Annotated in this window: 49 protein-coding genes and 3 pseudogenes (1 of these 52 running past the window's edge); 36 read left to right on the forward strand and 16 right to left on the reverse strand. The window is 33.9% G+C overall.

Translation table 11 applies throughout. From position 1 onward, the window contains the following. The 3 genes from QO200_RS01570 to QO200_RS01580 form a co-directional block, all read right to left on the reverse strand. The coding region (locus tag QO200_RS01570; RefSeq protein WP_371535520.1) for a transposase at positions 1-542 on the reverse strand (542 nt) is incomplete at its 3' end. A 196-nt stretch (positions 543-738) separates the two neighbouring features. Next, entirely contained in the window at positions 739-1,101 is a 363-nt protein-coding gene (locus QO200_RS01575) for a transposase (protein WP_371535523.1), read from the reverse strand. A gap of 105 nt (positions 1,102-1,206) precedes the next feature. Next, positions 1,207-2,031: a universal stress protein gene (locus tag QO200_RS01580; RefSeq protein ID WP_371535525.1), complete on the reverse strand. Its 825-nt coding sequence runs from the start codon at positions 2,029-2,031 to the stop codon at positions 1,207-1,209. A 175-nt stretch (positions 2,032-2,206) separates the two neighbouring features. Here QO200_RS01580 and rimP point away from each other — a divergent pair, with 175 nt between their 5' ends. From rimP to QO200_RS01600, 4 genes are all read left to right on the forward strand, one after another. Further along, positions 2,207-2,671: a ribosome assembly cofactor RimP gene (gene rimP, locus QO200_RS01585; RefSeq protein ID WP_371535528.1), complete on the forward strand. Its 465-nt coding sequence runs from the start codon at positions 2,207-2,209 to the stop codon at positions 2,669-2,671. A 13-nt stretch (positions 2,672-2,684) separates the two neighbouring features. Beyond that, on the forward strand, positions 2,685-3,938 hold the full coding sequence (gene nusA, locus QO200_RS01590; protein ID WP_371535531.1) for a transcription termination factor NusA: 1,254 nt from the start codon (positions 2,685-2,687) through the stop codon (positions 3,936-3,938). A 109-nt stretch (positions 3,939-4,047) separates the two neighbouring features. After that, on the forward strand, positions 4,048-6,948 hold the full coding sequence (infB, locus tag QO200_RS01595) for a translation initiation factor IF-2 (RefSeq protein WP_371535534.1): 2,901 nt from the start codon (positions 4,048-4,050) through the stop codon (positions 6,946-6,948). Between the two features lie 656 nt (positions 6,949-7,604). Continuing rightward, the gene (locus tag QO200_RS01600; protein WP_371535536.1) at positions 7,605-7,862 is read left to right on the forward strand and encodes a hypothetical protein; all 258 of its coding nucleotides are present in this window, start codon (positions 7,605-7,607) and stop codon (positions 7,860-7,862) included. 942 nt (positions 7,863-8,804) lie between these two features. Here QO200_RS01600 and QO200_RS01605 read toward each other — a convergent pair. From QO200_RS01605 to QO200_RS01625, 5 genes and pseudogenes are all read right to left on the reverse strand, one after another. Further along, positions 8,805-9,026 (reverse strand): annotated as a pseudogene (locus QO200_RS01605) (transposase); the annotation flags it as partial. A 62-nt stretch (positions 9,027-9,088) separates the two neighbouring features. Further along, positions 9,089-9,283, reverse strand: a pseudogene (locus tag QO200_RS01610) (transposase); the annotation flags it as partial. A 30-nt stretch (positions 9,284-9,313) separates the two neighbouring features. Beyond that, the gene (locus QO200_RS01615; RefSeq protein ID WP_371535539.1) at positions 9,314-9,637 is read right to left on the reverse strand and encodes a transposase; all 324 of its coding nucleotides are present in this window, start codon (positions 9,635-9,637) and stop codon (positions 9,314-9,316) included. Further along, positions 9,634-10,428: a transposase gene (locus tag QO200_RS01620; protein WP_371535541.1), complete on the reverse strand. Its 795-nt coding sequence runs from the start codon at positions 10,426-10,428 to the stop codon at positions 9,634-9,636. Before QO200_RS01620 ends, QO200_RS01615 begins: the two co-directional genes overlap by 4 nt. Positions 10,429-10,568: 140 nt before the next feature. Then, positions 10,569-10,958: an SPOR domain-containing protein gene (locus QO200_RS01625; RefSeq protein WP_371535543.1), complete on the reverse strand. Its 390-nt coding sequence runs from the start codon at positions 10,956-10,958 to the stop codon at positions 10,569-10,571. Positions 10,959-11,175: 217 nt separating this feature from the next. On the opposite strand from QO200_RS01625, the gene QO200_RS01630 reads away from it, so the two are divergent. The 26 genes from QO200_RS01630 to QO200_RS01755 all read left to right on the forward strand — a co-directional run bounded on the left by QO200_RS01630 (position 11,176) and on the right by QO200_RS01755 (position 44,981). Further along, complete coding sequence (locus tag QO200_RS01630) at positions 11,176-12,516, forward strand: cytochrome c3 family protein (RefSeq protein WP_371535546.1); 1,341 nt, start codon at positions 11,176-11,178, stop codon at positions 12,514-12,516. A gap of 32 nt (positions 12,517-12,548) precedes the next feature. Further along, positions 12,549-15,599 (forward strand): TAT-variant-translocated molybdopterin oxidoreductase, encoded by a 3,051-nt coding sequence (locus tag QO200_RS01635; protein ID WP_371535549.1) that lies wholly within the window; start codon positions 12,549-12,551, stop codon positions 15,597-15,599. A 38-nt stretch (positions 15,600-15,637) separates the two neighbouring features. After that, positions 15,638-17,044 carry an NrfD/PsrC family molybdoenzyme membrane anchor subunit gene (gene nrfD / locus QO200_RS01640; protein ID WP_371535552.1) on the forward strand — a complete coding sequence of 469 codons (1,407 nt, stop codon included), beginning with the start codon at positions 15,638-15,640 and terminating at the stop codon, positions 17,042-17,044. Next, positions 17,034-17,558 (forward strand): DUF3341 domain-containing protein, encoded by a 525-nt coding sequence (locus QO200_RS01645; protein WP_371535554.1) that lies wholly within the window; start codon positions 17,034-17,036, stop codon positions 17,556-17,558. The genes nrfD and QO200_RS01645 overlap by 11 nt, the downstream gene beginning before the upstream one ends. 7 nt (positions 17,559-17,565) lie before the next feature. Next, positions 17,566-18,111 carry a cytochrome c gene (locus QO200_RS01650; RefSeq protein WP_371535557.1) on the forward strand — a complete coding sequence of 182 codons (546 nt, stop codon included), beginning with the start codon at positions 17,566-17,568 and terminating at the stop codon, positions 18,109-18,111. Between the two features lie 27 nt (positions 18,112-18,138). Next, positions 18,139-19,596 carry a quinol:cytochrome C oxidoreductase gene (locus QO200_RS01655; RefSeq protein ID WP_371535558.1) on the forward strand — a complete coding sequence of 486 codons (1,458 nt, stop codon included), beginning with the start codon at positions 18,139-18,141 and terminating at the stop codon, positions 19,594-19,596. A gap of 19 nt (positions 19,597-19,615) precedes the next feature. Continuing rightward, positions 19,616-20,770: a cytochrome c oxidase subunit II gene (locus QO200_RS01660; RefSeq protein ID WP_371535560.1), complete on the forward strand. Its 1,155-nt coding sequence runs from the start codon at positions 19,616-19,618 to the stop codon at positions 20,768-20,770. Between the two features lie 28 nt (positions 20,771-20,798). Next, positions 20,799-22,583 (forward strand): cbb3-type cytochrome c oxidase subunit I, encoded by a 1,785-nt coding sequence (locus QO200_RS01665; RefSeq protein ID WP_371535563.1) that lies wholly within the window; start codon positions 20,799-20,801, stop codon positions 22,581-22,583. A gap of 145 nt (positions 22,584-22,728) precedes the next feature. Further along, positions 22,729-23,751, forward strand: coding sequence for a Holliday junction branch migration DNA helicase RuvB (gene ruvB, locus QO200_RS01670; RefSeq protein ID WP_371535565.1), 1,023 nt, complete (start codon positions 22,729-22,731; stop codon positions 23,749-23,751). A gap of 46 nt (positions 23,752-23,797) precedes the next feature. Continuing rightward, positions 23,798-24,706, forward strand: coding sequence for a tRNA epoxyqueuosine(34) reductase QueG (queG, locus tag QO200_RS01675; RefSeq protein ID WP_371535567.1), 909 nt, complete (start codon positions 23,798-23,800; stop codon positions 24,704-24,706). A 215-nt stretch (positions 24,707-24,921) separates the two neighbouring features. Further along, a complete protein-coding gene (locus QO200_RS01680; RefSeq protein WP_371535569.1) occupies positions 24,922-25,356 on the forward strand; it encodes a CBS domain-containing protein in 435 nt (144 codons plus the stop codon). A gap of 155 nt (positions 25,357-25,511) precedes the next feature. Continuing rightward, the gene (locus tag QO200_RS01685) at positions 25,512-27,794 is read left to right on the forward strand and encodes an NADP-dependent malic enzyme (RefSeq protein WP_371535572.1); all 2,283 of its coding nucleotides are present in this window, start codon (positions 25,512-25,514) and stop codon (positions 27,792-27,794) included. A 96-nt stretch (positions 27,795-27,890) separates the two neighbouring features. After that, a complete protein-coding gene (gene ruvA / locus QO200_RS01690) occupies positions 27,891-28,472 on the forward strand; it encodes a Holliday junction branch migration protein RuvA (RefSeq protein ID WP_371535575.1) in 582 nt (193 codons plus the stop codon). A 25-nt stretch (positions 28,473-28,497) separates the two neighbouring features. Continuing rightward, positions 28,498-35,655, forward strand: a complete 7,158-nt coding sequence (sprA, locus tag QO200_RS01695) for a cell surface protein SprA (RefSeq protein ID WP_371535578.1) — start codon at positions 28,498-28,500, stop codon at positions 35,653-35,655. A gap of 89 nt (positions 35,656-35,744) precedes the next feature. Further along, positions 35,745-36,125, forward strand: a complete 381-nt coding sequence (gene gcvH / locus QO200_RS01700; protein ID WP_371535581.1) for a glycine cleavage system protein GcvH — start codon at positions 35,745-35,747, stop codon at positions 36,123-36,125. Next, the gene (locus QO200_RS01705; RefSeq protein ID WP_371535584.1) at positions 36,118-36,501 is read left to right on the forward strand and encodes a VanZ family protein; all 384 of its coding nucleotides are present in this window, start codon (positions 36,118-36,120) and stop codon (positions 36,499-36,501) included. The genes gcvH and QO200_RS01705 overlap by 8 nt, the downstream gene beginning before the upstream one ends. A 249-nt stretch (positions 36,502-36,750) precedes the next feature. Then, the gene (gene deoC, locus QO200_RS01710; protein WP_371535587.1) at positions 36,751-37,494 is read left to right on the forward strand and encodes a deoxyribose-phosphate aldolase; all 744 of its coding nucleotides are present in this window, start codon (positions 36,751-36,753) and stop codon (positions 37,492-37,494) included. A gap of 19 nt (positions 37,495-37,513) precedes the next feature. Then, positions 37,514-39,631 (forward strand): gliding motility protein RemB, encoded by a 2,118-nt coding sequence (locus QO200_RS01715; RefSeq protein ID WP_371535588.1) that lies wholly within the window; start codon positions 37,514-37,516, stop codon positions 39,629-39,631. Positions 39,632-39,804: 173 nt separating this feature from the next. Then, positions 39,805-40,707, forward strand: a complete 903-nt coding sequence (gene cyoE, locus QO200_RS01720) for a heme o synthase (RefSeq protein WP_371535978.1) — start codon at positions 39,805-39,807, stop codon at positions 40,705-40,707. A gap of 2 nt (positions 40,708-40,709) precedes the next feature. Next, the gene (locus QO200_RS01725; protein ID WP_371535591.1) at positions 40,710-41,297 is read left to right on the forward strand and encodes a heme-copper oxidase subunit III; all 588 of its coding nucleotides are present in this window, start codon (positions 40,710-40,712) and stop codon (positions 41,295-41,297) included. A 42-nt stretch (positions 41,298-41,339) separates the two neighbouring features. Beyond that, positions 41,340-42,368, forward strand: a complete 1,029-nt coding sequence (locus tag QO200_RS01730) for a cytochrome c oxidase subunit 3 (protein WP_371535593.1) — start codon at positions 41,340-41,342, stop codon at positions 42,366-42,368. A gap of 18 nt (positions 42,369-42,386) precedes the next feature. Then, entirely contained in the window at positions 42,387-42,743 is a 357-nt protein-coding gene (locus QO200_RS01735) for a cytochrome C oxidase subunit IV family protein (RefSeq protein ID WP_371535595.1), read from the forward strand. 89 nt (positions 42,744-42,832) lie between these two features. After that, a complete protein-coding gene (locus QO200_RS01740; RefSeq protein ID WP_371535598.1) occupies positions 42,833-43,474 on the forward strand; it encodes a hypothetical protein in 642 nt (213 codons plus the stop codon). A 10-nt stretch (positions 43,475-43,484) separates the two neighbouring features. Continuing rightward, positions 43,485-44,171 carry an SCO family protein gene (locus QO200_RS01745; protein WP_371535601.1) on the forward strand — a complete coding sequence of 229 codons (687 nt, stop codon included), beginning with the start codon at positions 43,485-43,487 and terminating at the stop codon, positions 44,169-44,171. A gap of 5 nt (positions 44,172-44,176) precedes the next feature. Next, positions 44,177-44,719 (forward strand): DUF420 domain-containing protein, encoded by a 543-nt coding sequence (locus tag QO200_RS01750; RefSeq protein WP_371535602.1) that lies wholly within the window; start codon positions 44,177-44,179, stop codon positions 44,717-44,719. Positions 44,720-44,753: 34 nt separating this feature from the next. Next, complete coding sequence (locus QO200_RS01755) at positions 44,754-44,981, forward strand: hypothetical protein (protein WP_371535604.1); 228 nt, start codon at positions 44,754-44,756, stop codon at positions 44,979-44,981. Between the two features lie 12 nt (positions 44,982-44,993). Here QO200_RS01755 and QO200_RS01760 read toward each other — a convergent pair whose 3' ends face one another. Beyond that, entirely contained in the window at positions 44,994-46,403 is a 1,410-nt protein-coding gene (locus tag QO200_RS01760; protein WP_371535606.1) for a DUF4403 family protein, read from the reverse strand. 233 nt (positions 46,404-46,636) lie between these two features. Here QO200_RS01760 and QO200_RS01765 point away from each other — a divergent pair. The 4 genes and pseudogenes from QO200_RS01765 to tsaB form a co-directional block, all read left to right on the forward strand. Further along, positions 46,637-46,735: pseudogene (locus QO200_RS01765) on the forward strand (ATP-binding cassette domain-containing protein); the annotation flags it as partial. Positions 46,736-46,953: 218 nt separating this feature from the next. Beyond that, positions 46,954-48,324, forward strand: a complete 1,371-nt coding sequence (locus QO200_RS01770) for a TolC family protein (protein ID WP_371535608.1) — start codon at positions 46,954-46,956, stop codon at positions 48,322-48,324. 6 nt (positions 48,325-48,330) lie between these two features. Next, entirely contained in the window at positions 48,331-49,629 is a 1,299-nt protein-coding gene (locus tag QO200_RS01775; RefSeq protein ID WP_371535610.1) for an efflux RND transporter periplasmic adaptor subunit, read from the forward strand. A gap of 58 nt (positions 49,630-49,687) precedes the next feature. Further along, positions 49,688-50,362, forward strand: coding sequence for a tRNA (adenosine(37)-N6)-threonylcarbamoyltransferase complex dimerization subunit type 1 TsaB (gene tsaB, locus QO200_RS01780; RefSeq protein ID WP_371535612.1), 675 nt, complete (start codon positions 49,688-49,690; stop codon positions 50,360-50,362). Positions 50,363-50,365: 3 nt separating this feature from the next. Here the strand turns inward: tsaB and QO200_RS01785 are convergent, their stop codons facing one another. From QO200_RS01785 to QO200_RS01795, 3 genes are all read right to left on the reverse strand, one after another. Next, entirely contained in the window at positions 50,366-51,193 is an 828-nt protein-coding gene (locus tag QO200_RS01785) for a mechanosensitive ion channel family protein (RefSeq protein WP_371535614.1), read from the reverse strand. A gap of 444 nt (positions 51,194-51,637) precedes the next feature. Then, positions 51,638-51,838: a dodecin family protein gene (locus QO200_RS01790; RefSeq protein ID WP_371535616.1), complete on the reverse strand. Its 201-nt coding sequence runs from the start codon at positions 51,836-51,838 to the stop codon at positions 51,638-51,640. Positions 51,839-51,966: 128 nt separating this feature from the next. Then, positions 51,967-52,866 (reverse strand): NifU family protein, encoded by a 900-nt coding sequence (locus QO200_RS01795; protein WP_371535618.1) that lies wholly within the window; start codon positions 52,864-52,866, stop codon positions 51,967-51,969. Positions 52,867-53,025: 159 nt separating this feature from the next. Between QO200_RS01795 and QO200_RS01800 the strand changes: the two genes are divergently transcribed. After that, positions 53,026-54,024, forward strand: a complete 999-nt coding sequence (locus QO200_RS01800; protein ID WP_371535620.1) for a type IX secretion system membrane protein PorP/SprF — start codon at positions 53,026-53,028, stop codon at positions 54,022-54,024. Positions 54,025-54,036: 12 nt separating this feature from the next. Then, complete coding sequence (locus QO200_RS01805; protein ID WP_371535623.1) at positions 54,037-54,552, forward strand: gamma carbonic anhydrase family protein; 516 nt, start codon at positions 54,037-54,039, stop codon at positions 54,550-54,552. Positions 54,553-54,563: 11 nt separating this feature from the next. Here the strand turns inward: QO200_RS01805 and QO200_RS01810 are convergent, their stop codons facing one another. The 4 genes in view from QO200_RS01810 to QO200_RS01825 are tightly spaced (at most 46 nt apart) and all read right to left on the reverse strand, a layout consistent with a single transcriptional unit that may run on beyond the window. Further along, positions 54,564-55,277 (reverse strand): LytR/AlgR family response regulator transcription factor, encoded by a 714-nt coding sequence (locus tag QO200_RS01810; RefSeq protein WP_371535625.1) that lies wholly within the window; start codon positions 55,275-55,277, stop codon positions 54,564-54,566. A 46-nt stretch (positions 55,278-55,323) separates the two neighbouring features. Next, on the reverse strand, positions 55,324-56,397 hold the full coding sequence (locus QO200_RS01815) for a sensor histidine kinase (RefSeq protein WP_371535627.1): 1,074 nt from the start codon (positions 56,395-56,397) through the stop codon (positions 55,324-55,326). Then, the gene (locus tag QO200_RS01820; protein ID WP_371535980.1) at positions 56,398-56,757 is read right to left on the reverse strand and encodes a DUF4907 domain-containing protein; all 360 of its coding nucleotides are present in this window, start codon (positions 56,755-56,757) and stop codon (positions 56,398-56,400) included. Beyond that, positions 56,744-57,671, reverse strand: partial view of a Kelch repeat-containing protein gene (locus QO200_RS01825; protein ID WP_371535630.1) — the 3' portion only. It continues 77 nt past the right edge of the window; only the last 928 of its 1,005 coding nucleotides appear in the window; the start codon falls outside the window, past its right edge; it ends in the stop codon at positions 56,744-56,746. Before QO200_RS01825 ends, QO200_RS01820 begins: the two co-directional genes overlap by 14 nt.

A 57,671-nucleotide genomic window follows, 5' to 3' on the forward strand; every position in this document is an offset into this window, starting at 1 on the left:
GAAGTTCTATATAATTTTCCAAGTCTTATTTTTTTCTGTAAATCTCGGGAATATTTAATTCCTCCCCAACTTTTGAGCTTGATCCGATACAATTCAAATAATACTATGGCTCGTTCTGTTTGGTTTTTGGACCATTTTGATTTGTTTTTGTATAGGAAATAGCGACTTCTGGCTAGTAATTGCTTAAGGGTATCTCCATTAGTCAAAACATAAGGTTCAAACTTTTTTTTGTTTTTCTTGGCTTTTTCTATAGCTTCATTTTCCTGATCAATGGCTTGCCAGCGGTATTTAATCCTGATTTCTTGTAAAGCCTCTAATGCTAGTTTTTGCACATGGAATCTATCTATGACGCGAGTTGCGTTAGGGAAACATTTTTTGGCAATCAATCCCATGTTTGCTGCCATATCAAGAGTTATCTCAGAAACTGTATTTCGTAGTTTAAGCGGTATTTTTTCGATAATAGCGATGACAGTCTGAGCTTTAGTTCCAGCAATCATAGCTACTATGGTTCCTTTCTTTCCTTTTGCTGCTTTGTTGGTCAAAATAGTGTAGAGTTCTCCATTGGAAAGAGCCGTTTCGTCTATCGATAAACGTTTGCCTAAGTTCTCTGGAAAGATAAGCCAATCTTTTGCGTGTGGTTTTTGATTCCATATTTTGAAGTCACTTAAAAAATCTTTATATTGATTTTGTAGTTTTTTACCAGTAACCCCATAGAAAGAAGCAATAGCATTACAGTCATTAGGGTGCGAATCTATTGATCTCTTTTAAAAAAGACGCGAACTCCTGTGTTACTCGAGTTCCGTCTGCTACTAAATTCCAATTTCTAAAAACTACTTGTCCTGTATCTTCATTAAGCCATCTTCTGCGTGTAATGTGAAGGTATACCTGATGTCCTCGAATTGGGAAGTCCTGAACTGTTATCTCGTCAAAGAATCCCTTGGAACTTAATTTAGATTGTCGATATTCTTTAGGAATCGAATTAACCTCTTTTAAGTAAAGGTGGAGTATTTCTTCTCCCTTTTTATAGGAAGTAAGCTCGAAATAATCAACTATGATTTCAGGTAATAATAACTTGATAAGTTCGCTATAGGAATCTTGCATTGAGACATATTTTATAATTGCAAAAGTCGTTATTTATATATTTCCCCACAACATTTAGACTTGATCCTAGCTTATTTTAAAACAGTGAGATTACGGAGTAGTGATTTATATCTTAAATGTTATTACTGGTTTGACGGCGTGGTTTACTAAATCTTCGCCTGTGCTTCCTGTGAAAAAATGAGCTAACCCGGTTCTTCCATGGGTGCATAATCCTATCAAATCAGCATCTATGGTTTTTGAGAAATTAATTATTCCTTTTTCGATATTGATGTCGTTGTAAATATGGGTTGAGTAGTTGGTGATATTGAAATCAGCGACGAAATCATTCATTATCTTCTCTGAAAGTTGAGTTGGTTTGAAGCTATTAGGCGTGCAAATCATCACTAAATTTAATTTAGCGTCAAATATTTTACTAAACTCAATCATTTTTTTGAAAGGTTTTTTTATTTCTTTCGAAAAATCAGATGCGAAAACAAAATTCATTGCTTTTAATTTGGTGGTGCCTTTTTTAATTACTAAAACTGGGACTTCTGATAATCGAACTATTTTTTCAGTATTAGAGCCAATTAGTATTTCTTCAATTCCGGATACACCGTGTGATCCCATGACTATTAAATCAGTTTGGCTTTCCTTGCTAAAAGATAGGATCCCGTTAAAAGCTCTCTCAAATTTCACGTTTTCAGTCACTTGTATTCCTTTTAAGTACTCTTTTTCTTTTAATTTATGAAGAGTTTCGTTTGCTTTCTTGATATATAACATCACGTCAGGAATACTTGTGGCTGTAGTTATGGCGTCATTCATTTGGCTTGGAATTTCCAACATATGTAGCAGAAGTATTTCGGAATTGCTCTTTTTTGCAATTTGTGCCGCGACTTTTAATGCATTTTCTGCATGCGCCGAAAAATCGGTTGGGACTAAAATTCGTTTCATAATTAGAGGGTTTAAATTATGGGAAAATTCGTTATTTTAATACATATATAAAGATAAGAAATATTTTTACGGCACGCAATCAATTTGATTTATAAAAAAAACACTATATTTGCACCGTTATTTATTAAAATCTAGATAATGAGGGGACTAAGTGTCCCCTCTTTTTATAAAAAATATGACATTTAAAGAAAAGATAAATTTATTGTTGACTGAAGCTCTTTTAGAAAAGCCATCGCTTTTCTTGATAGACCTTACCATCACTGATGCCTTTAAAGTTATTATAACTTTAGACGATGACAATGGTGTGGTGTTGCAGGACTGTATCGATATCAGTCGCGCAATAGACGCAAGTTTAGACAGAGAAGAGCAGGATTATTCAATGGAGGTTGCCTCAGCAGGGGTTTCTTCGCCGTTGAAGAAGATCAGGCAATACAAGAAAAATATAGGTAGAACGTTGATTGTGAAAACTAATACAGAAAATATTGAAGCGGAATTAGTGGAAGCTAATGATGATTTTGTAATTTTGTCGTGGAAAGCAAGAGAGCCTAAAAAGATAGGTAAGGGTAAAGAGACGGTTGAAAAGACACTACAGGTCCCTTACGCAGATATAAAAGAAGCAATTGTTACAGTAACATTTTAATTAAAGAATTCGCATGGAAAATTTAGCATTAATCGATTCATTCTCAGAGTTTAAAGATGATAAACTTATTGATCGTGTAACGCTTATGGCAATTTTGGAAGATGTATTTAGAAATGCATTGAAGAAAAAATATGGTTCAGACGATAATTTCGATATCATTATAAATCCTGATAAAGGAGATATGGAAATTTGGAGACGAAGAGTTATTGTTGCGGACGAAGATTTAGATTTTGAAAACGAAGAAATTACTTTAACAGAGGCTAGAAGAATTGAAGCTGACTTTGAAATTGGTGAAGAGGTTTCTGAAGAGGTGAAATTAATAGATTTAGGAAGAAGAGCTATTTTGGCTTTACGCCAAAATCTTATTTCTAAAATACATGAGCACGACAATACGAATCTTTATAAACAATTTAAAGATTTAATTGGAGAAATTTATACCGCTGAAGTACACCATGTAAGACCTAGAGTTGTTATCTTAGTAGATGATGAGGGGAATGAAATTGTTTTGCCAAAAGAAAAACAAATTCCATCTGATTTTTTCCGCAAAGGAGATAATGTTCGTGGAATTATTGAAAGCGTTGAATTAAAAGGGAACAAACCTCAAATTATTATGTCTAGAACTTCTGAGAAGTTTTTAGAAAAATTGTTTGAACAAGAAATTCCTGAAGTTTTTGATGGTTTGATTATGGTTAAAAATGTGGTGAGAATTCCAGGTGAAAAAGCAAAAGTAGCTGTGGAAACTTACGACGATAGAATTGATCCTGTAGGTGCCTGTGTAGGTATGAAAGGATCTCGTATTCATGGTATTGTTCGTGAATTAGGAAATGAAAATATAGATGTTATTAATTATACAAGTAACATTCAATTGTATATAACAAGAGCGCTAAGTCCTGCAAAAGTATCTTCAATTAAGATAAATGAAGAAACTAAAAGAGCAGAGGTTTTCTTGAAATTAGAAGAAGTTTCAAAAGCGATTGGTAGAGGTGGGCACAACATTAGATTAGCGGGTCTTTTGACTGGTTATGAGTTAGATGTTATACGAGAAGGAGATGTTGCTGGCGCAACTGCTGATGAAGATGATGTTGAATTAACAGAATTTTCAGATGAAATCGAAAGCTGGGTTATTGAAGAATTTGCAAAAATTGGTTTAGATACGGCAAAAAGTATCTTGAAACAGGATGTGGAGGATTTAGTAAGAAGAACTGATCTAGAAGAGGAAACAATTCTAGATGTAATGAAAATATTGAAAGAAGAATTTGATAGTTAGTCAATGTGTCTTCAACGATAAACATGCCACTTTATAATTTTCTTGGTCGATAAGATGGAGTTAGAAGTAAAGTGAGGAATAACAAAAAAGGTAATAATAAAAAGGTTTTATGTCTGAAGAGAGAATTATTAGAATAAACAAAGTTTTAAGGGAGTTGAATATTTCTTTGGAAAGAGCTGTGGATTATCTAAAAGATAAAGGGATTGCTATTGAAGCGAATCCAAACACAAAAATTTCTGATGATGTATACAATGTCTTGTGCGGTCAATTTGCGGGTGACAGAGGTAAAAAAGAAGCTTCAAAAGAAGTAGGAGAAGAGAAAAGGAAAGAAAAAGAGGCTTTACGTGTTGAGAGAGAGAAAGAAATCGAAGATAAGCGTAAGCATGATGAAGAGATTCTTAAACAACAACAAGAAGTTATAAAAGCGAGAGCTGTTATAGCGGGACCTGTTCAAGTAGGGAAAATTGATCTTAATCCTAAAAAAGCGGCTGCTGCTGTTCCAGCTCCAGTTACGCCAACTCCTCCGGCGCCTCCTGTTGTTGCAGAAAAAATTGAAGCGCCCAAAGCTAAAACTTCGACAGAAAAGCCAGTTGAAAAGCCAGTTGAAAAAGAAGCGGTTCAGGAAAAAGTAGCTGTAGACAAAAAAGAGGTAAAACCTGTTGTCGAAACTAAGGAACCAGTTAAGGAACCAGTAAAAGAAGAGAAAAAAGTTGTTGTTTTGGAAGAAAAAGCGACTCCGAAAACGGACGAAGCTCCAGTTGAGGAAGCTATTACAACTCAATATCAGAAATTGTCGGGGACTAAATTAACAGGGCAAACAATTGATTTGTCTCAGTTTAATAAACCGAAGAAGAAAAAAGAAGAGCCTAAAATCACTCCAAATAAGCCAGGCGCTGCCGGTGCTGCTGGAGCGGCTAATAAAAATAAACGTAAAAGAATTGCTCCTAAACCGGGCACGCCTAGACCTCCTGGAGTTCCTGGTGCACCAAATCCTAATAAGATTACGCCAAATGTTGGTGGTGGTGGTTTTAATGCGAATAGAAGTTCAAGACCTGGATTCGTAAGAGGAAACAGACCTGCTATTGTAGCAAAAGTTGAGCCTACAGAAGAGGAAGTGAAAAACCAAATCCGTGAGACTTTAGAGAAACTTCAAGGTAAAAAAGGTGGTAAATCTAAAGCGGCTAAATACAGAAGAGACAAAAGAGATACGCACCGTCAGAAATCTGATGAAGAGCAAAGAGCAATAGACGAAGGAAGTAAAACTATCAAGGTTACTGAATTTGTTACTGTTGGTGAGATTGCAATAATGATGGATGTGCCAATTACTAAGGTTATTGGAACATGTATGTCTCTTGGGATCATGGTTACCATGAATCAACGTCTTGATGCAGAAACATTGACAATCGTAGCTGATGAATTTGGTTATGAAGTTGAATTTATTACTGTTGATATTGAAGAGAATGTAGCAGTTATAGAAGATAGGGAAGAAGATTTAGTTTTCAGAGCACCTATAGTAACTGTAATGGGTCACGTCGATCACGGTAAAACATCTTTATTGGATTATGTTCGTAAAGAAAATGTTATTGCAGGTGAATCTGGAGGAATTACACAACATATTGGTGCCTACGGAGTAACTTTGGATAACGGTCAAAAAATAGCTTTCCTTGATACACCAGGTCACGAGGCGTTTACCGCGATGCGTGCACGTGGAGCTCAAGTTACGGATATCGCTATTATTGTGATTGCTGCGGATGATGATATTATGCCACAAACAAAAGAAGCAATAAGCCATGCTCAAGCAGCAGGTGTTCCAATTATATTTGCAATTAATAAAGTGGATAAGCCAAATGCTAATCCTGAGAAAATTAAAGAGAAATTAGCAGGTATGAATTTACTTGTTGAAGACTGGGGTGGAAAATACCAATCTCAAGATATCTCTGCAAAAGTAGGAACTGGCGTAAAAGAATTATTAGAAAAAGTTTTATTAGAAGCTGAAGTTTTAGATTTAAAAGCTAATCCAAACAAAGCGGCGCAAGGAACTGTAGTTGAAGCCTTTCTAGATAAAGGGAAAGGATATGTTTCTACAATATTAGTACAACACGGTACACTTAAAGTTGGGGATTATATGTTGGCTGGAAAACATCATGGTAAGATCAAAGCGATGCATGATGAAAGAGGAAATGTTGTTATGATAGCAGGACCTTCTACTCCAGTATCTGTGTTAGGTCTTGACGGAGCAGCTACTGCAGGTGATAAGTTCAATATTTTCGAAGACGAAAAAGAAGCAAAACAAATTGCATCAAAACGTTCTCAATTAATGCGTGAACAATCTGTTCGTACTCAACGTCATATTACATTAGATGAAATTGGACGTAGAATTGCATTAGGTCAGTTTAAAGAGTTGAACGTGATCCTTAAGGGAGATGTTGATGGTTCCGTTGAAGCATTATCTGATTCGTTCTCTAAATTATCTACTGAAGAGATTCAAATTAATATCATTCATAAAGGTGTTGGAGCGATTACTGAAACTGACGTTATGTTGGCTTCTGCTTCAGATGCAATCATTATCGGATTTAATGTTCGTCCTGCAGGAAATGCAAGACAATTAGCAGACAAAGAAGAAATTGATATTCGTTACTATTCTATTATCTATGCAGCTATTGATGACTTAAAAGATGCAATGGAAGGAATGTTAGCTCCTGAGATGAAAGAAGAAATTCTTGGTACTGCTGAAATTAGAGAGATATTCAAAATCTCTAAAGTAGGATCAATTGCAGGTTGTATGGTTATGGACGGTAAAATCGCAAGAAATTCTAAAATTAGAGTTATCCGTGATGGTGTTGTTGTTCATGCAGGTGAGCTTAGTGCTTTGAAACGTTTCAAGGATGATGTTAAAGAAGTATCTAAAGGTTATGATTGTGGTATTCAAATTAAAGGTTATAATGACATTGAAGAAAGAGATGTTATTGAAGCTTATCATGAAGTTGCAATTAAGAAAAAATTGAAATAGTATTTTAATTTATATAAGAAATTTAAAAAATCCCGATTCGTCGGGATTTTTTTTGTTTTGACTTTTAAAGAATTATTATGCTAAAGAGGAAAATAGTTAGCTTGTTGCAAAAGGTGCTAATTTATTGATATGTTTGAATCTGGAAAAGGTGTACTAAGTGGTATTAATATAGTTAGTTTTGGGTTTGATGTTTGTATATAAAGTGGTGATATTGTTTTGGAACGACACAGAAGATTGTCTTCCAGTGACGTAAAGCAAGAACTTGTGGAATAAGGCGAAAAATAGATTGATGGATTGGGTGTGTATTTTATTTGTGCAATTATGACGTAGGTTTGTAATTCGTAGACAAGGTGTACATTGATATTGTAAACTTTTACATTGGAGAAATAGAATAAGGTATTATCAAAATATTTTCTAATTGTTCTTAGGGATTTATAGCTGTAAAAATTAGGTTGAACCAAAAAAAATTGTACATTAAAGTTTGTCTTTTATTTTTAATTAGGTTTTTATTAATAGTGATATTATTAACTTCTTGTTCAAAAGGAAATAAATTGATTATCATAAATCATATTCAATAGAAAATGAAAAAATTGAAAACTTACAAAGAAAAAACTATATGTTGTTTTTTTAACGATATTTTAAGTCAGAAAGTTTTTATGAAAGTATATGCCACGAATCAAGTTTGTTTAGAAATAGACAATAGCATTGAGAATGATTTCAATAAATTAGATAGAACTGATTTTCTTCTTAAATATGCTTATAAAAGTGCGTATAGTAAGAGGTTTCTTATCAATACTAAGTTAGTAGGAGTTAATAATTTGTGTGTAGCCTATTTTCTTTTCAAAGACGGTTTCGGAATAACCTACGATGACTACTTAGGTTCTTATTATGTTAATGATCTAAAAGTTGATTAATTCAATCGCTTGGTTATGCCGTAAAATTCGTTGTACAGATTTACAATCTTTATACACGAATGAGAATAAATTAAAATAGCAAACTTGATACGGAAATATTAAAATTTTGCCTGTAAATAAAGTTTATATATAGGGTTGTGGAAGTAATAGTTTTTTAGAAAGAGATTACGTATCTGTCAAGATGTTATTGTGATTTACTTATTGGAATCGCGGTGGAAAAGCAGTATTTAGTTAAATAGAGTCAGTAGGTTTAGGGTAGGTTAAATGCTATCCCTTTTTCTTGATGTGTTAGTGAGTTTTTTAACTCTAATAATGAGTAGTGGCAAGACGGTTATGGTAAGCTGAAATTGATGTTAAACCTGCTAATATTTGAAAGGGAAACCCCAAAAAAAATTAACGGTAGTTTTTAAAATTATAGCGAAAGGGTTAATTAGTTTATCGCAAAGAACAACTTACGTGCACTTACCGTTTAATCTTTTTGGATTTTTATTTGATTATAATAGTTTCTTCTTGTTGAAAGGAAAATGAAATCGATGACTATGAGAAGTCAGATAAAACCAGTTTTTTTTTAAGTATGTTTTTCAAAGGATGGATAAAAAATGTGTTGAATAAAGAGTAAACCAGTAGGGCGTAATGTTTTCTTTTAAAAATAGATTTTGGAATAGACTTTATTGGTGGTTTAGGGGCTTTTTAAGGGATGGATTTGCTTCGCATATAGAGCTATTGATAGTTAGTACTAATGTAGTTGATTACTGGAGTGTATCCTGAGAAATATAGTTTAAATATGAATTCCGCGTCTGTTAGCGATGAGTTCATATTAAGTTTGCAAGAGATGCAGTGTTTGTCGACTTTAATTCTTTAGCAACATGTGAACAAAATATGGGATAAACAACAAGAGGCTGTCTGAGAAGATAGCCTCTTTGTTTTTTATCTCATATTGATTCATTGATATTTTATTGAACATTTGAAATTCATCATCAAAAACTGTTCTAAAGGGTTATTCGGTTGGTTTCTGAAGCCCAAATCAGGTCTAAAATTATGCAAACGTATTTTTGCTATCCATTTAGAAAAGTTGTGAGCAGTAGCAATTAAACCAAATTCAATATTTACTTTGGTTAATGTGATTAATGTAAAACGTTTAAATCCTTTGTTTTGCTTAATATTTCCAAAAACAGGTTATGGTTCTATGCATCTTTTAGAGTAAATTCCTTTTCCTAATTCACTTTCTAAATTTGTCTTGCTTGAGTTTTGAGCTTTTGAAGATGATGATTAATTTCTATTTTTCTATTTCCCTTGCCTTTATAGCATTGTCCCCACATTGAGCATCCTTCACAATTAACAGCTTGATATACATAATGGTGTTGTAAAAAACCTGTTGTTGTTTTTGATTGTTTAGTATAAATATTGGTCATTTTTTGTCCTAGCGGGCAAACTAAAAAGTCCGTTAAGTATTATAAAAAAGGTTTGTGCGGGGAATAAATTTTTCTTGTGCTTTCGTTTTTGTTCAATTCGATACATATTATACGGAAAAAAAAATCAACTTGTTTGTTTTTAAGTAGTTGATAATTCTCTTCGCTTCCATAACCAGCATCGGCTACGATTTGCTTAGATTGTTTTTTGTAAGCATCCTCAAAACCAATTAAATGTGGCTCTAAGGTTGTAAAATCAGTAGATTTTTGATGAGTAGAATAGTGTGTAATAATCTGATTTTCTGTAGAAATCTGAATGTTATAGGCTGGTTTCAATTGCCCGTTCATCATGTGATCTTCCTTCATGCGCATAAAAGTAGCGTCGTTATCAGTTTTGGCATAACTGTTTCGATTTCCAAGAATTTCAAGGTGTTGCTCGTACTCTTTAAGCTTTGGTAGTTGTTCTTTTCTAATTTTTGGACTGCCTTTTTTTGTTGTTTGGTTAAAAATTCAGCTTTTGTTTTTTTTTTTATAGTTTGAATTTTCTCTTCTAATTTCTGACTATCAATTTTTGTTTCGTTTTGATTATCAGTATGCATGATGTCTGACTCGATAGCTTGGCCAATTTCGGCCAAAACAGCATCTATCTTACCTTGAAGTCTCTCTTTATTTTTTTCAACTGCTTTTTTCCAAACAAAACTATATTTATGTGTATTGGCTTCAATTTTGGTTCCATCGATAAATTGTTTCTCAAGACTAATAAGTTCCAAATCAACCATCATCTCAACGAGTTGACTGAAAAGCTTTTCGACGTTCCCTTTTAATTTTTGTCCTCTAAAATCATTTATGGTTCTAAAATCAAGCTGTAAGCCACCTGAAAGCCACATAAAGTAAATGTTTTCCTTAACTGCTTTAGCTATTTTTCGACAAGAATAAGTATTGTTTAAATATCCGTAAAAAAGCACTTTAAGAAGCATTTTAGGATGATAGTTAGAAGAACCACCACCTTTATACTGTGAAATAATATCAGGTATTTCTAATCTTTCAACAACAGAGTCTATTAATCTAGCGGAGTGATTTTCTGAAATTAAAGCATTTAAATTCAATGGAAAAAGTTCTTGCTGATGCACTGAATGGTGCTTAAAAATGGGCTGCATAAATGTTATTTTGAGTTCTTAAATATGACTAAAAGTCAGCATTATAACATAAAAAATGCCCGAAAATTACTTTTCGGACAGTCTCTTCTTGTTTTATACAATTGCTAAAATCTTTTTAAAGAAATTGATCTTCCGTATTTTTATTTCTGAGGTTTTATTAAATAGGCATTTTCGTACTTTCTACGAATCTTAATTAAATTGCGTTCTGCTTCGATCTTTGTTCTGAAATTACCTACCCAAACTTTATAGTTAGGAGTGTTAAAGACTATAGTACCGTCAAGATCTAAAAAATCTTGTTTGCAATCGTTTAGTGTCTTTTTAGCTTTGTCATTGTCACCACTAAAAATTTGAATTTTATAACGTTCATTTACAGTTATTGAGACGTTTGTTTTTCTTTTTTCATTTAATAGTTGCTCAAATTTTGGGTCTTGAGTAATAGTAAGATTTCGGTCTTGTGCTTTTAAATTACTGGATAGTATACTCAGTATAAGGGAGTAATAAAAGATATTTTTTATTGTTATTATTTTCATAACGTTTTGGTTTTTAGGTAAAAGTAGTATTTAATGAATAAATGTAAAGCATAATTATTATTTAGAATAGTTATAAATTGAAATTAAGATTATTTTAAGGTTTTGAGAATAGTTCATAAGTCGTATTTTTGTCGAAGTTTAAAATAAAGGAGCAGTTTTTATATAAGTTTTTATAGAAAAAACTGTGCCAATTTTTAGTAGATAATCATTATATTTTATGAAAAAGGTGGGTAACCATAATTCGAACTCAAGGAAACTATTTTTAAGCTTAGCTTTAATGCTAACGTTTTCCTTAACTTCATTTGCGCAAGATGCTACTCCAGCAGCCGCAAGTGAAGCTCCAGCAGCCGCAACTGAGGCTCCAGTAGCTACTCAAGGTGGTGACCCGGTTAAGGGTAAAGAACTTTTTAATGCAAATTGTGCTGCATGTCATAAGCTTGATGCTAAAGCGACTGGTCCAATGCTTAGAGGTATTGCTGGTAAGCATGATATGCCATGGCTTTACAAGTGGATTCATAACAGCGCTGAACTGATAAAATCAGGAGACGCAGCAGCTGTTAAGGTCTATGAAGAGAATAATAAGGTCGCTATGACAGCGTTTCCTGCGCTTTCTGAGGGTGACATTGATAATATAATTGCTTATACTTCTGAAGTTAAGGCTGAGGCTCCTGCTCCAGTTCCTGGTACTGCGGTCGCTGGTGGTTCTGATCAAGGTGGTGTATCTAATGGTGTTGTATTAGGTGCTCTTGCTCTTGTAATGGCTATGTTAGTTGTTATGTTGTTCTTAGTGAATAATGTTTTAAGAAAAGTGGCTAAAGCAAATGGTATAGAGGTAGCTCCGAAAACGGCTACTACACCTATTTGGAAAGCATTTGCTAAAAATCAATTTTTAGTATTAGTTACTGCGATATTTTTATTGTTAGCTAGTGCGTATTTTGTTTACGGTTTCTTGATGCAAGTTGGTGTAGATCAAAATTACGAGCCAATTCAGCCGATTCATTATTCTCATAGAATTCACGCTGGAGATAATGAAATCAATTGTAAATACTGTCACTCTGCTGCTAGGGTAAGTAAAAATGCTGGTATTCCATCTTTAAATGTTTGTATGAACTGTCATAAAAACATTGCTGAAGTTGCTGAAAGTACTGCTACTCCAGAATACAGCAAAGCGTTCTACGATGAGCAAATCCAAAAATTATATACAGCGGTAGGTTGGGATAAATCAACTCAGTCTTACACTGGAAAATCACAGCCTGTGAAATGGGTTCGTATTCATAACTTACCTGATTTTGTGTATTTCAATCACTCGCAACACGTAACTGTTGCTGGTATCGAGTGTCAAACATGTCACGGTCCGGTTGAAACATATGAGATTCAAAAACAATTTGCTCCACTAACAATGGGCTGGTGTATCAACTGTCATAGAAAAACTGATGTTAAAATGGAAGGGAATGAATATTATACAAAAATTCATGAAGAACTTTCTAAGAAATACGGTGTTGACAAATTGACTGCAGCGCAAATGGGTGGATTAGAATGTGGTAAATGTCACTATTAATCAAATTATTAAGATTTTAATATTTATATACAATGTCATCAAACAAAAAATACTGGAAAAGTGTTGAGGAACTAGAAAACGGTTCTATTGTTGAGGCGCTTAGAAATAACGAATTTGTTGAAGCAATTCCTACTGATGAATTTTTAGGAAATAAAGAGGCTATGTCTTCTTCAACATCACGTCGTGACTTTTTAAAGTACGTTGGATTTAGTACTGCAGCGGCTACGCTTGCTGCATGTGAAGGTCCGGTTAACAAGTCGATTCCTTATGTATTGCAGCCAGAACAAATCATTCCTGGAGTAGCAGATTATTATGCTACTTCTGTTTTTGATGGTTTTGATTTTGCAAATCTACTTGTTAAAACTCGTGAAGGGCGTCCTATTAAAATAGACAATAATACTATTTCAGGAGCTAAATTTACTGCTAATGCAAGAATTCATGCGTCGATATTGTCGTTGTATGATAACATGCGTTTGAAAGAGCCAAAGATTGGTGGTAAAGATTCAACTTGGTCTGCTGTAGATTCAAAAATTAAGTCAAGTATAGTTGAGGCTAAAGCAAAAGGTGGACAGGTAGTATTGTTGACTAATACTTTGGCTAGTCCATCTACTGAAAAATTAATTGGTCAATTTATCGCTTCAAATCCAAATGCGAAACATATCATTTATGATGCTGTTTCTTCATCTGAAACTTTAGATGCTTTTGAAGCTGTTTATGGTGAAAGAGCTTTGGTTGATTATGATTTTTCAAAAGCTTCACTTATAGTTTCTGTAGGTGCGGATTTCCTTGGTGATTGGCAAGGTGGAGGGTATGATTCAGGTTATGCTCAAGGTAGAGTTCCTAAGAACGGAAAGATGTCACGTCATTTTCAATTAGAAGCAAATATGACTTTGTCTGGTGCTGCTGCTGATAAGCGTTTGCCGATGTCAACTGCAAATCAAAAACAAGCATTAGTACAGATATATAATATAGTAACTGGTTCTGCTGTTGCTGTTAGTTTAGAAGATAAGTTTAAATCTGAAGTAACAAAGGCAGCGCAGCAATTAAAATCAGCTGGTTCAAAAGGTGTTTTGGTTTCTGGTATTCAGGATAAAAATGCTCAATTATTAGTTGTGGCTATTAATCAAGTTTTGGCTAGTGAAGCTTTTAGTACTTCTGGAACAAGACAGATAAGAAAAGGATCTAACGAAAAAGTAGCTCAATTAGTTAAGGATATGAAAGCGGGAAGCGTTCATACTTTGATAATGAGTGGTGTTAATCCTGTTTATACATTGGCAGATTCTGCCTCTTTTACTGAAGGTCTTAAGAAAGTAACTACTTCTGTTGCTTTTACTTTAAAAGAAGATGAAACAGCTTTAGTTAGTACTATAGCTGCTCCAGTGCCTCATTATTTAGAAGCTTGGGGTGATTTAAGTCTTACTAAAGGGACTTATAGTTTAACTCAGCCTACAATTCGTCCATTGTTTGATACAAAACAATTTCAAGATGTTTTAATGTCTTTAAATGGAATGTCTGGAACATATTACGATTATATAAAAGCAAATTCATCTTCAATTGTTTCGGGTGCTACTTGGAATAAAATTTTGCATGATGGTGTTTATGTTGGTACTGCTCAATCAGTATCTGGTGGTTCTGCTGATTTTAGCGCTGCTGCAAGTGCATTAGCAAAATCAAAAGCTGTCGCTGGTTATGAATTAGTATTGTATACTAAAACAGGAATGGGTGATGGACAACAAGCTAACAACCCTTGGTTACAAGAGTTTCCAGATCCTATCACAAGAGTGTCTTGGGATAATTATGTTACTGTTTCGAATGCAGATGCTAAAGCATTATTGATGTCTAATGAAATCGTGGCTAATGGTGGTCTTAACGGAAGTTATGCTACTATTACTACAGCTGATGGTTTAAAACTAGATAACGTTCCGGTAATTGTTCAACCAGGTCAGGCTGTTGGTACTATTGGATTAGCTTTAGGTTATGGTCGCAAAGCGGCTTTAAAAGAAGAAATGCAAGTAGGTATAAATGCTTACTCTTTATATAAAGGTTTTAATGATGTACAATCTGTTACATTAGAAAAAGCGGATGGGGATCACGAGTTTGCTTGCGTTCAAGGTCAAAAAACATTAATGGGTAGGGGAGATATAATCAAAGAAACCACTTTGGAGATATTCAATACCAAGGACGCTAAGTTTTGGAATGAAGTTCCTATGGTGTCTTTAAACCATGAAGAAGTAGAGGCTACTACAGTAGATTTATGGGATTCATTTGATCGTTCTGTTGGGCATCACTTTAATCTTTCTATTGACTTGAATGCTTGTACTGGTTGTGGAGCTTGTGTAATTGCTTGTCATGCTGAAAATAATGTTCCTGTAGTAGGGAAATCTGAAATTAGAAGAAGTCGTGATATGCACTGGTTGCGTATTGATAGATATTATTCTTCTGAAAGTACTTTTGAGGGAGATAATGAAAGAAAAGATAATATTTCTGGTTTGTCAAGTTCATTGTCTACATTTAATGAAATGGAAAAAGCTGGAGATAATCCTCAGGTAGCATTCCAGCCTGTAATGTGTCAGCATTGTAATCATGCACCATGTGAAACAGTTTGTCCAGTAGCGGCAACATCACATAGCCGTCAAGGTCAAAATCACATGGCATACAACAGATGTGTTGGTACGCGTTATTGTGCGAACAACTGTCCTTATAAAGTACGTCGTTTTAACTGGTTCTTGTATAACAAAAACAGTGAATTTGATTATCATATGAATGATGATTTAGGACGTATGGTTTTAAATCCTGATGTGAATGTTCGTTCTCGTGGAGTTATGGAAAAATGTTCTATGTGTATTCAAATGACACAAGCAACTATTTTAAATGCTAAAAGAGAAGGTAGAGAAGTAGTTGATGGAGAATTTCAAACTGCATGTTCGAATGCTTGTTCTACTGGAGCAATGGCTTTTGGAGATGTTAACGATAAAGGAAGCAATATCACTAAATTAGCAGAAGATGAAAGAATGTATCATTTGCTAGAGCATGTCGGAACAAAGCCAAATGTGATTTATCACGTGAAAGTTAGAAATACTTAGTACAAAAAATTATTAATTAAGAAACAAGATAAAGGATTATGTCGTCTCACTACGAAGCAACCATTAGAAAACCTTTAGTTATAGGTGATAAATCTTATCACGACGTAACAGTTGATGTAGCTGCGCCTGTTGAAGGTAAAGCAAACAAACATTGGTGGATTGTATTTTCAATCGCATTAACAGCTTTCCTTTGGGGAATAGGCTGTATAATTTACACCGTATCAACAGGAATTGGAACATGGGGATTAAATAAAACAGTTGGTTGGGCATGGGATATCACGAACTTCGTTTGGTGGGTTGGTATCGGTCATGCAGGAACATTGATTTCCGCGGTATTATTATTATTCCGTCAACGTTGGAGAATGGCTATTAACCGTTCTGCAGAAGCAATGACAATTTTCTCCGTTGTACAGGCGGGTCTATTTCCAATTATACATATGGGTCGTCCATGGTTAGCGTATTGGGTATTACCTATACCGAATCAATTTGGATCTTTATGGGTGAATTTTAACTCACCATTACTTTGGGATGTTTTTGCAATTTCTACTTATTTATCAGTTTCATTGGTTTTCTGGTGGACTGGATTGTTACCTGATTTTGCAATGCTTAGAGATAGAGCTATAACTCCTTTTAATAAAAGAGTTTATTCCATACTAAGTTTTGGATGGAGTGGTAGAGCTAAAGATTGGCAACGTTTTGAAGAAGTATCTTTAGTTCTTGCTGGACTAGCAACTCCTCTTGTACTTTCAGTGCACACTATTGTATCAATGGATTTTGCTACTTCTGTAATACCTGGATGGCATACTACAATTTTTCCTCCTTATTTTGTGGCGGGTGCAGTATTCTCAGGATTTGCAATGGTAAATACTTTGCTTATTATCATGAGAAAAGTATCTAACCTTGAGGCTTATATTACGCTACAACACATTGAATTGATGAACATAGTAATTATGATTACTGGTTCTATTGTTGGGGTTGCCTATATAACTGAACTTTTCATCGCATGGTACTCTGGAGTTGAATATGAGCAGTATGCTTTCTTGAACAGAGCTACCGGACCATATTGGTGGGCATATTTGTTGATGATGTCTTGTAATGTGCTTTCTCCACAATTTATGTGGTTTAAAAAATTAAGAACAAGTATTATGTTTTCTTTTGTTTTGTCCATTGTAGTAAACATAGGGATGTGGTTTGAAAGATTCGTAATTATTGTTACTTCGTTACATAGAGATTACTTACCGTCATCATGGACAATGTTTTCACCAACGTTTGTCGATATAGGAATTTTTATAGGAACAATTGGTTTCTTCTTTGTATTGTTTTTATTATACTCTAGAACTTTTCCTGTAATTGCACAAGCAGAGATTAAGACGATATTAAAAGGAACAGGAGATAACTACATAAGAGAAAGAGCAGCTAATAAAGATTTACATCATGAGCAATAAAGTAATATACGCCATTTATAATGACGATGATATATTGATGGATGCGGTTAAACAAACTAGAGCAGCTCATCATCATATTGAAGAAGTTTTTACTCCATTTCCGGTTCACGGTTTGGATAAAGCAATGGGACTTGCACCTACCAGACTAGCTATTTGTTCATTCATATACGGTTGTATTGGTATTTCATTTGCCACTTGGATGATGAATTTTATTATGATTCAAGATTGGCCACAGGACATTGGAGGTAAACCAAGTTTCAGTTATATTGAAAATATGCCAGCATTTGTGCCTATTATGTTTGAGATGACTGTGTTTTTTGCGGCGCATTTAATGGTAATTACTTTTTATATGAGAAGTAGGTTATGGCCTTTTAAAGAAGCTGAAAATCCTGATGTAAGAACAACAGATGATCACTTCCTAATGGAAGTAGCCGTTAATAACAATGAGGAAGAATTAGTTTCTTTTTTCACTAAAACGGGAGCTGTAGAAGTTAAAGTAATAGAAAAGCATTAATTTAGATATGAAAAGGGTATACAAAATAACACTATTATTTGGCATTACTATTTTAGTAGCATCTTGCCATAATAATTCAGCACCGAACTATCAGTACTTTCCTAATATGTATGAATCAATTGGCTATGAAACGTATTCAGAGTCTAATGCATTCAAAAACGGTAAAGAAGGTCAACTTCCTGTTGATGGAACCATAAACAGAGGTTTTGAACCGTATGAATATGATAACACACCTGAAGGATATGATTTAGCAAAAGCTAATAGCAAATCTCCGCTAGACTCTTTGGACAGAAATTCTGACAAAGGGAAGGCACTATTTGAAATTTATTGTATAAGTTGTCATGGGGCTTCTGGTAACGGTAAAGGAAAATTAGTAGAAAGAGAAAAATTTCTTGGGGTTCCAAGTTATAAAGACAGGGTCATCACGGAAGGAAGTATTTTTTATGTTGTGACTTATGGTTTAAATTCAATGGGGTCTCATGCTAATCAAGTAAGTGCCCATGAACGTTGGTTAATTGCTGACTATGTTCTAAAACTGAGAAGCCAATTATAATTGTTGAACAAACTGATCGTAATAGATATGTATACATTTTCAAGTAAATTAAAAACTTTTTCTTTCATCTTAATGGCTGTCGGTCTATTGGGAATTGGATATGGTTTTTATACTGCACCAAAAGATATTCAAGAAGTTGAAAAAATTCTTGCTGCTGAAAGCCATGGAGGACATGGTGAAGCTAAGCATGAGGTTGCTGCTGAGTCTGAAGAAGCTCATGCTGTAATAGAGGATCATAAAGAAGTTGATGCTGCTGTAGAAGCTGGTGATACTTCTACAATGGTAGATAGTAATAGTGAAGTTGCTACAAATGTAGCGCCTGTTGAAGCTCATGCGGTAGCGGAGAGTCACAGTGAAGTTGGAGCTGCTGCTGAACATGAAGAGCATTTAACTCATGTTTTGCACGAATTGCAAAACAAACCATGGGCGGCTTTGTATGTAGCTTGTATCTTCTTTTTGTTGATTTCTATGGGAGTATTGGCATTTTATGCTATTCAACAAGTTGCATCTGCTGGTTGGTCTCCTGTATTGTTTAGAGTAATGCAAGGGATTACTGCTTATTTGCCATGGGGTTCTGTAATTTTCTTCGTGATTTTAATTCTGTGTGGTCTTCATTTTAATCATTTGTTTATTTGGTTAGACCCTGAAGTTGTTGCTCATGATAAGCTTATAGCTACTAAATCAGGTTACTTAAATTTTCCATTCTGGATTGCTAGAGCTGCAGTATTCTTAATTGGTTGGAATTTATATAGATATTATTCTGCTAAAAATTGTTTAGCGCAAGATGAATCTAAAGATGATAGTTTCTATAAAAAGAATTTCAATATTTCTGCTGGATTTTTAGTGTTCTTTATAGTTACTGAATCTATTATGTCATGGGATTGGATTATGTCTGTAGATCCTCACTGGTTTAGTACATTGTTTGGATGGTATGTATTTGCAAGTTTCTTTGTAAGTGGAATTACTATGATAGCGTTGGTTAGTTTATACTTGAAATCAAGAGGGTTTTTGGAATATGTAAATACGAGTCATATTCATGATTTAGCTAAATTTATGTTTGGTTTTAGTATTTTCTGGACCTACCTTTGGTTTTCACAATTTATGTTAATTTGGTACGCTAATATACCTGAAGAGATTACTTATTTCATAACAAGAATAGAATTGTATAATTTACCATTTTTTGGAGCGGTTGTTATGAATTTTGTTTTTCCTATATTGATTTTAGTAAATACTGATTTTAAAAGAATCACTTGGGTACTTGTTATGGCAGGTGTTGTAATATTAGCTGGACATTATATTGATTTCTTCAATATGATTATGCCAGGTACAGTTGGAGGTAGATGGTTTATTGGAGTATCAGAAATTGCTTCTGTTCTATTCTTTCTAGGGTTGTTTATATTTGTTGTTTTTACAGCATTGACCAAAGCTCCTTTGTTACCAAAAAGAAATCCTTTCATCGAAGAGAGTAAACATTTTCATTATTAATATTTAAAGAAAGAAACAGATGACAAGTTTGTTGGTAATTATAGTTTTAGTTTTATTAGCTGTTGCTTTATGGCAATTGACTAAAATATTTGACCTTACTCAAGTAGGTTCTGATTTAGACAGCTCTCAAGTGGCTTCTGATAATGACAATAATGTACAGGGTTATTTAATGTTTGGCTTTTTAGCTTTTATTTACATATTTTCAATATATGGTTTGTTTGTTTGGGGGCCTCTTGTTCTTCATACTCCAGCTTCGGCACACGGAGGTCAGGTAGATAATCTAATGAATATTACTTGGGTATTGATTTTTATTGTTCAGGCAATAACACAAGTTTTATTACATTACTTTGCTTTTAAGTATAGAGGTAAAAAAGATCAAAAAGCGTTGTATTTTGCAGACAACAATAAGTTAGAAGCAATATGGAGTGTAATTCCTGCGGTTGTATTGGCAGGTTTAATTCTTTATGGTTTATATGCTTGGACAAACATTATGTTTGTTGACGAGGATGAAGATACTATCGTAGTAGAATTATATGCTCAACAATTTAAATGGACTGCTAGAATTTCTGGTGAGGACAATGTTTTAGGAAAAGCAAATGTTAGATATATCGAAGGTGTTAATACTTTGGGTGTTGATATGGCAGATCCTTATTCGCAAGATGATATTGTAGTTTCAGAATTACATATTCCAAAGGGGAAGAAAATTCACTTTAAGATGAGATCTCAGGATGTTCTGCACTCAGCTTACATGCCATATTTTAGAGCACAAATGAATTGTGTTCCTGGTATGGTTACTCAATTTGCTTTTGAGCCGATTTATACAACTGCTGAATATAGAGAATTGCCTTATATGATTGATAAGGTTGCAAATATTAACTCTATCCGAGCTAAGAAAAGTACTGATTTAGTTGCTAAAGGGCAATCTGCTTTAGATCCTTATAGCTTTGATTATTTACTTCTTTGTAATAAAATCTGTGGTGCATCCCATTATAATATGCAAATGAAAATTATTGTTGACACGCCAGAAGATTATAAAGCCTGGTTGAAAGAACAAACTCTTTTGGTCGAACAAGTGAAAGCTTCAATGGCTCCAGCTCCTGTTGAAGGTGCAATGAGTACTGATAGTTTGAAAGCAAAAGATACAGAGGCTGTTGCTAAAATAGCTATGAAATAATTATTAAGAATATTTAAAGTACACAAATATGTCAGCAGAAGTTCACGAACACGAACACGAACACCATCATAAAGATACTTTCATTACTAAATATATTTTTAGTCTTGATCATAAAATGATTGCTAAACAATACCTAATTTCTGGTATTATAATGGGTATCATTGGTGTGAGTATGTCTTTGCTATTCAGAATGCAGTTAGCATGGCCGGAAGAATCTTTTAAGATTTTTAATGTATTACTAGGAGATAAATGGGCTCCAAATGGGATTATGACGAATGATATTTATTTATCTTTAGTCACGATACACGGTACTATAATGGTATTCTTTGTTTTAACAGCGGCTTTAAGTGGTACGTTTAGTAATTTATTAATACCACTTCAAATTGGAGCTAGAGATATGGCTTCAGGGTTTATGAATATGATTTCTTATTGGTTATTCTTCTTATCAAGCGTAATTATGATTTCATCTTTGTTTGTTGAGTCAGGTCCGGCAAATAGTGGTTGGACAATTTATCCTCCTTTAAGTGCTTTACCGCAAGCTATTGGTGGTTCAGGTATGGGTATGACACTGTGGTTAGTATCAATGGCTATTTTTATTGCATCTTCTTTAATGGGGTCTTTAAATTACATAGTAACTGTGATAAACTTAAGAACAAAAGGTATGTCAATGACAAGATTGCCTCTTACAATCTGGGCTTTCTTTGTAACTGCAATTATTGGAGTTGTTTCATTTCCAGTTTTATTATCTGCTTGTTTATTATTGATTTTTGACAGAAGTTTTGGAACTTCTTTCTTTCTATCGGACATATATATAGCTGGTGAAGTTTTACATTATCAAGGTGGTTCCCCAGTTCTTTTTGAGCACTTGTTTTGGTTCTTAGGACACCCAGAAGTTTATATTGTTATTTTACCTGCTTTAGGTATAACTTCAGAAATTATTGCAACTAATTCTCGTAAACCAATTTTTGGTTATAGAGCGATGATTATGTCAATTATAGCTATTGCTTTCTTATCTACAATTGTTTGGGGACATCATATGTTTATCTCAGGAATGAATCCATTTCTAGGTTCGGTGTTTACTTTTACGACTTTGTTGATTGCAATACCGTCAGCGGTAAAAGCTTTTAATTACATAACGACACTTTGGAAAGGTAACTTACAGTTAAATCCAGCAATGTTGTTTTCTATTGGATTAGTTTCTACTTTCATAACAGGAGGTTTAACAGGAATTATTCTTGGAGATAGTACACTAGATATTAATGTGCATGATACTTATTTTGTAGTCGCTCACTTTCACTTAGTGATGGGTATATCTGCGCTTTATGGTATGTTTGCAGGAATCTATCACTGGTTTCCTAGAATGTTTGGTAGAATGCTTAATAAAAATTTAGGTTATGTTCACTTTTGGGTTACTGCGATATGTGCTTATGGTGTGTTTTTTCCAATGCACTTTATCGGATTAGCAGGTTTGCCTAGACGTTATTACACGAACACAAACTTTCCATTATTTGATGATTTACAAAATGTAAACGTTCTTATAACTACTTTCGCATTAATTGGAGGAGCATTTCAACTGATATTTTTATACAACTTCTTTAGTAGTATATTTTACGGAAAGAAATCTGTTCAAAATCCTTGGAAATCGAATACACTTGAATGGACAGCACCTGTTGAAGGTATTCACGGTAACTGGCCAGGGGAAATTCCTGAAGTGCACCGTTGGCCGTATGACTATAGTAACCCTAATCATGATGAAGATTTTGTACCTCAAAATGTTCCAATGAAGCCTGGTGAAGAAGTTTTACACCACTAAAATATATTTAAAAGCCTTTACTTTCGTAAAGGCTTTTTTTATGTTTGGATTATAGTGATGTTAAAGTTTTTGTTTAAATATAGTATTTTTTTAAACTCTTTTATCAGTGCCGTATTATACTGATACTTTATTTTATCTTTGTTACATGAATGAAAATCTAGATCCAACAACTAACGGGTATAATTCTGAAGAATTTGACCTCGAAAAAAAACTAAGACCCTTATCGTTTGATGATTTTGCTGGTCAAGATCAAATATTGGAAAACCTTAAAGTTTTTGTTGAAGCAGCTAATCAGAGAAATGAAGCGCTTGATCATACGCTCTTTCATGGACCTCCGGGATTAGGAAAAACAACTTTGGCCAATATTTTGGCTAATGAGTTACAAGTAGGAATTAAGATTACTTCTGGTCCAGTTTTGGATAAGCCGGGTGATTTAGCTGGTTTGTTAACTAATTTAGAGGAAAGAGATGTTTTGTTTATTGATGAAATTCATCGCTTAAGCCCTATTGTAGAAGAATATTTGTACTCTGCAATGGAAGACTTTAAGATTGATATCATGATTGAGTCAGGTCCAAATGCGAGAACTGTCCAAATTAACCTAAACCCGTTTACTTTAATCGGCGCAACAACACGTTCTGGACTTCTTACAGCGCCTATGCGTGCTCGTTTTGGGATAGCTTCTAGACTTCAGTATTACACGACGGAACTGTTAACGTCTATTGTAGAAAGAAGTGCTTCGATACTTAAAATGCCCATTTCGTTAGAAGCGGCAATTGAAATTGCAGGAAGAAGTAGGGGAACACCTCGTATAGCGAACGCTTTGTTACGTCGCGTACGTGATTTTGCTCAGATAAAAGGGAATGGGACCATTGATATTGAAATATCGAGATATGCGCTAAAGGCATTGAATGTTGATGCTCATGGTTTAGATGAAATGGATAATAAAATTTTGACTACCATTATAGATAAATTCAAAGGTGGACCTGTTGGTTTGTCTACTTTGGCAACAGCCGTATCAGAAAGTAGCGAAACTATTGAAGAGGTATATGAGCCATTCCTGATTCAGGAGGGATTTATAATGAGAACCCCAAGAGGTAGAGAAGTAACAGATAAGGCCTATAAGCATTTAGGGAAACTGAACACTAATATTCAAGGAGGTTTGTTTTAGTTATTAAGGCATTCTCTTTTTTAAATAATGAACTATTAATTCAAAATTGAAATATACCCAATTTATTAAATCCGAAGCCAAGCGCCTCGGATTTTTGTCTTGTGGTATATCTAAAGCTGGTTTTCTTGAACAGGAGGCTCCTCGACTAGAGAATTGGTTAAATAAGAATCAGAATGGGCAGATGTCTTATATGGAAAATAATTTTGATAAACGTTTAGACACAACACTGCTTGTTGATGGTGCTAAAAGTGTCATTTCATTGCTGCTGAATTATTACCCTGAAACCAGTCAAGTCTCAGATTCTTATAAGATTTCTAAATATGCTTACGGTCAAGATTATCATTTTGTAATTAAAGAGAAACTAAAAGAACTGTTGTTTTTAATTCATGAAAATATTGGAGAAGTTTCGGGTCGGGCTTTTGTTGATTCTGCTCCGGTTCTGGATAAAGCTTGGGCAGCCAAAAGCGGTTTGGGATGGATCGGAAAAAACAGCAATCTATTAACTCAAAAGGTGGGTTCATTCTATTTTATAGCAGAACTCATTGTTGATTTGGATTTAGAATATGATAGTGCTACAACAGATCATTGCGGAACCTGCACGGCGTGTATTGATTCCTGTCCTACAGAAGCTATAGTTGCGCCTTATATAGTTGATGGGAGTAAGTGCATATCCTACTTCACAATAGAGCTTAAAGACAATATTCCGCAAGAGATGAAAGGAAAGTTTGATGATTGGGCTTTTGGCTGTGATATATGCCAAGATGTTTGTCCCTGGAACAAATTCTCTAAGCCACATGATGAGCCTTTGTTCAATCCGAATCCAGAATTGCTATCTATGTCTAAGAAAGATTGGGAAGAAATCACGGAAGATACTTTTAAGGCTGTATTCAAGGACTCCCCTTTAAAGAGAACAAAATTTGCAGGGTTAAAAAGAAATATAGAATTTTTAAAGTAATTTTTTTTTGAACTTAAATTAGATTTTTTTATGGAGTATTTTACATTTTATTTTATTGAGGTGTTTTAGTAGACTTTTTTATTAGGTGCGTTTTTAATGTAAACAAAGTATCGAAGGCAGGTGTACTAATTTGTTTAGTACATAGCTTTAAAAAAAAAATCTGTTCTTTGTGTGTTATTTTTTTTTAACTTTATAGTCAACTAAAAATTTTCAATATGACTGTAGATCAAATATTAAGCATTAAAGGAAATGAAGTTCACTCCATTGTTTCAACCATTACGGTTTATGAAGCCTTAAAAGTGATGGGAGAAAAAAATGTAGGAGCTGTTTTAGTAATTGAAGATAATTTGCTGAAAGGAGTTTTATCTGAAAGAGACTATGCCAGAAAAATTGTATTGAAAAACAAAGCCTCTAAGGATACTTTTGTATCTGAAATCATGGAACGAAATGTAATTACAGTTAAACCGACAGATAATCTAGATTATTGTATGGAAATGATGAGTACAAAAAGAATCAGGCATTTACCGGTTGTTGATAATAATGCGGTCTTAGGTATCATTTCAATCGGAGATGTTGTGAAGTCAATTATAGAAATACAAAAGGAAACGATTCAGCATTTAGATTCTTATATCAGTGGGACAAAGTCATAATTATAAATGGAAATATCAATGTAAATAGCTGCAAATTAATGCAGCTATTTTTTTTGCTACAAAATGATAGTTGTTTTTTTTCAAAAGAATAGGAGAATAGTGTACTTTTTAGAGCAACTCTTATATCTTTGTACGCTAGAATAAAATCTAAATAAATGAACAAGAATAGCAAGAGAAGAGAAGCATTATTATATCATGCGAAGCCGACTCCCGGTAAAATACAAGTAGTTCCAACAAAGAAATATGCAACACAAAGAGATTTGTCTTTGGCTTATACTCCTGGTGTAGCAGAGCCTTGTTTGGAAATTGCAAAAGATGTTAATAATGTATATAAATATACAGCTAAAGGGAATTTAGTTGCAGTTATTACAAATGGAACAGCAGTTTTAGGGCTTGGGGATATAGGGCCCGAAGCTTCAAAGCCAGTGATGGAAGGGAAAGCCTTGTTGTTTAAAATATTTGCTGATATAGATGTTTTTGATATTGAAGTAGATGTTAAGGATATCGATAAATTCATTGAGACCGTAAAAGCTATAGCGCCTACGTTCGGTGGAATAAATTTAGAAGATATCAAAGCCCCTGAATCATTCGAAATTGAAAGACGATTAGTTGAAGAGCTTGACATTCCTGTTATGCATGATGATCAACATGGAACTGCAATTATTTCATCTGCAGCATTGTTGAATGCACTTGAATTAGCAGAAAAGAAAATTGAAAATGCTAAAGTAGTAGTGTCAGGTGCAGGTTCTGCAGCTTTGGCTTGTGCTAATTTGTATGTATTGTTAGGAGTTAATCCTGCTAATATTACCATGTTTGATAAAGATGGAGTTTTGTCTAAAGACAGAACTGACTTGTCGCAATTACAACAACGATACGCAACTGATAAAAATGGATTAAAACTAGGAGAAGCTATAAAGGGAGCAGATGTTTTCTTAGGTCTTTCTGCCGGAAATGTTCTTTCAGCGGAAATGTTACTAGCTATGGCAGACAATCCTGTTGTTTTTGCAATGGCAAATCCAGTTCCTGAAATTGATTATCATTTAGCGATAGCTACTCGTACAGATATTATTATGGCTACGGGAAGATCAGATTATCCTAACCAAGTCAATAACGTACTAGGTTTTCCTTATATTTTCCGTGGTGCATTAGATGTTCGTGCTACAAAAATTAACGAAGCAATGAAAATGGCGGCTGTTAGAGCGCTTGCGGCTTTGGCAAAAGAACATGTTCCTGAACAAGTAAATATTGCTTACGGTGCGACTAAATTAATTTTTGGACGTGATTATATTATTCCTTCTCCATTTGATCCAAGATTGATCAGTGTTGTTGCTCCTGCAGTAGCAAAAGCTGCAATGGACTCTGGAGTTGCCTTAAATCCTATTACGGATTGGAATAAATATGAGGAAGAGCTTTTAGACCGCTTGGGTAATGATAATAAAATGGTTCGATTGATTACCAATAGGGCTAAAATGGATCCAAAGAGAATCATATTTGCGGAAGCTGATCATTTAGATGTGTTGAAAGCTGCCCAAATTGTTTTAGAAGAGGGAATTGGTCAGCCGATTCTATTGGGTAATATGGAAATAATATTAGAGCTAAAAAAAGAATTAGGTTTTGAAACCGAAGTTGAAATTATAGACACTAAAATTATTGAAGAAAACGAGAGAAGAAATAGATTTGCAAATACATATTGGGAAGCAAGAAAAAGAAGAGGAATTTCTTTGCTTGATGCTCAAAAACTAATGCGTGAAAGAAACTATTTTGCAGCAATGATGGTAAATGAAGGACAGGCTGATGGTTTAGTAACCGGATATTCTAGAAGCTATTCATCTGTAGTTAAACCTATGTTACAGCTAATCGATAAAGCACATGGCGCATCAATTGTTGCGACTGCAAATATGATGATGACCAAGCGTGGTCCAATGTTTTTGTCAGATACTGCCATAAATATCGATCCGTCTGCTGATGATCTAGCGAAAATCGCTATAATGACTGCTAAAACGGCCAGAATGTTTGGTGTTGAGCCGGTTATAGCGATGGTTTCATTTTCAAATTTTGGATCTTCTACAGATTCAAGTGCTGCAAAAGTAAGAGAGGCTGTAGCTTATTTGCATCAGCATCACCCCGACATGGTAATTGACGGAGAGGTTCAGGCTGATTTTGCTTTGAATCCTGAGATGTTAAAAGAAAAGTTTCCTTTCTCTAAACTAGCGGGTAAAAAAGTGAATACTTTAATTTTTCCAAACCTTGATTCTGCAAATATTACTTATAAATTATTAAAAGAATTAAATCAGGTAGATTCTATTGGACCAATAATGTTAGGTATGAGCAAACCAGTTCATATTTTTCAATTAGGAGCAAGTGTAGAAGAAATGGTTAATATGGCTACTATTGCCGTTATTGATGCTCAGGAAAAACAGAAGAAAAAAAACAAATAGATTAAGTAGATATTAAAAAGCACTCCATATTCGTTATGGAGTGCTTTTTTAAATTCTAAAAAATCTATATTTATCATTAAAATATAAAACAATTAAATGATAGCACATTTACAAGGTAAATTAGTCGAAAAAACACCAACAGAAGTAGTTATTGATTGTGGCGGTGTAGGTTATCACGTGAACATCTCGTTACATACTTATTCATTGCTTCCTAATGCTGATTTTATAAAATTGTTTACTCATCTTCAAATAAAAGAAGATGCACATACTTTATTCGGATTTGTTGAAAAATCAGAAAGAGAAATTTTTAAACTGTTGCTTTCTGTTTCAGGTATAGGAGCTAATATTGCCAGGACAATGTTGTCTTCATTAGATCCAAAACAAATTACAAATGCAATTGCATCTGGTGATGTAGTTACGATACAATCGATTAAAGGAATTGGAAGTAAAACTGCTCAAAGAGTGATTCTTGATTTGAAAGACAAAGTGTTGAAACTTTATGATTTAGATGAAGTTTCAATGTCGCAAAGCAATACAAACCGAGATGAGGCGTTATCAGCATTGGAGGTTTTAGGTTTTGTTAGAAAAAATTCAGAAAAAATTATCGAAAAAATAGTCAAAGAGGATCCAGAAGCTTCTGTGGAATCAATTATTAAGAAAGCTTTAAAAAGCTTATAAAATCAAAGTTAAAAACACGAATTGCATGCGTAAAATTTGTACTTTTTTGATTCTTTTATTTTGTGGTTCCGTATCGATTGCTCAGGTAAATGGTCAAACTCAAGATACCACAAAAACAGGTTTTTCCATAGGGAAAGTCCAAATAAAAAATCCTCAAAGTGTGCTGTCGGCCTATACGTACGACCCGGTTACCGATAGATATATTTATACCAATTCAGTTGATGGTTTTTCCATTAATTACCCTATCATATTAACACCAAAAGAATATGAAAGTTTGGTATTGAAAGAGTCTATGAGAGATTATTTCAAGCAAAAAAGTGACGCTATCGATGGTAAAAAAGAAGGTAGTGAAGCTGCCAAAAAAGACTTATTGCCGAAATATTATGTGAATTCAAATCTTTTTGAATCGATTTTTGGTAGTAATACAATCGATGTTAAGCCTACCGGTTCCGTAGAAATGGACTTAGGTATGCGCTTCACAAAACAGGATAACCCGTCCTTTTCTCCAAGAAACAGATCTAATCTATCTTTTGATTTTAACCAAAGGATAAGCATGAGTTTAATGGGGAAAGTAGGTACAAGATTAAATGTAAATGCTAATTATGATACGCAGTCCACTTTTGCGTTTCAAAATTTAATTAAATTAGAATACACTCCATCTGAAGATGATATTATTCAAAAAATCGAAGTAGGTAATGTGAGTATGCCTTTAAATAGTTCGTTAATTAGAGGGGCACAAAGTTTATTTGGGGTGAAAACCCAATTGCAATTTGGAAAAACAACAGTTACCGGTGTGTTTTCTGAACAAAAATCACAGACAAAAAGTGTGGTAGCCCAAGGTGGCGGTACTATAGAGGATTTTGATATTTATGCCTTGGATTATGACAATGATAGGCATTTTTTCTTATCCCAGTACTTTAGAAATAAATACGATACAGCCTTAAAAAATTACCCGTTTATTGACAGTAGAGTTCAAATATCAAGGCTAGAAATATGGGTTACCAATAAACAAACCCGAGTAAACACTACTTCTAATAATCTAAGAAATATTATTGCTCTTCAAGATTTAGGGGAAGGACAGTTATCAGGCATTCCTGATAATGAAGTTGTAGTTTTAGATCCTTCAACAGGGATATTTAATAATCCTTTTGACACTCCTTCTGACAACTCAAATAATGATTATGATCCTGCGCAAATTTTAGCAGGAACAGGTTTGTTGAACAGTAATATCCGCGAAATCGTAACTTCTAGATCAGGATTTAATGTTACGGTAAGCGAAGGGCAGGATTACTCAAAATTAGAAAACGCAAGAAAACTGAATGCAAATGAATATACTTACAATGCTCAATTGGGTTATATCTCCTTACAACAGAAACTTGCTAATGACGAGGTTTTAGCGGTAGCCTATCAATATACTATTGGGGATAAAGTATACCAGGTTGGAGAGTTTGGGAGTGATGGTGTAGACGCTACAGTTGTAACGGGTAATACTCCTTCAAATCAGGCTATTATAACGCAAAGTTTGATCTTGAAAATGCTAAAAAGTAATTTAACCAATGTTAAAAATCCGGTTTGGAATTTGATGATGAAAAATGTTTATCAGATTCCGGGAGCTTATCAGGTGAAACAAGAAGATTTCAGGTTCAATATTCTTTACACAGATCCATCTCCATTGAATTACATTACGGAAGCGAAAGATGCAGCTGGAAATCCAGTGCCATTTCCTTTTAGTCCTACTGCTGACAATCGAGTTGCAGAAACGCCGCTATTGAAAGTATTCAATTTAGATAAATTGAATTACAACAATGACCCGCAAACTGGTGGTGATGGTTTTTTTGACTTTATACAAGGTATTACGATTGATTCTCAAAATGGAAGATTGATATTCACAACAAAAGAGCCATTTGGAGAATTATTGTTTTCTAAATTATCCACTACGGGTTCAGCAGAAAATTATGATGATGCCAGCACTTATAATGCAAATCAAAGTAAGTATGTTTTTAGAAGCATGTATCGCAATACACAATCAGGAGCGTTGCAGGACAGTGATAAAAATAAATTCCTTTTAAGAGGGAAGTACAAATCCTCAGGAGGCGATGGAATACCTATTGGAGCATTCAACGTTCCTCAAGGGTCTGTCGTCGTTACTGCGGGCGGAAGAGTTTTAGTGGAAGGGATTGATTACAGTGTGAATTACCAATTAGGGAGAGTTCAAATTTTGGACGCCTCGCTTCAAGCGTCAAATACGCCAATTAATGTTTCCTTAGAAAATAATTCTATTTTTGGTCAGCAGACCAGAAGGTTCATGGGGGTGAATGTGGAGCATAAAATTTCAGATAATTTTTTGGTAGGTGGTACTTTCTTAAAAATGTCTGAAAAACCGTTTACTCAAAAATCAAGTTTTGGTCAGGAATCGGTGAATAACACTATTTTTGGATTCAATACTAATTTCTCTAGTGAGGTTCCTTTTTTAACTAGATTAGTCAATAAGTTGCCAAACGTTGATACTGATGTTCCGTCAAATCTATCTGTAAGGGCAGAAATAGCATTTTTAAAACCCGATTCGCCAAAAGCAGATCAGTTTGAAGGGGAGTCTACAATTTATGTAGATGATTTTGAAGGGTCTCAAACTACTATCGACATGCGTTCGGCATATTCATGGAGTTTAGCATCCACTCCAGATAGAAATACTCGAAGTGCCTATGATTTTAATGCAAATTCCAATGATTTGAGTTATGGTTTTAAAAGATCTAAATTGGCTTGGTATTCAATTGATCCCGTGTTTTATACGCAAAAACCATCTGGAATTTCAAATGACGACTTGTCATTTAATACTACGAGGAGAATATACAGTGAAGAACTTTATCCTTTAACAGACATTGCACAAGGACAATCACAAGTGATAAATACCTTGGATTTAAGTTACTATCCGTCTGAAAGAGGGCCTTACAATAATAACGCAAATTTTGCTGCAGATCCCGCCTCTAATTTTGGAGGAATGATGCGATCTTTAAATTCTACTAATTTTGAGCAAGGAAATGTAGAGTATATCCAATTTTGGGTAATGGATCCTTATATTGGAAAAGGGGCGATTCCTCAAAACAATTCAGGTAAATTATATTTCAATTTAGGTGAAATATCTGAAGACGTTTTAAAAGACGGAAGAAAACAGTATGAGAACGGACTTGGACCAGATCAAATATTAGTGAATCCAAGACCGATTTGGGGTGATGTTCCTGCTTCGCAATCTTTAATCTACGCATTCGATACTAACGCAAATAATCGATCTAGTCAGGATGTAGGTTTGGATGGATTGGCTAACGCCGATGAAGGTGCTGTGTATAACAATTTTGCTTCTGAACCGGATCCGGCGGCAGATGATTATACTTATTACTTGAATACTTCTGGCGGTGTACTGAACCGATATAAATATTACAATGGAGTCGAAGGAAATTCTGCAGTAGATATTAACGATGCAAATAGAGGGTCGTCTACGGTTCCTGATGTTGAGGATATCAACAGAGATAATACGATGAATACTATAAATGCTTATTATGAATACAGCATTGATATGAAGCCAAATCCTGTTGTTGGTCAAAACTATATAACGGATATTAGAGATACGCAGGTAACGTTACCTAATGGAGAAGTAACTGATTCAAGATGGATTCAGTTTAAAATACCGGTTACGCAACCACAAAACACAATAGGAAACATTTCAGATTTCAGATCTATTCGTTTTATGAGGATGTTTATGACTGGCTTTAATCAAGAAATAACAGTTCGTTTTGGAGCATTAGATTTAGTAAGAGGGGAATGGAGAAGGTATACAAATACACTTGATTTCAACGATACAAATGTAGATGATGACAATACAGAGTTTGACGTAGCCGCCGTAAATGTTCAGGAAAATAATGAAAGATGTCCTATTAATTACATAACGCCGCCGGGAGTACAGCGAGAACAATTGTATAATAATAATACGCTAATCAATCAAAATGAACAATCACTATCGCTAAAAGTCGCAGGTGATGGACTGGAAATTGAAGATTCTAGAGCAGTTTTCAAGAATGTAAGTATTGACATGCGTCAGTTCAAAAAATTGAAAATGTTTTTACATGCTGAATCGTTGCCAAATGAAACAGCTCTTAGAGATGATCAAATGATAGGGTTTATCCGTTTTGGAAATGATTTTACACAAAATTTTTATCAAATTGAAATTCCTTTGAAAGTGACTGTGCCTTCGTCATCAGGGACAATAAATTGTTCTCCATTGAGCGCTGAGCAAGTATGGCCGGAAGAAAACGAAATCGATTTGTCGTTAGAATTATTGACTCAATTGAAAATAATGGCGATGAGTGTTGATTTAAGTACCTTGCCTTTAGACGGGATTTATTATTCGGATGATGATGCTAGTCGAACTGGAGGTGACGGTGATAGTAAATTGAGATTAGGGATCAAAGGAAATCCTAATTTTGGATTAGTTAGAACTTTGATGGTAGGTGTAAAAAGTAATGAAACACATCAAGATATTAAAGGGGAAGTTTGGTTCAATGAGCTTCGTTTAGCAGACATGGATAATCAGGGAGGAATGGCAGCCGTATTAAATGTAGATTCTAATCTTGCTGATTTTGCCACAATTTCTGCTACAGGAAAGAAAAGTACTATTGGCTTTGGGGCACTGGAACAAGGACCAAATGAAAGAAGTCGTGAAGATATTCAACAATATAACATTGTGACAAATCTTAATTTAGGGAAATTACTACCTCAAAAATGGGGCGTGAACTTACCATTTAATTATTCTATTGGTGAAGAAGTGATTACTCCAGAATACGATCCTTTTAACCAGGATATAAAGCTAAAACAGTTATTAGATAATACTACAGATTCTGCTGAAAGAGACAATATTTCAAGTAGAGCGATAGATTATACAAAACGAATGAGTATTAACTTTATTGGAGTTAGAAAACAAAGAAGTGCTGAACAAAAACAACATGTCTATGATGTGGAAAATTTCACTTTTTCTCAATCGTATAATAAAGTGGAGCGACATGATTATGAGATTGAAGATTACATAGACCAGCAAGCTAACTCAGCAGTTGATTATGCTTACAGTTTTCAATCAAAACCAGTTGAGCCATTTAAAAATACAGAGTTCTTGAAAAAGAGCAACTATTGGAAATTGCTAAGTGATTTTAATTTTAATTATTTACCTTCTAATATCTCCTTTAATACCAATATTAATCGTCAATACAACCGTCAGCAATTTAGACAGGTAGATGTTGAGGGAATAGGTCTCGATCCTTTGTATAGAAGAAATTTTGGATTCAACTACCGATATGGATTTAATTTTAATCTAACGAATTCCTTAAAATTAGGCTACACGGCTTCATCGAGTAATATTGTAAAAAACTATTTGAATGAGAACAATGAGCCTATTGATAGTTTTACGATTTGGGATAGTTACTGGGATATTGGAGATCCAAACCAACACATGCAACAGTTAGTTTTAAATTATGAGATTCCAATCAATAAAATTCCATTATTCAGCTTTGTTAAAGCTAATTATTCTTATACGGGTGACTATAGTTGGCAAAAATCATCAAATGCATTTTCTGAGTTACAGGATGCTGGTATTCCAAATTTAGGGAATACTGTTCAAAACGCACGTTCCAATAATTTGAACACTAGTTTCAATATGGAGATGCTTTATAAGTATTTGGGATTGACGAAAAATTCGGATAAGTCAACAAATAAGCGGAATGCTCCAACTCCAAAACCAGGAGAGAAAGTAGTTAATACAAATGTAAAACCACAAGCCCAAAACAATGAATTTATTAATGGTTTAATGGGAGTTTTGACAAGTGTAAAAAATATTCAGATTAATTATACTGAGAATAGTGGTACCGTTTTACCAGGATATACGCCAAGTGTTGGGTTTTTAGGATCTTCAAGGCCGTCTCTAGGTTTTACCTTTGGAAGTCAAGACGACGTGCGATTTGAAGCTGCAAAAAACGGTTGGCTTACAAGTTACCAAGAGTTTAATCAAAACTTTACTCAGGTAACTAATAAAATGTTTAAGGCAACGGCAAATGTAGATTTGTTCCCAGATTTAAAAATTGATTTAGCAGCGGATAGGTCTTATTCGAATAATTTTTCGGAACAATATAATGTGTTAGACGGTGAGTATTATTCGCTTTCGCCTTACACATACGGACTTTTTTCTATATCTACGGTGCTGATAAAAACATCATTTTCAACAAGCGATGAGAATTCTTCAGCAGCATTTGATGATTTTAGAGATAACAGACTTATAGTTGCAAACCGATTGGCTTCGGGTCGAGGTATAGATATTGCAAACCCGGATAATTTAGATTCTGATGGATATCCATTAGGGTATGGTAAAAACAATCAAGCAGTATTGTTGCCAGCTTTTATGGCAGCCTATTCAGGAAGCGATGCGTCAGGGGTTTCTTTGGGGATTTTTAGAAGTATACCTATTCCTAACTGGGCTGTAAAATATAATGGATTGATGCGTTATGATTTATTCAAAAGGAATTTTAAACGTTTTTCTTTACAGCACAATTATAGGGCGTCCTATACTATTAATCAGTATCGTTCTAATTTTGATTATGATAAAACACCAGACGGAGTAGATGCGAGCGGTAACTTTTTTAACAAAACGATAATGTCTAATGTGAATTTAGTGGAGCAGTTCAGTCCGTTAATTCGAATGGATTTCGAACTAAAAAGTTCATTGAAAATACTTACTGAAATTAAGAAAGATAGAGCGTTATCTATGAGTTTTGACAATAATTTATTGACAGAAGTGAAAGGGATAGAATATGTTGTTGGTTTAGGTTATCGATTTAAGGATGTGATTTTTTCTTCTAGACTGGCAGATAATCCATCAGGGATAATAAAAGGAGATATCAATATGAAAGCAGACTTCTCTTATCGCAATAATCAAACGATAGTGAGGTATTTAGATTATGATAACAATCAATTAGCAGGAGGACAAAACATTTGGTCTTTAAAATTAACAGCCGATTATACTTTTAGTAAAAACCTGACGGCTATTTTTTATTATGACCATTCTTTTTCAAAAGCAGTAATATCTACTTCGTTCCCTCTTACGAACATTCGGTCCGGATTTACGCTTCGATATAATTTTGGGAATTAAATTTATCAAAATCTAAACTATATTTGAATAGAAGATTGTTACATTTGCGGAACAATAATTCAATTATCAATTATCAACACGTATTTATTATGAATATACCAGCAGAATTAAAGTATACTAAAGATCACGAATGGGTTAGTTTAGAAGGTGATGTTGCAACTGTAGGAATCACACATTTCGCTCAAAAAGAGTTAGGAGATATCGTTTATGTTGAAGTGGAAACTCTAGACCAGACTTTAGAAAAAGACGAGGTTTTTGGTACTGTAGAGGCTGTTAAAACAGTATCTGATTTATTCTTACCGTTAGCGGGAGAAATTATTGAATTCAATGATACTTTAGAAAGCACTCCGGAAGCTGTAAATGCAGATCCTTATGGAGCTGGATGGATGATAAAAATTAAAGTTTCAAATGTTGCGGATTACGATTCTTTGCTTTCAAATGAAGCTTACAAAGAACTAATAGGTGCTTAAAAGAATAGTATTTTGGTTTGCTTTATTATGGACAGGCGTTGTTCTTTTTCTTTGTCTAGTTCAATCAGACAAGCTCCCTACGGTAAATATTGAAAATCTGGATAAGGTAGTTCACGCTTTCTTTCATTTTGTATTCACATCGCTTTGGATTTTGTTTTTTAAAACACAAATAAAAAACTCTAATAGTTATAAGCCTTATGTTATTTCATTTTTGTTCTCTGTCCTTTTTGGAGTTACAATTGAAATTTTACAAGGGCAATATACTACAACGAGAAAAGAGGATGCGTTAGATGTTCTTGCAAATATGGCAGGAGCAGCATTAGCAGTCTTTTTACTAGTTATATATTTTAAAAATAGGCGGTTAAGTAAAATCTGACTCTAATAGTATAATCCCACTTCGGTGGGATTTTTTTGTTTTAAAGCCGTAATTCTTTTTGCTTTATAAATTAATTTTCATCAGATTTGGATAGTTTTAGGCAATCATTATTTTGGATGTCCAAAAATTCAGTTAGAGTTGGTAGTGTGCTTTGCTATTAAAAGTAAGTATATCTATCAGACTAATGCCAATTTAATATGTATTTTTGCAATCTTTAAAGCAATTACTTATCGTTAATCCAGTAGAAGAATGAACATCAAAAAATATTTAGATTCGACTTATTTGAAAACTGCAGAACAGGCAGGACTTGATGAAGTGAATTATGTAAAAGTAGTTAAAGGCTTTATTCAAGAAGCTATAGATGAACAATTCAAATTGATCATGATTCGGCCGAATATGGTTTCGCTGGCTAAACAAATGGTTTCTGATGCTGATTCGAATTTACAAATAGGTACTGTTATTGATTTTCCGGAAGGGAGATCCGCTGTTGCTGATAAGTTATTGGAGGCAGAAAACGCAATTCAAGATGGAGCAGATGATCTAGATTTTGTCTGTAATTATGAGGCGTTTAAGAATGACGAAATAGATTTGGTTAAAGAAGAGATTTTGAAAGGAACTCAATTGGGTTTAGAAAATAGTAAAGTGGTAAAATGGATTATCGAAGTCGCTGCTTTGAATGATAAACAAATTATTCAATTGACAGCTTTGATAAAGATTGTTGTAATGTCTAATTTTAAGGAAGATGATTTTGCTTCTGTATTTGTAAAATCTTCAACTGGATTTTATAAAACTGAAAATAATCTACCCAATGGAGCTACTATTGCGTCGATTATTTTAATGTTAGAAAATGCGACTCCACTTCCTGTTAAAGCGGCAGGAGGGGTTAGGACGTATGAGGATGCAGTCGAAATGATCAAATTAGGAGTGAAGCGAATAGGGACGTCTGGAGCAAAAGCAATTGCAAACGGCGAGAATACAAACATTGGATACTAATTTTACAATCAAAATCAATATGAAAAAAAGTTTGCTAACTTTATTTTTATCATTTCTTTCATTTTTTACCTATTCGCAAGATCGAGATTTATTAGAGTCAAATTTTTCGCCTGAGCGTTTTCCTGTTTTTTCAAGTTGTGAAAATTTAGAGCGTAAAGAGTTGGAAAGTTGTTTTTATAATGAAGTTCAAGATTTTGTTTTTCAAAACTTTGTTGTTCCTGAACACTTGGTGAAAAATAATTTTGAAGGAACTGTAAAAGTTCTTTTTGAGGTAAATGCAACAGGTATTTTTAAGGTCATTTATGTAAACGCGATTGATGAGGAATTAATAAAGGAAGCAAAGAGAGTTTTTGCAAAATTCCCTGCAATTACTCCTTCAACATACAATGGTAAGTCCGTTTATTCAAAATATAATATTACTATTTCAATTCCTTTGAAAAGTAATGAAACAAGAAATTCTGAAGCGTTGGCTCGTGCCGGAGTAATTCAAAGTAGTAAAAAGCAGTTAACTGAATTAGATAGTATTGTTTACAAGAAATACAATAATCCGGAGTATGATAGTCATTTAAACATTTCTTTCTCACATAGTTATTATGCACAATTTGACGGCGCTTTAAACCGTGTAGGGAGTAATAATCATACAGCTTCAAAACCTTTTACTTATGCTGAGGTATCAAAGTATTATGATATTAAAGCGGTAAATGAAAAGCTTAAGAAAAATGTTTCTAGTTGGTGGGCTAAAAAGTTGTGGAATGAAAATGCAGTTGAAATTCAAGGAGACGGCTATTGGTTATCATTAAATCCAATATTAGATTTACAAGTGGGTAAAGCTTCTAATAGCGACGTTTCTTATACGTACGTCAATACCCGAGCAATCAATTTTAGAGGAGGTCTTGGTGATAAACTTAATTTTTCGACAACTGTGTTTGAAAGCCAAGGACGTTTTGCTGATTATTTCAATAGGTACGCTGAATCGATAAAACCAGCAGGGGGTAATCCGGCAATTATTCCAGGGATAGGAATTGCCAAGGATTTTAAAACTGATTCTTATGATTTTCCTTTGGCGGAAGCTAACTTAACCTTTTCGGCAAATAAATATATTGATTTGCAATTGGGGTACGGAAGGAATTTTATCGGAGATGGATACCGCTCGTTGATGGAAGGTGATGGAGCAAGTCCGTATCCTTATTTTAAAATTAATACTAATTTCTGGAAGATAAAATATACTAATACGTACATGTGGCTAAAAGACGTTCGTCCTGATGTTACTCTAGAAAGAACCTATGCGACTAAGTTCATGGCAAATCATTATTTGAGTTGGAATATTTCGAATAGATTAAATCTTGGTTTCTTCGAATCTGTTATTTGGACTAATACAAATGATAGAGGGTTTGATGCGAGCTTTGTTAATCCGATTATATTTTACAGATCAGTTGAGTTTACGTCTTCGTCCAGAACGGGGAATGCGCTTTTAGGATTGACATATAAGTATAAGTGGAGCGATAAGATTAATGTCTACGGTCAATTTTTATTAGATGAATTTTCTCTGGGAGATATTAGAAGTGGTGATAATAGTTGGAAAAATAAATACGGGTATCAATTGGGAGTTAAATACTATGATGCATTTCAGGTCGATAATTTACTATTGCAGCTTGAATACAATCACGTTCGTCCTTATATGTATTCTCATAGCGATCCTATTACAAATTATGGACACAATAATCAAAGTATGGGACATCAATGGGGTGGGAATTTTAAAGAATTTATAGCCATTGCGCGCTATCATAAAGACAGGTACTTTGCTGATGCAAAAATTACTGTGGGTACCCGCGGCTTGGATTTTGATACTAATGATGATGGTTTTAATTATGGGGCGAATATCTATAAAGATTATGATGAAAAACGACCATTTGATAGCGGAGTAAAAGTAGGGCAGGGAAATAAAACGTCTCTTTTTATCGCCGATATTCAGGGAGGGTATTTAGTAAACCCAACTACTAATCTAAAAATTTTTGGTAGTTATATTTATAGAAGCTTTAACCCTACACAGAATACAGCGACTACATTCAGCGAGAGTACGAATTGGTTTACATTTGGATTGCGTGTTGACGTTTTTAATTGGTATTTTGATTATTAGAAAAAGGTTGTTCTAAGCGTGTTAACTCAAAAAAAAGATCTTTTGTTTGGGAATTAATTAGCAGTGTCTTTTGATGTTAAGATTACTTTAAAAAAAATCTAAATTCTTCATTCTAATTTCTATCTGTAAGTTGTACCTTTGCAGCAGTTTTAAAAAACCTAATGAATACCGCCTTGAATAGTACGTCAAATACATTTTCTCTTAAAAGAGTTTTTCTGGATTTTAAAGAAATCACGAAAGCGGGATTGGCTATAAGTGTTTTGTTTTCCTCAATTGCAGGATATTTTTTGGGTTTTGATAGTGAACACCCTTTTCAGTGGTCTGTATTGCTAATGCTAGCAGTTGGAGGCTATTGTATGGTGGGAGCTTCAAATGCTTTTAATCAGGTGATTGAGAAGGATTTAGACGCTTTGATGGACAGAACTAAAAACCGTCCGGTTCCTTCGGGAAGAATGTCGTCTTTCTCCGCTTTAGTTGTAGCGAGCTTGCTTACCATAATTGGAATTTCATTATTATATATGATCAATCCTAAAACAGCAATGTTTGGTGCGATTTCTATATTTCTATATACAAGTATTTACACTCCTTTAAAAACGATGACGTCATTGTCTGTTTTTGTTGGTGCTTTTCCTGGGGCTATTCCATTTATGTTAGGATGGGTTGCGGCTACAGGTGATTTCGGCATCGAAGCGGGGACTTTATTCTTGATTCAGTTTTTTTGGCAATTCCCTCATTTTTGGGCAATTGGTTGGTTTTTGTATCAAGACTATGAAAAAGCAGGATTTTTTATGTTGCCAACAGGGAAGAAAGATAAGGGTACTGCTTTGCAGGTTATTCTATATACGATATGGCTTGTTATAGCCTCATTGTTGCCTTCGTTAGGGTATACTGGTAAGTTGTTTATATCTCCCGTGGCAGCAGCAGCCGTTTTTCTATTGGGAGTATGGATGTTGTCTTATGCAGTAAAACTTTATAAGTTAAGAACCGCAAAAGCAGCTAAAACGTTAATGCTGGTTAGTGTTGCGTATATTACTTTATTGCAATTAGTGTATATAATTGATAAATTTTTGAGATAATTATGGAAGTTACAATGACGAGAGACGAGTATAAATCGAGAACGGCGAGATCATACAAATTGATTTTGTTGTTTGCTATGGTCAGCATGACCATGATGTTTGCAGGGCTTACTAGTGCGTTTGTAGTAAGTAAGTCAAGAGTGGATTGGTTGAAAGATTTTGAATTACCAACGGCCTTTTATTTCAGTACTATTGTCATAATAGGATGTAGTATTACATTTCATTTGGCTAAAAAATCGATTCAAAAAGACAATAAAAGTGCGACTACTACATTTCTTTTTGCTACTTTAGCGTTAGGAATATTGTTTGTGGTTTTGCAGTTTGTAGGCTTCGATCAGATAGTGCGACAAGGGTATTATTTTACGGGAAGCGAGAGTTCGATTACGACTACATTTCTTTATGTTGTTACCGTTGTGCATTTAATTCATCTTGCAGGTGGGTTGATTTCGCTGCTAATTATAATTTATAATCATTTTAAACAAAAATACAATTCGAGTCAAACTCTTGGAATAGAACTAGGTGCAATGTACTGGCACTTTCTTGATTTCTTGTGGATTTATTTATTTGTATTTTTATATTTCTTTAAATAAGAAAAAAACGTAAATTTGGGAACTTTTTAACGAATAACTTTTATGGGATCGACAGTTACTACTGGGAATAAGGAAGAAAAAACTTGGGGAGGCGGCAATGAGCCAATGGGAGCAAGTTATGGTAAATTAATGATGTGGTTTTTTATCGTGTCAGATGCCTTAACGTTCTCGGCGTTTTTAGCAGCTTATGGTTTTTCTAGATTTAAATTTATTGAGACGTGGCCATTGGCCGATGAAGTGTTTACTCACTTTCCATTTATGCACGGTGTATCTGCGCCTATGTATTATGTCGCATTAATGACTTTTATTTTGATTTTTTCATCTGTAACAATGGTTTTGGCTGTTGACGCAGGTCATCAAATGAAAAAAGACAAGGTTGTTCTTTATATGTTCTTAACCATCATAGGTGGTGGAATCTTTGTGGGATCGCAAGCTTGGGAATGGAATAACTTTATCAAAGGAGAATATGGTGCTATTGAAACAAAAGGAGGTAGTTTGCTTCAGTTTGTTGACAAAGAGGGGCATCGTGTTGCGCTTGCTGATTTTGCTGCAACCTTGCCAGTAGAAAGAGAACAATTGACAAGAAATAAAGGAAAGTGGTTCATGAGTGAGCCTGCTTTGCCGACTTACTCTATTGCAGAAGTACAAGCAGGATTTAAAGCGCATCCAGATCTTCTAATTAGAACTGAGGTTATTTATGAAGCAACTCCAGAAACTAAAGTTGATACGAAGATCAATCATGATTTAAGTAAATTTAAACATAAGACGGTTTTAACAAGAGAAGAATCTGAGTTAAGATTAGTTCAAGCTGCTCATGTTGTTGAAGGTGCAAACTTGGTTAGAAATGAATATGGTAGTAAGTTATTTGCTGATTTCTTTTTCTTTATAACAGGATTTCACGGATTCCACGTTTTATCAGGTGTGATTATCAATATCATTATATTTTTTAATGTACTTCTTGGAACTTACGAGAAAAGAGGTAGTTATGAAATGGTCGAAAAAGTTGGTTTATACTGGCACTTTGTCGATTTAGTTTGGGTATTTGTATTTACAGTTTTCTATCTAGTTTAATTTTCAAAAATTATTATTATGTCACACGAACACGAATATGTTTCAAATACCAGTAGAATCTGGAAAGTTTTCGGAATATTGTCTATGGTTACTATCATTGAAGTAATTTTGGGTATATTTAAACCAGATGCGTTGCACTTAAGTTACTTCTTAGGGTTGAGTTTGTTAAACTGGATTTTTTATGCTCTTACACTATACAAAGCTTACTATATCGTTTATGCGTTCATGCACATGGAAGGTGAAAAAAGCTCTTTAAGAAATGCAGTTGTGCTACCGGTAGTATTTTTAATTTTATATTTACTTTTCATTCTTTTGACAGAAGGTAATTATATATATGGGGTTTTTAAAGATTCGACCATTAAATGGAATTTTTAACAATATATTAATTCAAAAAAAAGGGTATCCGTCGCGGCGGATGCCCTTTTTTATTTTATTTTTGTACCCTAAATGACACCTTCATTATAATGAAAAAAAATATCGTTCTTTTTGTTCTTTTTATATTGCCTATAGTGGCTTACCTTTTTTTTGCATCCGGGGTAAATGGTTTTACTAAATTGCCTATAATTACACCTACGGTTAGGGATTTCGGAGATTGGCAGTCTTTGGACGGAAAAAAAGTTTCGTTAGACAATAAAATTACTATTTTAGGTTTTGGCGGTTCTAATCTCTTAGAGAACCGTGGTAATCTTTTCAATCTGAATGAAAAAATATACCAACGTTACCATACTTTTAAAGATCTGCAATTTGTAATGCTATGCCCTTTGGGTACAGAAGACGATGTCAGGACTATTATGGATGCTTTAGACGAGTTTACAGATGTGTCTCAATGGCATTTTTTGTTTGCCACTCCACAAGAGATTAATACCTATTATGATCAATTGAAATTAGTGGGGAAATTAGATAGCCGTTCTGGAACGCCAGATGTTTATATTCTTGACAAAGCGAGAAATCTTAGAGGAAGAAAGAAGGTTAAAGAGTATAAAGAAGGTTATAATACTTTTCACCCTTCTGAATTGAGTAATGAAATGTTAGATGACTTTAAAGTGATTCTTTATGAATATCGTGCAGCACTTAAGAAAAATCACAACGCTACAAAGCAACTTTAAATTAAGTTATATGTTCAAAAATAAATCTTATATCGGAATTTCATTTATTATTCTTGTTTTTGGAATATATGCGATTCCTAAAATAATATCCCGAATTCAGAATAATGAAATTGTAAAGGGAGATCGTTTAGACAAAGTTGAAGCTACAGATGTAGTTGATGGTAAATTAATCAAAATAGGTCCTGCTCCAAAATTTGAATTAGTGAATCAAGATAACGTGAAGATTACAAATGAAACTTATAAGGGGAAAGTATACGTCTTAGAGTTTTTCTTTACCACATGTCCTTCTATTTGCCCAAAGATGAATCAAAGTATGTTGTTGATTGAGAAGAAATTTTTTGGTAACCCTAACTTCGGAATTGTGTCTATTACGATAGATCCTAAACATGACACTCCTGAAGTCTTGAAAGAGCACGCTAAGTTATTAGGGGTTAAATCATCAAACTGGAACTTTTTGACCGGTGAGAGGGGTTATATATTTGATTTAGCTAATAAAGGTTTTAATCTTTATGCAGGCGAAAATAGTAAGGTAGACGGAGGCTTTGAGCATTCTGGTTTATTTGCTTTAATTGATAAAAATGGAAATATCCGTTGTAGAAAGGATGATTTTGGAAATCCTATCTTATATTATGATGGACTGGATAAAAAAGGTGTTAGAGATATTCAACAGGATATTAGTATTTTATTAGAAGAATAAATAAGATGAAAGAACAAAAATTAGAGCAGAAATATAATAAATGGATTATAGCAGTATCCATCATAATACCGGTTGCAGTTGCGTTTCTTTTTGGAGTGAAACTAAAAGATTTTGGTTACAATGTGGAACCTCTTTCTTTTTTACCTCGTATTTATGCCACTACAAATGGTATTACGGCTATTTTATTAATTGCTGCTGTTGTTGCAATTAAGAACGGTAATAGAAAGCTCCACGAATCATTGATGACAAGCGCTATCGCTTTGTCTGTGGCTTTTCTTGTAATGTATGTTGCTTATCATATGACTTCTGATTCTACCAAATTTGGTGGAGAAGGCATTATTAAGTATGTTTATTATTTTATACTAGTGACACACATCATATTGTCAATTATAATTATTCCTTTAGTTTTGATTACGTATGTTAGAGCTTGGGCTCAAGTGTTTGACAAGCATAAAAAAATAGCTCGCATTACTTTTCCTATCTGGCTGTATGTTGCTGTTACTGGTGTTGTCGTTTATTTAATGATTTCGCCTTACTATGTCAGATAGAATAGTAGGAAATAAAAAACAGGAAAAAAGGGTTATGAAAAAGAGAATTACAATACTATTTTTTATCGTTTCTTTCTTTTTTTCTCTAAATGTTGGCGCGCAATGTGCGATGTGTAGGGCAGCGTTAGGAGGTAAAGAGAATAATGTTCAGGCACAGGCGGTTAATGACGGTATCGTCTACCTAATGGCAATTCCATACGTTCTAGTAGCGGGAATTGGTTATGCCGTATATCGCATGAGAAAAAATAAAAATACGGACTAAGGCAAATCGCTGCTATTTTAGTCCGTCAATGGAAATGTTAATTTCACCATGCACTTTGATGAAAGCAATTATCGCATTGTTTGTCAATTGCACTTTTTGGAATTGTATGTCTTCCATCTTTCCGTTTATAAAAACACCTGGTAAAGGGGAATAGTTTTTCAGATAAGACATCATAGTCTTTTTACCGTCATTTAAATTAGTTTGGATTGAGTAGCGACAATTCTCTTTTATTTTTCGAAGAACTAATCCTTGTGCAAGCCAATTAGCAGTTCGCATTAGTTTGTTTTTTGTGTCTAGAACATAATCTAGTTCATCAAAATATACTTCTTTAGACTTGTCGTCATATTGAGGAAAGCCAGATAAATATATTTTTCCGTTTAAAGATCCTGTTAACTCTAAAGCAATAACCATTTTGCCGTTTTTGTGCCATATCTCGACTTCCTGTACTTTTACTTTTTTACCTCCAGACTCAAACTCTTGTCCTGCGAAATTTTTCTTCATTATTTTAGAAGCATCATTGTATGTGGAGACGGCAACAATATTAGCAGAAACTTGATTTGGAATTTTTGTTACAGGTTTCAGAATGATTTTGTTCGCGTCAAACTTTGATTCGGGTTTTTGCCCTATCAGCGTTTCCATATTGCACTTCATTCCCATTTGCAGTGAAAACTGATCCTTCTTTAGTTTTGAGGCAGTAGTGTAGATTTCTAAAGGAACAATTCTTAACCAGCTTTCATAGTCCTCATTCATTTGAAATGGCATGCATATTTTTTCTAAGGCTGTTAATACATTTGGCTTAAAGTCCATTGATTTTTCTACTGCTTCATCAATTTTCTGTTCTATTTTAGATTTGAATAATTTTATTCCTGGGTTGATTAAATAAGTAACTGGCATGTTTTTTCCAAAAACAGTCATGGTTGGGCTTTCGTTCCAGTCTAAAGAGCTCAGTTCTGTTTTAGTATTTAGTTTCCAATTATTCAAGCGTACTTCACTTGTTAATGTAACTACTCCATTTAGATTAAATTCCTGAGTTTTGTAAAATTCAGTTCCCAGTGTTTTTGTTCCGATTCTGTATTTAACTAAAACTTTTAGAGGCAAGGTGGTTTTGATTCTGTTTCCTGATTTCTCGTTGGTACTTTCGATAGAGATTGGGGCTAGTTTCCATACTTGCATTTCGATATCGTCATCTTCAATATTATTGTCTTCGTAGATTAATCCGTTTAAAAGTGAGTTTGTCTGGTTCTCAATGTCTTTCAGTTTGATTGTAATAGGTAAAGAAATAAATGAGGGTGTGTTGTCGTAAACCAAAGGGCTGGCATCATCTGGTTCTGGTTTCAAAGACGATATTTTCTGAGATGGAGAGCAGCTTGAGAATAAAGCTAAAGATAATGATATAATTAGCAGCAATAAAGGTTTGTTCATTTTGGTTCATTTTAGATTACAAAAATAGGAAAAGAAATATATTTTTGATTTAAACTGTAACGTTTCTGTTTAATTACTGTCTTACCTATGAATGGAAAGAAAGTCATCTATTAACTTTGTATTATTAGAATTTCTTTTGCTAAATAATAAAAATTGTATTTAAATTAAGTGTAAGAATGATTGAAATTAGATAGGTACATAAGTCATGATAAGACGGTAGTTCTGAGCTACATGTGTTAAAAGGCATTAACTTTAACATGCAAGAAGGAGAACATGTCGCTATTATGGGCTCGTTTGGTTCAGGAAAATCAACACTTTTAAATATTCTAGGCAATCAGGTTTTTGAAATGCAAAACATTGAGTTAGGTGTTAGCGATGGAATTTACGTTCAGGTGAAAAGTGGTCTTAAGACTTCTGATAAAATTAAAGTTTAGAATCAAGGCTTGAAAAACGTAGATTCAGAAGAGTAAAGTGACAACAAAAAGATTTTTTGTTTATAGATAAATGTTAAATTAGTGTAGTATATTTGTTACACGTCGATTCTAAATATATGAAAAAAAATAGCTGGATACCTTTCGTTTTAATGCTTGTCTTTGGGATGTCTTCCCAGGCACAATCTAAAAAGTGGACATTAACGGAGTGTGTAAATTATGCGTTAGAGCATAATATTTCAATCAAACAAACGGAATTAGATATTAAAACGTCTACGATTGATAAAAGAGGTGCGATAGGGAGTTTTCTTCCGTCACTAAATGCTAATGCCTCTCATTCATGGAATATTGGTTTAAATCAAGATATTACAACAGGACTATTGCAAAACCAAACAACGCAGTTTACTTCCGCTGGAGCAAATGTTGGAATTGATATCTACAAAGGTTTGCAGAACCAAAACGCACTCCGAAGAGCAAATCTCTATATAGTGGGTGCTAAATACCAATTGTTAAAAATGCAGGAGGATGTAGCGCTTAATGTTGCCAATGCTTTTTTGCAGATACTTTTTAACAAGGAAAATTTAAAGGTACAAGCAGAGCAGCTGAGTATTAATGAAAAACAGTTAGTTCGTTCTAAAGAATTAGTAAATGCGGGGACAATACCTAAAGGGGACTTGCTAGACGTAAAAGCTACTTTGGCATCTGACAATCAAAAAGTAATCACAGCTGAGAATTCTTTGTTGATTTCTAAGCTAAGTTTAGCACAATTATTACAACTGGATAATTTTCTGGATTTTGATATTGCGGATGATACGGAGGCGAAAGATGAAAATAGCATACTGTTACAATCTCCAAGCGCTATTTATGATAAAGCGAAGGAACAAAGAACGGAGTTGAAAATAGCCCAAACTAATTTGGAAATAGCTGAGAAAAATGTAGCTATTGCAAAAGGAGCATTACTACCAACTTTAAAAGGATTCTATAACTACAGTACTCGAATTTCGTATGCTGATATAGCATTGAGGAATGATACTGGGAATGTGATAGGAACGCAGTCACCTCCGCCATTCTTTACGCAGTTCGGAGATAATAGAGGACAGTCGTTTGGGGCGCAATTATCGATTCCTGTGTTTAATGGATTTTCAGCTAGGAATAATGTAGAGCGTTCACAGGTGAGCTTGGAGAAATCTAAAATTGCAGTAGAACAACAAGATTTAGATTTAGAAAGAAATGTTTATACTGCATTTACAGATGCTAAAGGGGCTTTAAATGCTCACCAATCAGCTATAGTAGCATTAGAGTCTAGACAGGAAGCGTATCATTATGCTAAAGAAAAATTTGATGTTGGCTTGATGAATTCTTTTGATTTAAATCAATCTCAAACCTTACTTTCCACTGCGCAATCTGATGTGCTTAGGACTAAATACGATTATATATTCAAAATCAAAATACTAGAATTCTATTTTGGAATTCCAATCATTAAAAATTAATAAATTATGTCAAAGAAAACAATTTATCTCTTAATAGGCGGTGCCATTGGTATTATTGCCTTATTAATTATACTTTCAAAAACTGGAGTTATTGGAAATGAAGATAAAGGTAAGGAGGTTGAATCAGCCATCGTAAATGCCACAACGATTATTGAAACTGTTTCTGCAACTGGTAAAATACAACCCGAAATTGAGGTTAAGATTTCCTCTATGGTTTCTGGGGAGATTATTTCACTGCCTGTTATAGAAGGGCAAGTTGTGAAAAAAGGCGATTTATTGGTTAAGATAAATCCAGATTTATATACGTCTAGTCTAAATAGAACAATTGCTGGTTTATCTGGATCAAAAGCGGGGCTGACACAGGCTGAAGCTCAGTTTAAAGAAGCTAAATCAAGCTATGAAAGAAATAAAGGGTTATTCCAAAAAGGGATTATTTCTAAATCAGATTGGGATAAGTCAATTGCTTCTTTTGAAGTAGCTAAAGCCACAAAAGAATCTGCTTATTTTAGTGTAAAAAGTGCTTCGGCTTCTGTAAATGAAGCTCAGGATAACTTAGGAAGAACCATAATTTATGCTCCTGCAGATGGAACTATTTCGATGCTTAATGTAGAATTGGGTGAAAGAGTTTTAGGGACGCAACAAATGACAGGGACAGAGATTTTGAGAGTAGCGAACTTGAACAACATGGAAGTTGAAGTAGATGTAAACGAAAATGATATCGTAAAAATAAAAGTAGGTGATGCCGCTAAGGTAGAAGTAGATGCTTATTTGAAAAAACAATTTAAAGGTATTGTTACTAGTATTTCTAATTCAGCTAGTTCGGCATTAACGGCAGATCAAGTAACTAATTTTAAAGTAAAAGTTAGAATAGTGAAAGAGTCTTATCTGGATTTATTAGAAGGGAAACCAGCGGCTTATTCTCCTTTTAGACCTGGAATGACCGCAACTGTCGATATTATTACTAAAACAAAGAAGAATATATTGGCAGTGCCAATAAGTGCTGTAGTTGTAAAATCAGATACGGCAGCAGTTAGTGATGTAAAAACATTGGAACCTTCGGACGCTAAAGATGTAGCGCCTAAGAGTGACAAAAAATTCGAATGTGTTTTTGTGAAGGTGGGAGGTAAAGCTAAAATACGCGTTATTAAAACTGGAATTCAAGATGATACGAATATTGAAGTGAAGAGTGGTATTAAAAAAGGAGATGTTGTGATTATAGGACCATATACCACTGTTTCTAAAGAGTTAAATTCCGGTGATAAGGTATATGTGAAATCAGAAAACGATAAAGAAAAAAGCAAATAGTTTTAGTTTAGATTTGTACTTTTGCCAATAAATAATTTGGATCCTAAAAAAAAAAGTATTGACCTATATTCTTAACATCGAAACGTCAACTAAAAATTGTTCGGTAACAATTGCTAAAAATGGAGAGACCCTTATCTGTAATGAAATTGCAGAAGAGGGTTACTCGCATGCTGAACGATTGCATGTGTTTATTGAAGCGAGTCTAAAAGAAGCAGGAATTGTATATAAAGACTTATCTGCCATTGCGGTGAGTCAAGGTCCGGGATCTTATACCGGACTTCGTATCGGTGTGTCTGCTGCTAAAGGCTTTTGTTATGCATTAGGTATTCCCTTGATAGCAATAGATACTTTGCAAACATTGGCGGCTCAGGCGACCGTTTCTGATGGATTGATTATTCCGATGATTGATGCGAGAAGAATGGAAGTGTATAGCGCAATATTTACTTCAGAATTAGAAAGAAAAAGAGAAACTCAAGCTGAAATTTTAACTGAAAATTCATTTGAAGATTTAGAAGGGCCTGTTTATTTTGTTGGAGATTGTGCAGAGAAAGCGCAAACTGTCTTGGCAAAAGGAAATTTTACTTTCCTAGAAGAAATTAAATATCCATCCTCAAATGAAATGAGTGTTCTTAGTTTCGAAAAGTATGGGATAAGCGACACGGTAGATGTCGCTTATTTTGAACCTTTTTATCTTAAAGATTTTATGGTAACTACTCCAAAAAAACAAGTGTAGTAATTAGTTTGAAGCTTTAGACATTTCTTTAATGTAAGGCTGTATTACTATTCCTGCTGCATCAAAAGCTGTTTTGCAGTTTTCTAAAGTTTCAGTGAAAACAGCACCAAAATCTGCACTGTTTGCCCAAGGGCGTACTGCTAACTCAATAGCGCTATCTGTTAGATTTTTTACAAAGACTTCTGGTTTTGGGGTCTGAAGTACTTTTGGGTTATCTTCTAAAATAAACATAATCAAATCTTTAGCTTTTTTAATGTCTGAATCATAAGAAATGGCAAAGGTTAAATCAGCTCTTCTGAATTTTTCAAGAGAATAATTGGTAATAGTTCCGTTAGATAGAATGCCATTTGGAATAAATACGGTTTGGTTGTTTGGAGTAGATAGCTTGGTTACAAAAATTTGAATCTCCATAACGGTACCTAAAACTCCTTGACCTTCTATTGTATGCCCTACTTTAAATGGTTTAAAAAGTATAATTAGCATTCCTCCTGCAAAATTTGAAAGCGAACCTTGAAGCGACAATCCTACCGCTAGTCCCATTGCACCAAGAATGGCCACAAAAGAAGAGGTTTCTATTCCTAATTTTGATATAAATGTCACAAACAATAATACTCTTAAGACCCAGAGTAGAATGTCAGCTAGAAATTTTGTCAAAGTAGGGTCTAGTTTCCTCTTGATCATTATTCTTCTGATGAGTCTATTTATGATTCGTATAGTATAAAGCCCCACAAATAAAATAAGAGATGCTGAAATTAGATTTGGCGAGTATTCAATAAAAACTTTTATGAAGTTACTGACGTAATCAGTAAGGTGTTTTGGGTCTATATACATTTCTAAGCTAATAAAAAACCCTCTCTAGAGAGAAGGTTTGTGTTTGTGTTGCAAAAATACGAATTATTATTAAATGACTAATCAGCATCTTCTTCAATTCTGTTTCAAAATTATTTTGAAAGACTGTTGTTTTTTAGGGCGCTTTTAGTCTTTGGTATATCAGAATCAGATTTTGTATTTTCGTTGATGAAATCTCCTGTTTTCTTTGTGGATTTAGCGTTGTTTTCCTTTACTGTGTTAACATAGATTCCTAACATATCGCTAGCTTCCTTAGCATAGTCACTAACGACTTCTTTTGCTTGATATTCAGTAGTTAAAGTTGATTTATAATGTGAGTGAGAAGCAGGAAGGGAGTTGCTTGCCTTTGATATACTTTGTCAAAAGTATTATTTATAAAAAAAAAGCGTCTCTTACGAAACGCTTTTTTTACTTTTTCAGTTTGAACTATTCAAGCTCAAAGGTAACTTTAAGAGTAACCCTATATTCGGAGATTTTACCTTCAACTACAGCGGCACTTTGATTTTTAATATAAATCGACTTTATATTTTTCAACGATTTTGAAGCTTTACTAATCGCTTTTTGTGACGCATCCTCCCAACTAACCGTAGAGCTGGCAAGTAATTCAATAACTTTTAATACTGACATAATTTCTAATTTTTAAGGTGAACTTAAATTTAGTAATTATTTTCGAAAAAACGCTTTAAAAAAAGGATTACTTTTATTTAAATGATACGTTGTCAGTAAGTTGCGATATTTTGTAAAGGCTGAGCCATTTATGCGTTTACTGCTTCCACTTGAATTTTTTCGTCATTTAGCATGCTTTTCAGCATGTTTTCAATACCAGATTTTAGCGTAAATGTTGAAGATGGACAACCGCTACAAGCACCTTGAAGTATTACTTTTACAATTTTATCTTTTTCATTATAAGAATCAAATACAATGTTTCCTCCATCAGCTGCTACGGCTGGTTTCACGTATTCTTCAAGTATATTGATGATCTGTTGTGAAGTGACATCCAGATTATCAAATTCCTCTGTATTGTTTTTTTCTTTTTTGTCAGTAGCAACAAGCAGTGTTTCATCAAGGACAATTCCTCCATTTTCAATAAATTGTTTAATGAAACTTCTTATTTCTAAAGTTATTTCTTCCCAGTTATTGACTTCGTATTTAGTCACAGAAATATAATTTTCATCGATAAATACTTCTTTCACATAAGGAAATTTAAACAATTCTTTTGCTAGGGGAGAAGCAGCAGTGTCATCGATATTTTTAAATTCGATTGCGTTTTTTGTCAACATGCGACTTACAACAAATTTTAATGCAGCCGGGTTAGGAGTTGTTTCTCCATAAACTGTTATAGGCTGTTTTTTTGTTTTGTTTTCTTCGATTGTTATGATTGTTCCTCCATTGTTAACAAAAGTGTTTATTTGCTCTGCTACGGCATCTTTAACGTCGTCCCATTCTACAATGTTGTACTTTTCTATGGCGATGAAATTACCAGAGATATATACCGTTTTTACAAAGGGTAAGTAAAACAATTGCTGTGCAAGAGGTGATGATTTTGCTTCGTCTATGTTTTTGAATTCAAAACTTTCATTTTGAGTAATGAAATCTTCAAATTCAAATTTAAATATAGTTGGATTTTGTGTTTCTTTTATGGTAACGTTTGTCATGATATTTATAAATTTTTACAAATTTAGTAAAGTTATTTTCTACGATTAACTATATTTGATTTATTAATGAATAAATTAACTTTATTTTAATTTTTAAGGTTTATTTCATTTCGTTTTTTCAAACGCATTACTATTCATTTTTTATTTAACAGTCTTTCAATGTATATCAGAATAAAATTTTTAGTCTTTCTTTTCTTTATATCATCGTATTCTTTCTCGCAAGAAGGTATAGCGGTCTATTCTGATTATTTGTCAGATAATTATTATTTGATTCATCCTTCTATGGCGGGAGCTGCAAATTGTGCAAAAATAAGGCTAACTGCGCGAAAACAGTGGTTTGGTCAAGAGGATGCGCCAGAACTTCAAACGGTTAGTTTTAACGGAAGAGTAAGCGAAAAAGCGGGAGCAGGAATTATTCTTTTCAATGATAAAAATGGGTACCATTCTCAAAAAGGGATGAAACTTACGTATGCTTATCATCTTATGTTTTCCAGGGACGATATTGATTTAAATCAATTGTCATTTGGTATTAGTGCAGGTTTGATTCAGAGTCAATTAGATGAAACCAGTTTTTTGCAATCGGGAGACTTTGATCCTATTATTGACGGTACTATAGTGCAAAAAGACTCTTATTTTAATGTAGATATTGGAGCATCTTATAATTATTTGGATTTTTATGCTCATGGGACCGTGAAAAACGCAATTGAAACCAGAAGAGATATTTATACGGAATACGAGAGTGATAATTTACGAAAATATTTATTGAGTGCGGGTTACATTTTTGGAGATAAGAATAGAATATTATTTGAACCTTCAATTCTATTTCAACTAGTTGAAAAAACACAAGAGAAGTCAATCGATTTAAACATGAAGGCTTATAAAAATATGGATTTCGGAACGCTTTGGGGAGGTTTATCTTACCGAAGAAGTTTTGATGGCGCTGAATACACTCGAGGAAGTAGTGTGAATTCACAAAAACTACAATACATCACTCCTATAGTTGGAGTGAACTTTAACAACTTTATGTTTGCTTATACCTATTCACATGTATCTGGAGCTGTCAAATTTGATGACGGAGGCTATCACCAGATAACACTGGGTATCAATTTATTTTGCAAACCTGTGAAATACGAATGCAACTGTCCTGCTATTAATTAAATTAGATACTTTATGTTAATAAAATCTGTAAACGGAAAGTCACCTCTTATACCTGAGGATTGTTATGTGGCTGAAAATGCTACTATTGTTGGAGATGTAAGTTTTGGAGAATCTTGTAGCGTTTGGTTTAATGCCGTTATTAGAGGAGACGTAAATTTTATTAAAATAGGGAATAAGGTAAATATTCAAGACGGAGCAGTTATTCATTGTACCTATAAAAAACATCCTACAATTATAGGTAACAATGTGTCTATTGGTCACAATGCAATCGTTCACGGTTGTGTCATTAAAGACAATGTATTAATAGGGATGGGAGCAATAGTAATGGACAATTGTACCATTGAGAGTAATTCCATTATAGCCGCCGGTGCTGTTGTAACTCAAAACACAACGGTTGAATCTGGGACAATTTGGGCTGGAGTTCCTGCCAGAAAAGTAAAAGACATCGATCAATCAGATTTTGCAGGTGAGATCGAACGTATTTCGAATAATTATGTAATGTATTCTGGTTGGTTCAAAGACGAGTAGTAGTTATTTAATTATAAGTTAATCTTTTCGAAAAAGGAGCTTTTATAACTTTCACTAATAGGAATCCTTTTTTCGCCAATTATGGTTTTATTTTTTTGAATTGACTTAATGTGTTTTATATTAATGATATAAGACCTGTGGACTCTTGAAAACCCTTTAGAAGAAAGTAAGTTTTCGAGTTTTATAAGACTAATAAGAGTCAATGTATATTTATTATCTGTAGTGTGAATTTTAACATAATCTTTAAGTCCTTCAATATATAAAATATCGGCAAAATTAAGCTTGACATTTTCATATTCAGCTCTTACAAACATAAAGTCTTGCTCGATCTCAGGAGTGGAAATTAAGGTTGTAGGGATAGTTGAAGTTTGTGGACTAAAAATTTGTTGTGCACGTAAAACAGATTTTAGGAATCTATGAAAAGGGATTGGTTTTACCAAGTAATCAACTGCACCTAAGTTAAATCCTTCTACGGCATAATTAGAATAAGCAGTCGTAAATATTATAAGCGGTTTTTTATCTAATGCATTTATAAAATCAATACCAGAAAAAAGAGGCATTTCAATGTCTAAAAAAATTAAATCGACATTAATATTATTGATTACCGCTAGTGCGTCAATAGCATTATTAAAAGTGTTGATTAGTTCAAGTGTTTCCACTTTACTAACAAATTCTTTTATTAAATCAACAGCTAATGGTTCGTCATCTATAATAACACATTTCATTTTTTTTAATTTTAACGGTGAATACTTCTTGTAATAAGCATTGCTTTTATTCTTTTATTTGATCTAATTTTAAGTTTAAATGGAGACTGTATTTATCATTTGTTTCGATAATTGTCAACTTGTGTGCATTTGGGTATAGGAGATTAAGACGGTTTTCCATATTGGTCATGCCAATACCTGAATTTTCAGGATCCTTAATATGGTTTTCAATCCGATTTTCAATCCAAAAGTCCAATGTGTTTCCTTCTATGGTAATTTTAATTTTAACGTAAGTTACACCTTTATAGTCGGTTCCGTATTTAAAGGCGTTTTCTACAAATGTAATTAATAATAAAGGTTCAATATGCTTGTTTTTTGTGTCTCCGTGAATGTTTATGAAAATATTTTCAATATTACTCAGCCGAAGTTTTTGCAGTTCAATATAATTTTGAATGTAGTTTAATTCTTTTTCAAGAAAAACCGATTTGTTATCCGTTTCATAAAGCATGTATCGCATCATTTCTGATAGGGTAACAATGGCGTCAGGAACGAGATCTGATTTTTTATAAGCTAAGGAGTATATACTATTTAGTGCATTAAACAAAAAATGAGGGTTTGTCTGTTTCCTTAAATAATTTAATTCTGCCGAAGTTCTATGGCTCTCTGCTACTAGTTTGTTTTGTTGACTTGTATAAATCTCAGATAATGTTTTTATTACGATACTGCAGGCTAGTATGAATATATAGAAAACAGCTGGTAACAGTCTAAAAATAATTGGTCTTTTACCTCCAAAATGTGGGGCTAAGCGCATTGGTTTATTTCCTGTATTTATTGGACGTGGCATTTCTCGAAATTCAGAAATTGTATAGGTCATTCGAAAAGCCATAAATACAGTAATAATCAAAAGTACTATCAATAAATAGTAACCGTATTTTTTTTGCAAAAGCAATCTAGGAACAAAATAAAAATAATTAAGGTAAAATAGTACGATTCCTGTTCCCCATTGAATAAAAAAATCAGAGGTTATGTAGAAAGGACTTTCGTAAAATTGAAGTAATGAAGAAAAAATAAAAAAGCACCATACTAAAGAATGAATTAGTATGCTGTTCTTTTCGGTGCTTTTAATTTCGTTTAAGGTCATTTATGTTTTTATAGATAATAAAAGGAGGTCTTTTTTTGTTACTGTAGGTGATAAATTTGAATTCAATTTATCTAAAACTAATTGACCTACTTTAAGCGCATCTTCCTCGGTTTTGAAACTTTTATTTTCAGAAATAACAGGAATTACAGTTTGTTTTATGATTATCTTTTCTTTTAATGTGATCACATAACCCCAACCATTTTGTGTTTTTATAGAAGCTAGATTTAGTGCTTCATTTTTTTTGCAAGATATAAATAAAAAGAAACAAACTAAAAGTAGCTTTGTTATTATTGATTTATAGGATAAATTCTTCTGGATGGTAGTCCAGAAGAATTTTTTAGTTGAATTAATTATCGTCATCACTTTGTTCGTCAAATGGTTTAAATTCCCATGAATCATCAAAATAGGAAGAGCCAGTTCTTCCTAATAAAATAAACCCACGCTCGTTAATTGCAAATCCTGTAGCATCTGTTCTTGCAGAACCTTCAAGTGAAGTTTTTTCTTCCCAGACATCATCAGAAGGATTGTATTCCCAAATTGATCTTGTACTTTCTCCACATCCTATGTAACCGTATCCATTCATTGAAAAACCTGTTGCGTTAGATCTTACAATTACGTAATCATCGTTGTATGAGTAGTCATCATCATCGTCTTGATCGATGTCTCTTTTTCTTGTCCAGGTATCTGTTGCTGGATCAAACATCCAAAAATCAACTTGGTAAGTACCGCTATTTACTCCTAATCCTAGATAAACTTTGTCATCGATTACAAATGTAGTAGCTCCTCGTCTTTTGTTTCCGCTAAAACCATTTACTAAGGTCCAGGTATTCGACGTTGGGCTGTATTGATAAAAGTCTTTTAAATAATTTCCATCATATCCAGTTCCAAAATATGCTTTTCCACCCGCTTGAAACCCTACAGCAGAGTAACGTGCTGTTCCTGCGAAGTCAGCTTTTCGGGTCCAAGTATTAGCTATTGGATCGTATTCGTAGAAATCGTTTAATTTATTAGTTCCATCGTAACCTAGCCCGATGTATCCTTTTGAATCTAATTCAAACCCTGAAGCAGCACTTCGTCCTACACCGTTGAAATCTGCTTTTTGTTCCCAATAATCACCATCAGAATTGTAAGCCCAAAGGTCTTTTAAATATTCGTCACCTGTGTATCCTGTAGTTACATAAGCATAACTTCCAATCACAAAACTCGTAGCACTTGATCTTGCTGGACCATCAAAAGATGATTTTTTTACCCAGTTTCCAACTAAGTCAGTATCT

The sequence above is a fragment of the Flavobacterium sp. Arc3 genome (genome assembly GCF_041431375.1).
In the GTDB taxonomy this organism is placed as follows: Bacteria; Bacteroidota; Bacteroidia; order Flavobacteriales; family Flavobacteriaceae; genus Flavobacterium.

What these genes read in the sequence shown, in the direction of transcription:
- QO200_RS01790 (WP_371535616.1), bottom strand. Translation starts at nt 51,838, where the DNA reads ATGTCAGTATTAAAAGTTATTGAATTACTTGCCAGCTCTACGGTTAGT.
- QO200_RS01785 (WP_371535614.1), bottom strand. Translation starts at nt 51,193, where the DNA reads ATGTATATAGACCCAAAACACCTTACTGATTACGTCAGTAACTTCATA.
- deoC (WP_371535587.1), top strand. Translation starts at nt 36,751, where the DNA reads ATGAACATCAAAAAATATTTAGATTCGACTTATTTGAAAACTGCAGAA.
- infB (WP_371535534.1), top strand. Translation starts at nt 4,048, where the DNA reads ATGTCTGAAGAGAGAATTATTAGAATAAACAAAGTTTTAAGGGAGTTG.
- QO200_RS01715 (WP_371535588.1), top strand. Translation starts at nt 37,514, where the DNA reads ATGAAAAAAAGTTTGCTAACTTTATTTTTATCATTTCTTTCATTTTTT.
- QO200_RS01745 (WP_371535601.1), top strand. Translation starts at nt 43,485, where the DNA reads ATGTTCAAAAATAAATCTTATATCGGAATTTCATTTATTATTCTTGTT.
- QO200_RS01600 (WP_371535536.1), top strand. Translation starts at nt 7,605, where the DNA reads ATGAAAGTATATGCCACGAATCAAGTTTGTTTAGAAATAGACAATAGC.
- nrfD (WP_371535552.1), top strand. Translation starts at nt 15,638, where the DNA reads ATGTCGTCTCACTACGAAGCAACCATTAGAAAACCTTTAGTTATAGGT.
- QO200_RS01680 (WP_371535569.1), top strand. Translation starts at nt 24,922, where the DNA reads ATGACTGTAGATCAAATATTAAGCATTAAAGGAAATGAAGTTCACTCC.
- QO200_RS01620 (WP_371535541.1), bottom strand. Translation starts at nt 10,428, where the DNA reads ATGCAGCCCATTTTTAAGCACCATTCAGTGCATCAGCAAGAACTTTTT.
- QO200_RS01775 (WP_371535610.1), top strand. Translation starts at nt 48,331, where the DNA reads ATGTCAAAGAAAACAATTTATCTCTTAATAGGCGGTGCCATTGGTATT.
- QO200_RS01615 (WP_371535539.1), bottom strand. Translation starts at nt 9,637, where the DNA reads ATGAAGGAAGATCACATGATGAACGGGCAATTGAAACCAGCCTATAAC.
- QO200_RS01795 (WP_371535618.1), bottom strand. Translation starts at nt 52,866, where the DNA reads ATGACAAACGTTACCATAAAAGAAACACAAAATCCAACTATATTTAAA.
- QO200_RS01815 (WP_371535627.1), bottom strand. Translation starts at nt 56,397, where the DNA reads ATGACCTTAAACGAAATTAAAAGCACCGAAAAGAACAGCATACTAATT.
- QO200_RS01810 (WP_371535625.1), bottom strand. Translation starts at nt 55,277, where the DNA reads ATGAAATGTGTTATTATAGATGACGAACCATTAGCTGTTGATTTAATA.
- QO200_RS01665 (WP_371535563.1), top strand. Translation starts at nt 20,799, where the DNA reads ATGTCAGCAGAAGTTCACGAACACGAACACGAACACCATCATAAAGAT.
- QO200_RS01740 (WP_371535598.1), top strand. Translation starts at nt 42,833, where the DNA reads ATGAAAAAAAATATCGTTCTTTTTGTTCTTTTTATATTGCCTATAGTG.
- ruvA (WP_371535575.1), top strand. Translation starts at nt 27,891, where the DNA reads ATGATAGCACATTTACAAGGTAAATTAGTCGAAAAAACACCAACAGAA.
- QO200_RS01660 (WP_371535560.1), top strand. Translation starts at nt 19,616, where the DNA reads ATGACAAGTTTGTTGGTAATTATAGTTTTAGTTTTATTAGCTGTTGCT.
- QO200_RS01755 (WP_371535604.1), top strand. Translation starts at nt 44,754, where the DNA reads ATGAAAAAGAGAATTACAATACTATTTTTTATCGTTTCTTTCTTTTTT.
- QO200_RS01760 (WP_371535606.1), bottom strand. Translation starts at nt 46,403, where the DNA reads ATGAACAAACCTTTATTGCTGCTAATTATATCATTATCTTTAGCTTTA.
- QO200_RS01800 (WP_371535620.1), top strand. Translation starts at nt 53,026, where the DNA reads ATGTATATCAGAATAAAATTTTTAGTCTTTCTTTTCTTTATATCATCG.
- QO200_RS01625 (WP_371535543.1), bottom strand. Translation starts at nt 10,958, where the DNA reads ATGAAAATAATAACAATAAAAAATATCTTTTATTACTCCCTTATACTG.
- QO200_RS01770 (WP_371535608.1), top strand. Translation starts at nt 46,954, where the DNA reads ATGAAAAAAAATAGCTGGATACCTTTCGTTTTAATGCTTGTCTTTGGG.
- QO200_RS01685 (WP_371535572.1), top strand. Translation starts at nt 25,512, where the DNA reads ATGAACAAGAATAGCAAGAGAAGAGAAGCATTATTATATCATGCGAAG.
- sprA (WP_371535578.1), top strand. Translation starts at nt 28,498, where the DNA reads ATGCGTAAAATTTGTACTTTTTTGATTCTTTTATTTTGTGGTTCCGTA.
- gcvH (WP_371535581.1), top strand. Translation starts at nt 35,745, where the DNA reads ATGAATATACCAGCAGAATTAAAGTATACTAAAGATCACGAATGGGTT.
- QO200_RS01820 (WP_371535980.1), bottom strand. Translation starts at nt 56,757, where the DNA reads ATGACGATAATTAATTCAACTAAAAAATTCTTCTGGACTACCATCCAG.
- QO200_RS01635 (WP_371535549.1), top strand. Translation starts at nt 12,549, where the DNA reads ATGTCATCAAACAAAAAATACTGGAAAAGTGTTGAGGAACTAGAAAAC.
- QO200_RS01645 (WP_371535554.1), top strand. Translation starts at nt 17,034, where the DNA reads ATGAGCAATAAAGTAATATACGCCATTTATAATGACGATGATATATTG.
- nusA (WP_371535531.1), top strand. Translation starts at nt 2,685, where the DNA reads ATGGAAAATTTAGCATTAATCGATTCATTCTCAGAGTTTAAAGATGAT.
- QO200_RS01750 (WP_371535602.1), top strand. Translation starts at nt 44,177, where the DNA reads ATGAAAGAACAAAAATTAGAGCAGAAATATAATAAATGGATTATAGCA.
- rimP (WP_371535528.1), top strand. Translation starts at nt 2,207, where the DNA reads ATGACATTTAAAGAAAAGATAAATTTATTGTTGACTGAAGCTCTTTTA.
- QO200_RS01735 (WP_371535595.1), top strand. Translation starts at nt 42,387, where the DNA reads ATGTCACACGAACACGAATATGTTTCAAATACCAGTAGAATCTGGAAA.
- QO200_RS01650 (WP_371535557.1), top strand. Translation starts at nt 17,566, where the DNA reads ATGAAAAGGGTATACAAAATAACACTATTATTTGGCATTACTATTTTA.
- QO200_RS01630 (WP_371535546.1), top strand. Translation starts at nt 11,176, where the DNA reads ATGAAAAAGGTGGGTAACCATAATTCGAACTCAAGGAAACTATTTTTA.
- QO200_RS01575 (WP_371535523.1), bottom strand. Translation starts at nt 1,101, where the DNA reads ATGCAAGATTCCTATAGCGAACTTATCAAGTTATTATTACCTGAAATC.
- QO200_RS01805 (WP_371535623.1), top strand. Translation starts at nt 54,037, where the DNA reads ATGTTAATAAAATCTGTAAACGGAAAGTCACCTCTTATACCTGAGGAT.
- QO200_RS01730 (WP_371535593.1), top strand. Translation starts at nt 41,340, where the DNA reads ATGGGATCGACAGTTACTACTGGGAATAAGGAAGAAAAAACTTGGGGA.
- QO200_RS01580 (WP_371535525.1), bottom strand. Translation starts at nt 2,031, where the DNA reads ATGAAACGAATTTTAGTCCCAACCGATTTTTCGGCGCATGCAGAAAAT.
- QO200_RS01655 (WP_371535558.1), top strand. Translation starts at nt 18,139, where the DNA reads ATGTATACATTTTCAAGTAAATTAAAAACTTTTTCTTTCATCTTAATG.
- QO200_RS01725 (WP_371535591.1), top strand. Translation starts at nt 40,710, where the DNA reads ATGGAAGTTACAATGACGAGAGACGAGTATAAATCGAGAACGGCGAGA.
- ruvB (WP_371535565.1), top strand. Translation starts at nt 22,729, where the DNA reads ATGAATGAAAATCTAGATCCAACAACTAACGGGTATAATTCTGAAGAA.